Genomic DNA, 56,112 nt, shown 5'->3' on the forward strand with positions numbered 1-56,112 from the left:
TTTCTGATATAGTCATCGCGCGTAAGCGGGAGTATACAACCCGCATTCCAATCGGCCTTTGCGCTGTTGTCAGACTTGCGGTTCTGTCTTTGGACCCCTCCGCACCATCGAGAGCGATCCCCGACAATGTCGGATCAGATTTTCCAGGCCGCCCCAACCCGGCGGGCCGCACCGAATTTTCGTGTAGTAGCGCTTATCGTCGCAAGCGCCATGTTCATGGAGCAGCTTGACGCAACCGTGCTCGCCACGGCCCTGCCGACCATGGCGAGGGACTTCGGCGTTAGCGCACCGGCGATGAGCATCGCGCTCACCTCCTATCTGCTCAGCCTCGCAATCTTCATTCCGGCGAGCGGCGCCATTGCCGACCGCTTCGGCTCGCGCACCGTCTTCCGAACGGCGATTGCCATTTTCGTCGTCGGCTCGATCCTCTGCGCCCAGGCGCCGAATCTGTTTCTCCTCGTCATCGCCCGTCTGATACAGGGCCTCGGCGGCGCCATGATGCTTCCAGTCGGCCGCCTGGTGCTGATGCGCAGCGTCGCGCGCAAGGATATGGTGAACGCCATGTCCTGGCTGCTCATTCCGGCGCTTGTCGGCCCGATCCTCGGCCCGCCGGTCGGCGGCCTGTTCGTCACCTATCTCGACTGGCGCTGGATCTTTTACATCAACGTACCGATCGGCATCATCGGTTTCATCCTGGTATCGATGTTCATCGAGGAGGTGAAGGGTCCGAGAAATGGCCGTTTCGACCTCTCGGGCTTCATCCTCTCAGGCATCTCGCTCGGCTCGCTGCTGTTCGGCTTCGAAATGTCGAGCCGCGAGGGCGAAGGCTACATGGCCATTTTCCTGATCGCGATCGGCCTGCTGTTCGGCATCGCTTACCTGCGCCATGCCCGCAAGCACCCCTCGCCGATCATGGATTTCTCGCTGATGAAGGTGCCGACCTTCCGCACGTCCGTCATCGCCGGCTCGCTGACCCGCATCAGCCAGGGCGCGCATCCGTTCCTTATTCCGTTGATGCTGCAGCTTGGCTTCGGCATGTCGGCGGCCGCCGCCGGCCAGATCGCGATTGCAACCGCGCTCGGCTCGATGGCGATGAAGCCGTTGCAGGTCAGGATCCTGCGCACGCTCGGCTTCCGCACCGCCCTGTTGATCTTCGGCGTGATCGGCACGCTCGGCTATGGGCTTTGCTCGATCTTCCAGCCCGACTGGCCCCTGCCGGTGATTTTCGCGATCCTGTTCTTCTGCGGCTTCTTCATGTCGTTCCAGTTCACGGCCTACAACACCATCGCCTATGACGAGATCGAACGCGATCAGATGAGTTCAGCGACGAGCTTCTACTCGACGTTCCAGCAGTTGATGCTGTCGCTCGGTATCTGCATCGCCGCCCTTGCCCTGCATGGCTCGACGCAGCTGCGCGGACACGCGACCGCCGAAATGAGCGACTTCTCCGTCGCCTTCATCGTCGTCACCGCAATCGCGCTTCTCGCCGGGATCTGGAATGCCCAATTCTCACGCACGGCCGGCTCCGAAATCAGCGGCCACCGCAAGAAGTCGCCCGAGGATATGCTCGGCGGGCACTGAGAGCCGCGAGTGCTAATATCGGGTTCCACCCGAAGCTGGTGGGACAGCAAAGAGCGCAGCAGAAACCCTTACAAAATCACGCCTTCTTTACAGGAAATAATCTCTGCAGATTGAGTTTTGCAGAGGGATCGCCGTGCTCTTCCGCCTTTCGGTACCAAGCAACGGCTTTCTCCATGTCTCGTGGCAGACCAAGGCCAGCTTCCAACATGTAACCTATGCTGTTTTCTGAGGCAGCGTCGCCTTGCTCGGCAGCCTTGCGGAACCAAAAGATGGCTTGGGCATAATCCTGAACTGTGCCGCGACCATACTCATACATCGCGCCGAGATTGTTCTGAGCTCTAGAATGCCCTTGTTGTGCCGCTCTTCGAAACCAAATGACGGCCTGCGCATCGTCCTGGTTCACGCCCCGCCCCCAAAGATACATATAGCCGATATTATTCTGGGCGTCAGAGATACCTTCGGCGGCAGATTTGGAAAACCACATCGCGGCCTTCGCGTCATTTTGTGAAACCCCATGGCCTAATAGATATAATAAGCCGAGATTGTCCTGTGCACTGGTGTCGCCTTGCTCCGCAGCTTTCTGGTACCAAGCGGCTGCCGCCTCATAGCTTTGGGTCACTCCATAGCCGTGCTCATATAGTAAGCCGAGATTGTACTGTGCCTTGGTGTCGCCTTGCTCCGCAGCTTTCTGGTACCAAGCGGCTGCCACCTCATAGTTTTGCGTCACGCCATAGCCGTGCGCATAGAGAAAACCAAGACCAAATTCCGCTTGCGCATTATCTTGGACAGCTAGAGCTTGCCAATCGTTCAAGGCTTTCTTGTAGTCCCCATGCACATAGGCATCTTTCCCATCGTCAACAAAAGCACCTGACGCTAAGCAAAAGACGGCTATCGAAGTGACGACAATCCTTGCGAAGTGCATGATCTCTTCCTTGAATTTTCTCTATGGTCTTATAGACGATAATATACCGCCTGTGTCAGCCGGCAGTTTTGCAGAAATCCCAATTAAAGCGAGAGTTTTGCGACGCGACAAGAACAGTCGTTCTGCGCCAGTTGAGCATGCAGAATGCTTCACGAAAATATTCGCGCAAAAAACGCCCATGCCGCAAGCGGATTCGGCACATAATCTGGCTTGATCTCACATCTCAGCTAAGAGCTGGCCCTTAGACCGGGGCTTTCCGCTTCACAGCTTGCCTGAATCAAGACAACAAAAAAGGCCGGGCTAACCCGACCTCTTCCTTCATCGCCTCAACGATCTATGCCAGTACATCCGTGGTCAAAGACCGGAGGCAGATGCTTACAGAGATTCCAGCTGATCAGCCGACATCTTGCCCGAACGCTTGTCCTTGACAAGCTCGTAGGAAATCTTCTGGCCGTCACGCAGGCTGCTCATTCCAGCGCGTTCAACAGCGGAAATGTGCACGAAAACGTCCGTTGCGCCGTCGTCAGGCTGAATGAAACCAAAACCCTTGGCAGCATTGAACCACTTTACAGTACCTGTGCTCATAACGATGACCTTTCAATCACTCATATAAAGATCGCATTCCAGGCAACCGCCTGGGTGCAGTAGACCGATTTTGAGAGGAAGTTCGTCAGTGTCGCGCAGAGTGCGTCGAGGCAAAGTTCATTCAGCAATATCGATGCACGGCTTATAACGGAGGATCTAATCCTCCACAAGGAAAAACATATAAAACACCGAAAACGACCAAATATTTCATAAAAATCGGCCCCTGCGACATAAAATCATCACGTCTTGAGAGACAAGATTCGCTAGTCGTTTTCCAGATATTTTCCTGATTCTCGGGTCGATTTCTGCAAGATTTATCGGAGTTTTTCTTTCCGTTTCGCCGGCTTTAGCGGCAAGTTCTCGCCTTATTTCTTGGGAAACGGCAGAATTATATCGCCAATACGGACGTCATCCGATACAGGATGGGATTTCTCGCCTAGCGAGCGCGGAAACGATCCCGCGCAAGTCGGCAAGCACCGCCAACGCCGACACGAACCCTGGAGGCCAACATGGCGCCCAACAAAGACAACCTATTCGGATCCAAAAAGCAGGCATCCCTGGTCAAGGCCAGCCAGCTCGACTCCACCGTCAGGGATATCCTGGCCAGTGAGCAGACGAGCCGCGAGAAGAAGACGGCGCGCCTGCGGGAGCTTCGCCTGCAGCAGGAAGCATTGCTACCGCCAGAGGAACCAAAGACAAAAGCCAAGAAGAAGACCGCCAAGACATCCGGATAGGCAAAGCCGGATCCGATCTGTGACGTCGCAACGGACGTTACGCGTTTGGTGAACACTGTCTCCATGGACTGCGCATTGAATTGACGGCGGCTTCCGCCCTAAATAGCGACCCATTGCACAATCCGTTCTGGAGCATCCCATGGTCGCCGGCATTCACCACATCACGCTGATCACCCGCAAGGTGCAGGCGAATGTCGATTTCTACGCAGGCTTTCTCGGCCTGCGGCTCGTCAAGCGCACCGGCGGCTTCGAGGATGCGACGCAACTGCATCTCCTCTACGGCGATGCCAAGGGATCTCCGGGATCGTTGATCACCTTCCTCGTCTGGGAAGACGGTGCCCCCGGCCGCGCCGGCGTCGGCCAGGTCGGCGAAATCTCGCTTGCCATCGACCCGATGAGCATCGGCTTCTGGTTGACGCGCGCGCTGAGCGCCGGCCTCAAGCCGGAAGGCCCTTCCGAGGAATTTGGCGAGCCGGTCCTGCGCCTGAAGGATCCCGACGGCGTCATCGTCAAGCTGGTCGGCGCGGCGGAGCTGCCATCGGCCGCCCCCTGGGCCAGCGACAAAATCCCGCCCGAACATGCCATCCGCCGCATTCGTGGCGCAACGCTCTTCAGCGAGACGCCCGAGCAGACGCAAAGCCTTCTGGTCAAACACTTCGACTACCAGCGCCAAGCGGTCAACGGCGCGATCAGCCGCCTTGTCGCCGAGCCCGGTGATATCCTCGACATTCGCGACGCCAGCGGCTTCTGGGCAAGCGCGCAGGGAACGGGCACTGTCGACCATGTGGCCTTTCGCGCCGCCGACGATGTTGAATTGCAGGCCGTGCACGACGGGCTGCAGGCGCTCAACTCCTCGCCGACGGTAACGCATGACCGGAAATATTTCCGCTCGCTCTATGTCCGCGAGCCCGGCGGCATCCTGTTCGAGCTTGCCACGGATGCGCCGGGGCCGCTGGTGGATGAAGACGAGGCGACGCTCGGCACGCGCCTGTTTGCGCCCGACGACAATCCGGAGCGACTGGCGGAACTGAATGTCATCCTGCCGCAATTTTCGATGCCCGGCGAACCACGCGTCATCTACCGCGACCTGCCCTTCATCCATCGCTTCTTCACGCCGCCAGAGCCGAACGGAAACACCTTCATCCTGCTGCACGGCTCCGGCGCCAGCGAGACGACGATGCTACCGATCGCCCACAAGGTCGATGCACAGGCAACTTTGCTCGGCGTACGCGGCCGGGCGCTGGAGGAAGGCTCACCGCGCTGGTATCGCCGCATCACGCCCTTCTCCTTCGACCAGGCGGATATTGCCAGAGAGGCGGAAGCCTTCGCCGCCTTCATCGACGGCGCGATCCATGCCTATGGCCTCGACCCCGAGCGCATCGTCTATATCGGCTATTCGAACGGCGCCAACCTGCTCAACGCCATGCTGTCGCTGCAGCCCCGCGTCATCCGCCGCGCCGTGCTGCTGCGCTCCATGGCCGTGCTCAGCGACCCGCCACCGGCGGACATGTCGGACGCCGACGTGCTGATCATTGCCGGTGAGAAGGACATGTACGGTCCATACTCCCAACCCCTCGCCGAACGCCTGCGGGCCGGCGGCGCAACGGTGAACTTGCAGACCATCCCCTATGGCCATGAACTGGCCGACGCCGACGTGCCGCTCATCCAGGCCTGGTTGAAGCGCTCGAACTGAGCGCTTCAACGGTGGCAACAGAAACATGCGCTTTCCTGCATCGGATAGGGATTACTTCGACAGCTGCGATAGGAAGAAGGCGGCGGTGCCCTGATGAGCCGCCGCCGCTTGCGGACCCGATTTCAGGAAGAAATTATGCGCGCCGCCCTGATAGACATTCAGACTGACTGATCCGCCGAGACCCTGTGCCATCCGCTGCAATTGCCGCGCCGTTGCGACGGGAAAGACCCGACCGGCGCTCCCCCAGGCCATGTAGAGTGGCGGCAGGGAGCGTACCGGCTGCGAGTAGCCATCCGGAAAACCGCCATCGACAAGCACGAGCGCGCCGATATCGCGCCTGTCAACCGAAGCGGCGGCGGCTGTCTGCGCTCCCAAGGATATGCCAAGCACGCCAACCTTGCCGGCATAGCTGGGCTGATTGTTGAGATAGGAAACCACACCGCGAACCATCGCGATCCAGTCCTGCCACCGCGTCGCATAGTAGGCAATGCGAGCGGGTGCACTGCCGGCGCGGGCAATGGCCTGCTGATCGGCCGGTGAGAGCAGATGAACGAGATAGGCATCAAGGCCGGCAGCATTCAAGCTCCGCCCGAGTTCATCATAGGCGGGCGGAGCAAAGCCATGGCTGCCGCTCAGGATGATCACCGCCGGACGCGCGGCACCTGAACTGTTCGCAAAGCCCTCGACCAGAACATTGCCGGCGGGTGTCGCCACGTTGAACTGACTGCCGCCGGCGGCTTCGGCGTTTCCGCATGCGAGAGATAGCAAGAACGTCAAGACGACGGCAAAAGTGGCTCGCATGCACCCATACTCCGACAGAGGTGCGCGGATATTGCACAGCCTCTGCGGCCGAATAAAGGGCCATTGGGTGAGCAATACCAACCGACCTAAGATCACCCCTTGAACGTATACTCCGCGATCGACTCCGGCTTCATCTCGATGGAAAAGCCCGGCAGGCTCGGCGGCATGTAGGCGGCGTCGCGGATCACGCAGGGGTCGATGAAATGTTCGTGCAGGTGGTCGACATATTCGATCACGCGGCCGTCCTTGGTGCCGGAAACGGCGATATAGTCGATCATCGACAGGTGCTGCACATATTCGCAAAGCCCGACGCCACCGGCATGCGGCCAGACCGGCAGGCCGTATTTCGCAGCGACCAGAAGCACGGCCAGAACTTCGTTCAGTCCGCCCATGCGGCAGGAATCGATCTGCACGATGTCGATCGCACCTTCGGCAATGAACTGCTTGAACATGATGCGGTTCTGGCACATCTCGCCGGTCGCGACCTTCACCGGGCCGATCGCCTGACGGATCTTGCGGTGGCCGGCGACATCGTCGGGGCTGGTCGGCTCCTCGATGAAGAAGGGTTTGGCGAAGGCGAGCTTGTTGACCCAGTCGATCGCTTGCCCGACTTCCCAGACCTGGTTGGCGTCGATCATCAGGTAGCGATCGGGGCCGATCACTTCGCGGGCGATGGTGAGGCGGCGGATATCGTCCTCGAGATCGCGGCCGACCTTCATCTTCACATGGTTGAAGCCGGCGTCGATCGCCTCCTGGCACAGGCGGCGCAGCTTGGCATCCTCATAGCCGAGCCAGCCGGCCGAGGTCGTGTAGCAGGCATAGCCCTCACGCTCGAGGGTGGCAATGCGCTCCGCCTTGCCGGGCTCGGCCTTCTTCAGAATGGCGACAGCCTCGTCGCGGGTGAGAACGTCGGTCAGATAGCGGTAGTCGACGATATCGGCGATCTGTTCCGCATCCATCTCGGCCACCAGCCGCCAGACCGGCTTGCCGGCTTCCTTGGCGAGCAGATCCCAGACTGCATTGACGACGGCGCCGGTGGCCAGATGCATGGCGCCCTTCTCCGGGCCGATCCAGCGGAGCTGGCTGTCACTGGTCAGGTGCCGCCAGTATTTTCCGGGATTGTCCAGCACGGCCGCAAGCTCGGTGCCGACGACCAGATGCCGCATCGCCTCGATCGCCATGCAGCAGATGTCGTTGCCGCGACCGATGGTGAAGGTCAGGCCGTGCCCCGCAAGACCGGGCTTGTCGGTGTCGAGAATGACGTAGGCGGCGGAGTAATCCGGATCCGGGTTCATCGCATCCGAGCCGTCGAGGCTCTGCGACGTGGGGAAGCGCAGGTCGAATACGCGGAGATTGGTGATGCGTGTCATGGGAAACTCCTTCTAAATCTCTCGGGCGATCCCTCGGTCGTCAACCGAGATCGAATTCTTCCCAGATCGCCGCATTATGCTCGCCGACCTCGGGGGCCGCACGCTCGAATTTCGGTCTCTGTCCATCGATCCGGATGGGAGAACGCGTTGTCGCCAGGGAAACGCCATCGCCGCGCCCAACTGTCTGCAACATATCCAGCACTCCGAACCCTTCGCTCTGCAGCAACTCCGGCCAGTCCAGCACCTTGGCGCACCAGATGTCCGCCGGCTCCAGGACGGACAGCCATTCATCGACCGTGCCGGTAGCAATGCGCGCCGCAATCAGCGCCTTGATCTCGTCTCGCGCCGTGAACCAGCTTTTCGGATCGTCGCGATAGGGCGCAAGTTCGTCCATGCCAAGCAAGTCGGCAAGTTTCGAAATCGGCGTCATGGCAATGGCAAGATAGCCGTCGCTGGCCGGATAGACGCCGTAGGGTGCCGAGAGATAGGCGTGGGCGCTGCGAAAATCGGAGCGCTGCGGCAGTTTATTGCCGCTGTTCATGTGGACGGTCAGAACCTCCACCTGCAGATCGACAAGCGCCTCCAGCAGGCTCGTCTCTACCAGCCCGCCCTTGCCGGTAATGCCGCGACGCACCAGTGCCGCCAGAATACCCTGTGCCGCCGCTGCCCCCGCCAGCATATCGCCGATCGCCAGACCGAACGGCACCGGCCCCTGCCCTTCATCGCCGTTCAGCCACATGACACCGGAGCGCGATTGCGCCAGCAGATCCTGCCCGGGACGAGAGACCCAGGGACCCTCCTCGCCATAGCCGCTGATCGAGCAATAGACGAGCCGCGGGTTGATGTTGCGTGTGGCCTCGTAACCCAACCCAAGCCGCTCGATTACACCCGGCCGAAAGTTCTGCACCAGGACATCGGCCTGCGAGATCAGCCGGCGCAGCGCCTGCATGTCGCGCTCGCTCTTGAGGTCGATCGCCAGGCTTTCCTTCGAACGGTTGATGGCATGGAAGATGGTCGAATCGCCGCTCTCGGCGTCGCTGAGATAGAGCCTACGGGAAAGATCGCCGCCTTCCGGCCGCTCGATCTTGATGACCCTGGCGCCAAAATCCATCAGTCTGAGGGTGCAATAGGGTCCGGACAGGAACTGGCTCATATCCACGACCAGCAGGCCGGCCAGCGGCAATTCCTTTTCCACCACCATCGCTATTTCCGTTCCCCGACATCGCTCCCGGCAGGCTGCACACCCAGATTGATCGGCACAATCGCCAACCGAAACCCTGCATCCGCGGCCTTTAGTTTTCTTATGTAAATAGTATTTTCACATATGGATAAGTTTTGCAAACAAAAAGAGGTGGCATAATCGACCCGCCACTCGACCCAGACCGCCCGAAAATGCGTTATAGCTTTCACAGCAACGCGAATTGTTGAGAGGAGATTTGAGATGACGACAGTCAAATTGCTGAATGATGCGGAGGCCGAGGCGATCCCGGCGGTCAAGGCCGTGTTCGACGACATCCGCACCGTCAGAAAATCCGATTTCATCAATAATTTCTGGCGTGGCCTTGCCAATGATCCCGCACTTCTGAAGCGCACCTGGGAAGGGCTGAAGGCAGTGATGATGGCCGAAGGAGCGCTCGATCCGCTGGTGCGCGAGATGATTTATATTGCCGTCTCCACGGCTAACGGCTGCACCTACTGCGTCCACTCGCATACCGCAGCCGCCAGGGCAAAAGGCATGACGGACGCGCAGCATGGCGAATTGCTGGCTGTCATCGGCCTTGCCGGACAGACCAATCATCTGGTCACGGCGATGCAGATCCCCGTCGATCCGGAATTCGATGTCAGCCGTCGCTGACATCGCAAAAAAGAGCCCGCCGACATCAGCCGGCGGGCTCTTCAATAGATCACACGCTATTTTTTAGCGATCCGACTTTTCCGTCGCCTGGCCCGTCGCAGCAACCGCGACGACATCGACGCCGTTGCTCACGGCCAGGAGCCGTTTGCGGACGAGAACACCCATCACACGGGCCGCGGTCGAAAAGGTCATCGTGTCCAGCGGACCTTCGCCCGCCCAGGGCTTGGTCAGCCGCTCGGTGACCGCCGAAACGATATTGTTCGGCACGATGTCGGTGCATTCGCGCATGGCTTCAAAAACGACGCTGACGGGGAAAATCCTCCCGTCGAACGTCACGATCGGTTCAGTGACCTCAGTATCCCATTCCTCGAATGCATACAGCGCTTCGCGGAAGAGCTGCTGCAAGGTAATGGGGGCATGACCCTCATGAAGGGGCGGCAAGGCATTCGACATGTCTGTCTCCTTTCAAGTGGAAGTCCGGCGCATAATGTAAGATTAATCGGCCTCTCCCCGAGGCCCACGCGCTGCTTCTGGATCTGGCGCGCCCCGGATGCATCAATCGGACAAGCGGCGCGGCAAATCATCTTCTATGACCGGCGCAACGCGGGAAGCACACAAAATGTTCCCGCCGGTCACTTAACTTGATCAAGTCTATAGATTAATCTCGACTTGAAAAGCCTCTTTCGGAATTTTCTGTAATTATCTATATTTTTGAATGACTTCGTCGTAGACTGAAATCAGACTTCTCCTTCGGAAGAGATGCGAATCTCCTCTAGGTAGTGAAAGGACCGTCATGAGCAACGACCACGGACATGATCACGACCACCCTCATTCCGACCACTGGCGCGACAATGGCGTGAAGGTCATTCCGGGCAATTCGCTCGATCCGAACACGGCGCAGACGCCGGGCATGAACCGGGCGACAGCCATCAGCAATGCCCGCGCCGGCGCCGAGAAGATCTGGGCCGGAACGGTGACGATCCACGCCAACGCCAAGACCGGCGCCCATCATCACGGCGATCTCGAAAGCATCATCTACGTCGTCAAGGGCAAGGCCCGGATGCGCTGGGGTGATAACCTCGAATTTGTCGCTGAAGCCGGCCCGGGCGATTTCATCTTCGTGCCGCCCTTCGTGCCGCATCAGGAGATCAATGCCAGCCGCGACGAAACGCTGGAATGTGTGCTGGTTCGCTCCGGTCAGGAACCCGTCGTCGTCAACCTCGATATCGAACCGGTGGAAAAGCCGGAGGAAGTGCTCTGGATCGATCCAATCCATCGCTGATATGCATAATTCGCATGCAATCAGATTCTCAGATGCACAATAATATATCATTCCTATAGAAAATTAGTTCTCGATCAGGCACAGCTCAAAAAGAGTTTTTCAGAAGTGCGGTGCACAACAAATGTTCCTGCTTCGCGTGACCGGCGGCCGTCTGAAATGATTGAGGCTGTCAACGAGACAATGGCGTCTCAATCACATGGAACAGGATTTCCCATGACGAAAAAGTCTTCTCAGGGTCTCGATGCACTGCGCTTCTCGCGCCGGACCGGCCTTGCAGCCCTCATTGCTTCCGCTGTCGCCGTTATTGGCTTGACGGTCGCCACCCCCTCCTTTGCCGCCGACAAGACGATCAAGGTCGGCATCATCAGCGGTGAAGACGAAGACGTCTGGCGCGTGGTCACCACGGAAGCCGCCAAGAAGGGACTGAAGATCGAAACAGTCGTCTTCAACGACTATACGCAGCCGAACGAAGCCCTTGAGCGCGGCGAAGTCGACGCCAACGCCTTCCAGCACCAGCCCTATCTCGACAACCAGATCAAGCAGCACGGCTATCACATCGTCCGCGTCGGCTATACCGGCGTCTGGCCGATCGGCCTCTACACCAAGAAGTACAAGACTGTCGCCGAGCTGCCGAAGGGCGCCGTCATCGGCGTGCCGAACGATCCGTCCAATGAAGGCCGTGCGCTCCGCGTGCTGCAGAACGAGGGCGTGATCAAGCTCAAGGACGGCACCGGCATTCTCGCGACCGTCGCCGACATCGTCGAGAACCCGAAGAATGTCGAAATCAAGGAGCTCGATGCCGGTATCGTCGGTCGCTCGATCGACGACCTCGACGCCGCCGTCGTCAACACCGACTGGGCACTGAAGAGCGGGCTTTCGCCAAAGGACCGCATCGCGCAGGAGCCGATCGACGGCAACCCCTACCGCAACTTCATTGCCGTCAAGCAGGGCAACGAGAACGAAGCCTGGGTAAAGACGCTGGTCTCCGCCTACCAGAACGATACGGTTAAGGCCGAGTTCGAGAAGGTCTACAAGGGCACTGGTCTCAGCGCCTACTAACAGCAATTCAGCGCCGGGGGCTGCGCTGAAAACCAAGGCGGCCTGGGCATTTTGCTCGGGTCGCCTTTGGTGTTTTCAGCAGATCGGCACCCGACGACACAAGCCGAGAGAAGATTGACATGAACTCCTTCGTTTCCGCCACCGCGATCAACGGACATGCGCCGCCCGGCTCACTGGGCAATGACGAGATCATCCGTCTCGTCGATGTCCGCCGCAGGTTCGGCACGACGCCGGCGCTCGATGGTATTTCGCTGACTGCCCGGCGTGGCGAAATCGTCGGCATTATCGGCCGCAGCGGCGCCGGCAAATCGACGCTGATCCGCTGCCTGAACGGGCTGGAGCGCGCCGATAGCGGCGAGATCCATATCGAAGGCCGCGACATCGTCGGCCTGTCGGAAAACGAACTGCAGCCGCTGCGCCGCCGCATCGGTATGATCTTTCAGCATTTCAATCTTCTGTCGGCAAAGACGGTGGAAGAGAATGTTGCCCTGCCACTGAAGATCGAAGGTGTAGCCAAGGCCGAGCGCCTGAAACGTGCCCGCGATCTGCTCGACCTCGTCGGCCTTGCCGATAAAGCGAAGGCCTATCCCGCGGCCCTCTCGGGCGGCCAGAAGCAGCGCGTCGGCATTGCCCGGGCTCTTGCTGCTCGCCCCGCCCTTCTCCTCTCCGACGAAGCCACCTCTGCCCTTGATCCCGAAACGACACGCTCGATCCTGGCGCTGCTCAAGGACATCAACCGCAAGCTCGGCCTGACCATCCTGCTCATCACCCATGAAATGGAAGTGATCCGCTCGGTTGCCGATCGCGTCGCCGTCATCGATGCCGGCAGGATCGTCGAAGAGGGAGCCGTCTGGTCGGTCTTTGCCAATCCGCAGACCGAAATCACCGCAAGCCTGCTCAGCACCATCCGCCCGCAACTCCCCGAGCACATCGCCGAACGCCTGTCGCCGGCCTCGGGTGTCGAGGCTATTCTCAGCATCGACCTCGCCGGCCCGGCCGCGCAAGGTGCGCTGTTCGCCGAGCTCTCGGCGGCGTTGCCGCATTCCTTCCGCCTCGTGCATGGCGGCATCGACCATATTCAGAATCAGCCCGTCGCCCGCTTCTTCATCGCGGTGCCGATGCGCGATCCGGAGCTGCCGGCCCAGGTGACTGATTTTCTGACGGCCCGGTCCGCCCGGGTGGAGGTTCTAGGCTATGACAACTGACATCATCCTTGGCCTGCTCTGGCGCTCCTTCTGGGAAACCATCTGGATGACCGGCGCATCCGGCCTGCTCTCGCTCGTCATCGGCCTACCGCTTGGCCTCGCGCTTGTTGTCACCAGCCGTGACGGCATCGCCGAACAGCTCACCGTAAACCGCATCCTCGCTGCCCTGGTCAACGGCTTCCGCGCCGTGCCCTTCGTCATCCTGCTGATTGCCCTGATCCCACTGACACGGCTGATTGTCGGCACGGCACTTGGCACGACGGCTGCCATCGTACCGCTCACCATCGCCGCCATCCCCTATTACGCCCGCATCGCTGAGGTATCGCTGCGCGAAGTCGATCGCGGCCTGATCGATGCTGTGCGCGCCATGGGTGGCAATCGCTGGACGATCATTCGCGAAGTGCTGGTGCCGGAAGCCCTGCCCGGTATCGTCGCCGGTTTCACCGTGACGCTGGTGACCCTGATCGGCGCGTCCGCCATGGCCGGCACGATCGGCGGAGGAGGCCTGGGTGACCTTGCCATCCGCTACGGCTACCAGCGGTTCGAGACCGGCGTAATGATCGCCGTCGTCGTCGTGCTCATCATCCTCGTCTGCGGCATGCAATGGCTCGGCGACCGCCTCGTCGCCAAGCTCGATCATCGCTAGGCGGTCATTTAGCCACGATGACGGAATGCGGCTGCCGGATGACTTGGCGGCAGCCGCCCGTCGCCTCGACCGAACAGCTTCTGGCGCAGCGTGCCCTCGGCATAATCCGCCTTGAACAGCCCGCGCTCCTGCAGCACGGGAATGACGAGATCGACAAAATCGCGCAGGCTTTCCGGCGCCACCGTGCGCGCCAGATTGAAGCCGTCGATCCCGCCCTCCTCCATCCATAGCTGAAGACGATCGGCAATTTGCTCCGGCGAACCAACCATCGGCTTCTGTCGGCTGCCGAGCACCATCTGGTCGATGATCTCTCGTGGGGTCATCGCCGGCTTGCCGCTCGCCTTACCGGTAACCACGGCAAGAGCCGCCTGCTGCGCATTCGTCGTCTTCTGTTCGATCGGCTCGTCAAGGCCGAACTTCGAGAGATCAATGCCGATCGAGCTGGAATAATGCGCGAGCGATGCCTCGACGCTGGCATGGCGGCGATAATCCTCCAGCCTGTCCTCGGCCTCCTTCTTGGTTCGCCCGACGACTACGGTGATAAGATTGAGGATCTTTAGGTCGTCGGCACGCCGACCGAAATCCACGGCCCGTTGCCGGAGCCCATCCGTCATCGGTTTCGCACTCTGCGGCGCGGGGCTCGCAATGAAGACGCATTCGGCGTGGCGGGCGGCAAAATCCTGGCCCCGCGCCGAAGCGCCCGCCTGGAACAGCAAGGGCGTACGCTGCGGCGACGGCTCGCTCAGGTGAATGCTCTCCATCCGGTAATGGCTGCCCTCATGCCGGACAGCGCGCACCTTGGAGGGATCGGCAAACAGCCCGCCCGTCTTGTCGCGCTTGACCGCATCATCGTCCCAACTTCCCTCCCAGAGCTTGTAAACAACCTGGAGATACTCTTCGGCGGCATCGTAACGGGCATCATGATCAGGCTGGCGCTCCATCCCCATGCTGCGAGCAGCGCTGTCGAGATAGCCGGTGACGATGTTCCAGCCGATGCGGCCCTTGGTCAGGTGATCGAGCGTCGACATCCGCCGCGCGAATAGAAACGGTGGCTCGTAGGTCGTGTTGACGGTGACGCCGAAGCCCAGATGTTTGGTCACATAGGCCATGGCCGAGAGCGGGATGATCGGGTCGTTGACCGGTATCTGCGCACCGGTGCGGATCGACGTCTCGGGACTGCCCTTATAGACGTCATAGACACCGACGATATCGGCGAGGAAAATACCATCAAGCTTGCCGCGCTCGGCCGTGCGCGCGAAATCCACCCAGTAATCGAGATCGGTATAATTCAGCGACAGATCGCGCGGATGTGTCCAGAGGCCGTGGTTGATATGCCCGATGCAGTTCATATCGAAGGCGTAGATCTGCATCGGCTTCATTGTACGGTCCTCAACCCTTGAATTCATCGTCCCGCCTGTTTTCCTTCAGCGACCGCAAAAAGATCCGGAGTTTCGCGATATTTGGAAGCAGGTTGCTGCGGATGACCCGAATCCGGAATTCTGTATCTCTATATTTTCTATCAATTTCACGATCATTAGTGCGGATCAGCTGCCATGTCAGCGATTAAAGACCATTTCGAAGCACCATGCCCCGGGGGAAACATGACCATCAATCGACGCAATCTTCTGACCACCACAGCCGCCACCGTTTTTGTCGCAACTTTCAGTTCTTACGCAAGTGCTGCCGACGTAACGCTCAACATTGGCTATCAGCCGATCGTCGAGCCTTCGCGCGTGCCGCAGGCCGATGGCGACTATGAAAAGGCGACGGGCGCGAAGATCAGCTGGCATAAGTTTGACGGCGGCGCCGACGTCGTTGCCGCCATCGCCTCGGGCTCGATCGATATCGGCTATGTCGGCTCCTCGCCGCTTGCCGCCGCCGCCAGCCGCGAATTGCCGATCGAAGCAATCTATGTCGTCGGCAATATCAGCGATGCGGAAGCACTTGCCGTCAAGGGCATCGACAAGCCGGAGGATCTGAAGGGCAAGAAGATCGCCACGCCCTTCGTCTCCACCTCGCACTATAGCCTGCTGACCGCGCTGAAGCATTGGAACATTGATCCCAAGACGGTGCAGATCCTCAACCTGCGCCCGCCGGAAATCGCCGCCGCCTGGGAACGCGGCGACCTCGATGGCGCCTATGTCTGGGATCCAGTTCTCTCGCAGATCAAGAAGAATGGCAAAGTGCTCGCGACCTCGGGCGATGTCGCCAAATGGGGCGGCCCCACCTTCGACGCCTGGATCGTCAGCAAGAAATTCGCCGACGCCCATCCGGAGATCGTGACCAGCTTCGTGCAGGTCACCGGCAAGGCCTATGCGTCCTACCACGCCGACCCGGCCAGCTGGAGCGCTTCGTCGCCGCAGGCCGCCAAGATCGCCAAGCTCACCGGCGCCAAGCCGGAAGAAGTGCCGGAGCTGCTGAAGGGCTATTATTTCCCGACGCTCAAGGAGCAGGCGAGCACCCAGTTCCTCGGCGGCGACACGGTAAAGGCAATCGCCCAGACCTCCGCCTTCCTGCTGGAGCAAGGCAAGGTCCCGGCAGTGCTGAAGGACTACGCTCCCTACGTCAACGCCAAGTTCGTCACCGACGCGGCCAAGACCGGCCTTTGATTTCTACCCTTGGCGCAGACTGGGATCCCCCGTCTGCGCCAATTCATTGGAGTCCCCACATATGAGCATCCTTTCCCTGCAATCCGTCTCGCTGAACTTTCCCGGCGACCGCCGCCGACAGGATGCTCGCCGTGTCCTCGATAATCTGACGCTGCATATTGCCTCCGACGAATTCGTCACCGTTATCGGCCGCTCCGGCTCGGGCAAGACCAGCCTGCTCAATCTCGCCGCCGGCTTCCTCGCGCCCACAGAGGGGCGCATCCTTGTTGACGGCAAAGAGATCGACGGACCGGCCGCCGATCGCGCCGTCGTCTTCCAGGACGATGCGCTCTATCCCTGGCTCAATGCCCGCGACAACATTGCCTTTCCGTTGCGCCTGCACGGCATCGCGAAGGAAGAGCGCCGCCGCCGCGCCGATGGGCTGCTCGCCAAGGTCGGCCTGGAAGGTGCTGGCGACCGCAATATCTGGGAACTCTCCGGCGGCATGCGCCAGCGCGTGGGCATCGCCCGGGCACTCGCCTCAGATCCGCGTTTCCTGCTGATGGACGAGCCACTCGGCGCGCTGGATGCGCTCACCCGTACCCGCATGCAGCAGTTCCTGTTGAAGGTCTGGTCGGAAAGCGGCACCGGTGCCTTGCTGATCACCCACAGCATCGACGAAGCCCTGTTGCTCGCCACCCGCGTCATCACCCTGACGCCCAATCCCGGCCGCATCACCGCCGATATCCCGCTGTCCTTTGGCAAGCGCTATCTTGCCAGCGAACCGCTTGCCGAGATCAAGGCGTCCGCCGAATTCAAGCGGCTGCATGACGAGCTGACCGGCCTGATCCATGACGAGAATGAGGAGGAGGCAGCTTGACCGCCGATATCGAAAAGATCGCGACCGTCGCCGCCAAATCCGATACCGTGCCCGCAGCCAAGAACAGCTCGTCCAGCTCGACGCTGTGGATCTCGCTCGCAACCGTGCTGGCACTGCTGGTGATCTGGGCTGTTGCGGCGGCCTTTAGTGTCGTCTCGCCGGTGTTCCTGCCCTCGCCGTGGACCGTCGCCAAGGCGCTCTACGCGCTGAACGTCACCGGCTTCGTCGACTCGACGCTGGCCGAACACGCCTTTGCCAGCCTTCTGAGAATCTTCGGTGGTCTCGCCGTCTCACTGGTGATCGGCATTCCCGCCGGACTGGCAATCGCCACCAGCCGTGTCGGCAAGGGCATCCTCGACCCGATCGTCGAATTCCTGCGGCCGCTGCCGCCGCTTGCCTATCTGCCGCTGGTCATCATCTGGGTCGGTATCGGGGAGGCATCGAAGATCACCGTCATCGCGCTTGCCATGCTGCCGCCGATCATCCTGTCGACCGCTGCCGGCGTGAAGGCCGCTCCCGTCGACTATGTCAACGCGGCCCGCTCCTTCGGCGCCGGCCGGCTACAGGTGCTGCGCCACGTCATCCTGCCGGGCGCCATCCCCTCGATCCTCACCGGCATCCGCATCGCGCTCGGCGCCGGCTGGTCCACCCTGGTCGCCGCCGAATTGGTCGCGGCGTCACAGGGCCTCGGCTTCATGATCCAGTCGGCCGCGCAGTTCCTGGTGACTGATATCGTCATCAGCGGCATCATCGTCATCGCGCTGATCGCCTTCCTGTTCGAGATCACCGTCCGGCTGATCGAACGCCGCCTCGTGCCCTGGTCGGCCCATCGCTGAGCCGATCAAGGAAGCTCAGCTTATTCCGGTGCCGCCGGCGCGGCGGAATTCTGCCGCGCATCGAGATTGAGCATCGGCACCGAGCCATTGGGCAACATCGTGGTCGGCAACTGCCCGTTCCACTTTTCCGCCTGCGTCAGGAAGATCAGGTTCGGATTATCGCGGAGCGCATCGCCGCGTGCCTTGATCGCCTTCGCCTCGGCATCGCCGCGAAGCTGGATCGCCTGTGAATCGGCTTCAGCCTGCAGCCGCACGGCATCGGCCTGCGCCTGTGCGTCGGCACGGCGAGCATCAGCCGCTGCCTGGGCTTGTGTCACGGTGATCTGCGCCTGCACCTTCTCACGCTCGGCATTCTGCCGCAGCTTCTGCACCTCGACCTCGGCCAGCATGCGTTGCTCGATGCTGTTCTCATAAGCATCGGAGAAATCGATATTCTCCACCTGAACACTGTCGATCTGCACCGGCCCTTGAATGCCGGCCTCGATCGCCGCCTGAACGTCGGTGTTGAACTGCGCCCGGTTCTGGATGACGGAGGCGGCGGTGAACTTGCCGAACACCGTCTTCACATCCTGCGGCGCACGCCGCGACACCAGCCGCGATTCCAGATTGCCGAGCGAGCCGAATTCGGAATAGACCTTCTCGACCGCATCCGGCGGCACATGCCAGGAAATGGTCACGCGCATGTCGGCCGGCTGCTGGTCCTGCGAATAGGCGTTCATCTGTGGATGCTCGCCGGCCTCGCAGCTCGTGCCGTTCTGGCAGGTCCAGTAGGTCACCTGCTGCGTGACGGGGATTTTGACGACGGTTTCGATCCACGGCAGCTTGAAATGCAGACCCGGCTCGGCAGTACCGACCATGGCACCGGTGCGCAGAATAACGCCGCGCTCGCCCTGGTCGATCGTGTACCACGAGCTGAGGATGAGCATGATAACAGCGATGACGGCGGCAATGCCTAGAAAGGCTGGCAGCCGCCCCCTGGTTGCCGCATATGCCAGGTCGATTTCCCGATTCGCCATCTCTGTCCCCACCATTTCCTCAATGGCCGAGACATAGATGAGTCGGCGCAAAAATGCACTCGCCAGGGTTTATCCGACGAGCCCTTAGCTTTGATCAGTTCCGGGTGACCGGCTTCGACCGCATGCGCGACACCGTCTCTCGCTCCGCCCGCTTGCAGCGCATCGGCGGCAGGCCGCGATCCATCAGGTCCATATCCTCGAGCACCATGTCGCCCATCTTCTTGAAGGCGCTGTCGAGCGCGCCGGCGCGGTGCGCCGATCGGATAAAGCCCTTGAGACTGCGAACCGGATGATCTCCGCTGAGCGGCTCCTCCGGATAGACATCGCTCGCCGCAACGATATGGCCGGAGGCAACCGCCGCCATCAGCGCTTCGAAATCCACGACATCGGCGCGGCTGAGCAGGATAAAGGCCGCGCCCTTGCGCATGCGAGCGAAGGCCGTTCCGCCGAGAAATCCCTTGTTCTCGCTGGTGACGGAAGCGACGACGAAAACGAAATCGCTGCCCGACAGCACCTCGTCGAGACTGGTCGGCTGGACGCCATGTTCCCTGAGAATAGACGGTGGCATCCAGGGGTCGAACACCCTGACCGTCGCGCGGAAGCCGGAGAGCAGCCGGTTCAACGCCTTGCCGAGATCGCCGAAGCCGACAATGCCGATATCGCTGCCGGAAAGCAGCCGGGCGCTGGCATTGCCGTCCCCACCCCAAAGCTCCTTGCCCTGACGAAAATCGACATCGGCATCGACGATGCCGCGCGCAAGACTGAGCGCGAAACCAAGCCCGATCTCCGCCACCGGCTCGGCAAAGACTTGCCCGGTGGTGACAACATGAACGCCGCGCTCGAACAGTACATCATAGGGCATGTTGTTGATGAGATTGCTCTCGACATTCAGGATGCAGCGCAGGCGCGGCATGCGGTCCAGCACCTCTTTCGACAGCGGCGGCTGGCCGATGATGTATCGTGCTTCACCAAGAATATCGTCGCCAAGATCGGCGACATCCTCCGGATCCGTCTCGACGATCCGATATTTCGAATGGAGGAGCGACAGCGCATCCTTGCTGAAGATAAGCTCAAGCGAGCGCGGCTCGGGCGCGCTGATGGCCAGGGGCCTGTTGTCGGTCGACATGATCGTTTCCTCCCACTTTCGAGGCGCGATCCAATATCATTCGGCGGACCAAATCAATCAGTCCTCGGCCTCTTCCTCCGGCATTCCGACGGAGAAGGCGCAGATGCGCGAGAGGTAGGTTTGCGGCAGGCCGGTTTCGGCGCCCCAGGCATTAAACTGGTCCTGGATCAGGCGCAGATCCTTTTTGCCCGGCTTCGTTTCCGAGATCGGCAGACCGGAGAGGCGCAGGCAAACGAGCACGTCATGGCTCATCACGAAACTGTCGCGGCCGATGGCACGCAGGAAATACTGACCACTCATACCGCCGAGCCGATCGGCACGCTTGTCGAGCACGGCAAGCAGGCCGATGTGATCCTCCACCGGCCAGTCCGCGAAGAAGCGCCCGGCGCTGCCATGCTCCTCGGCAAGCTGGCGGATAAAGTGCGCGTTGGCCCTGACCGACATGATCTTCGCGCCGTTGCGCACCACGCGCTTATCGGAGGTCAGGTCATGCCAATAATCATCGGGCGCGAAATTGAGAAAGGCAGGATCGAAACCGGAAAAGGCCGCTTCGAACCCCGGCCATTTGGAATCGATGACATTGCGAACGAAGCCGGCATAGAAGACATAGCGCGTCATGTCCGACAGCAGCCGATCATCCGGCATGACACGTAAGACCCCGTGATCCGGTGTCTTCGGCATCAGTGCCTTCAGCCCTTCGGCCCCACCCTTGCGCTTCTCCGCCCGCTCCAGAATCTCCGCGAAGCCGCCCATCCGCCTCTCTCCCTTTTGGGTTCGAAGTCTTCATGATCTTGGCTCACTCCGCAAGATGCGAGTGCCGGAATTGAAAAGGCCGGAGCAATGCCCCGGCCTCTTTCTTCTCCCTGTAAAGGCATTATTCCGCGGCTGCTTCCACCACGGGGCGACGGGCGATCGTCGCCTGCGTCAGCAACAGGGCTGCGACGGCGCAGAGCGCTATGCCGGCAACCATGGGCAGGGCAGTGCCATCGAAGAACACGGCAGCAACGATCATGGCGATGGCGGCCGTGACAAATTGCAGCGTACCCATCAGCGCCGAGGCCGTGCCGGCAATTGTGCCGTGATCCTCCAGCGCCAGCACCGCCGTCGTCGGGATGACCAGGCCGAGAAAGCCGTAGCCGACGAAGAGGAACACGACCAGGACCGGCAACTGATTGAAGCCAAGGCTCATGACGATGGCGAGCAGCGCCATCGTGGTAGCAAAAGCGGTAACGGCGACCCGCATCACCCGCACCAGGCCGAAGCGCTCGCCGAGCGAGCCGGTGAGCTGCGACACCGTAAAGAAGGAAACCGCGTTGACCGAGAAGGCAAAGCTGTATTCCGTCGGCGTCAGGCCGTAATGGTCGATCAAGATGAACGGCGAATTGGCGAGATAGACCAGAAAGCTCGAAATGCCGAGGCCACCAATGAAGGTAAGCGTCAGGAAATTGCGGTCGCCGAGCAGCAGGCGGTAGGCCGCCATAGCGCTGCGCAGGCCGCTCTCAGAACGCTCCGCCTTCGTCCGGGTCTCCTCAAGCTGCGTCGACAGCAGGATGAGGCCGATGATGGCGGCGATCGTCACCGCCCAGAATACGCCGCGCCAGCCATAGAAGGCGATGACGGCGCTGCCCGTCAGCGGCGCGAGGATCGGCGAGATGCTGAACACCAGCATCAGCAGGGACATCAGCCGCGCCGCCTGAACGCCGGTATGCATGTCGCGAACGATGGCGCGCGGCACCACCATGCCTGCGGCTCCGCCAATGCCCTGCAGGAAGCGAAAGGCGATCAGCGTCTCGATATTGCTGGCCGTGGCGGCGCCGACGCTTGCCACCGCGAACAGGCCGATGCCGATATAAAGCGGCGCCTTGCGGCCCCACATGTCAGACAGCGGCCCATAAAGAAGCTGAAAGATGGCGAAGGGAATGAAGAAGAATAGCAGGCTGAGCTGAACGACATTGTTCTCCGCCGCAAGATCCTTGCCGATCGACGGCAGAGCGGGGAGATACATGTCGATCGCAAAGGGACCGATGGCCGACAACAGGCCGAGGATGATCGCATAGCGAAGGAAAGACGTCGTCATGATGATGATCTTTCAAGAAGTTTCAAGCGCGAAAGCCGGATTGCCAGCGCGCCGCGTCTCCCTCGAGGGGAGTTGAAATCCATGTGTTCATCGGAACACCACACGGCCTTGGGAGGAAAACGCGGGCCCCGAATTGCGCTTAACAGTCTCGTCCATTTATTTGGACACGACTGTCAAATTAGACACTATTGTCCAAATCGTCAATACGCATTATCTTCATCTCATGAACAGCCGAAACGCCACCGCCTTGCAGGCAAGAACCGCAAGACCCGCCCAATGCCTGAAACGTGTCCCCATCCTCGATGCCGCGGCCGACGTTTTCTGCCGCGAGGGATTTTCGGGCGCGAGCATTGACGAGATTGCGGCGCAGGCCAGCGTCTCCCGCCAGACCATATACAATCACTACCGCGAGAAGGAGACGCTGTTCATCGCCGTCGTCGCCGACGTGACCGCGCGGGCCAACACCACCGTCTTCGCAGCACTTGCCGCCTTCCCAGAGAGACCAGAGAAGCTGCGGGAAGAGCTGGTCGCCTTCGCCATCAACCTGAACCGCAACTGCCTCTATAATCAGGACGGAAAATTCCTGCGCAAGCTCGTGCAGTCCGAAGGCCCCCGCTATCCGCACCTCTTCGAAGCCTGGCGCGAGCACGGGCCTTGCAAGATCGGCACGGCAATCGGCGCCATCTTCGCCCGCCTCCACCACCAGGGCCTGCTCCACGTCCCCGACTGCGACATTGCTGCCCGGCAATTCACCGCGCTGATCAATGCCGACCTGCAGATGACGACGCTGTTCGGCGAAACGCCGACCGAGGCGGACATCGCGATCTCAGCGCAACAGGGCGTCGACATGTTCCTGCGAGGCTATGGAGTTCAAGCGGAAACCGTCGCCTGAGACCTCCGCTCATATCTTTCCGAACGCTATTTTAATGATGGCTTTAGTACCTTCGCCGCGTAACCGACGCCGCTTCGAAATTTACTTGTGCCATTGCCGGCCGTGGTATTAACGTGCGCGGCATGGGTCGGAGCTTCGAAAAATGAGCAATAGACGTTGGAACTACCCCGTGCAGGTGATCTGCACGCGCACTGGGACAACCTACACAGTCAGCACGACGAAAGAAGCGCTGGACATGCTGCTGAACGCCTGGCCGGTTGCCGAAGGCAAGGAGTTCCTGCGAGCCATGCTCGTCTGCGCCGACGTTGAAAGCGGGCTGAGGCAACCCCTGGAAGCCCGCAGCAGCTTCATCGCCGCCGCCATGGAAGCCGGCGTTCCGATCGAGACCGTGATGGCCGAAGAAGTGGGCGAAGCCACCGGCTGATGCTGGGCAGAGCATGGGAGCCTTCAATGGTTCGGCGCGTCGAGGGGAGCTTGCTTGAGATCAAGCTCGGCGGAAATCAAAAAGCCTATGCGCGAGTTTTGCCCGATACGCTCTTTGCCTTCTATTTAGTCGATGAAGATCGACCGATCGAGCCGAGCCACTTTGCAACCGCGCGGCCGGTTTTCACGCTTCCCGCTATGAAATATGCCGTAACTTCAGGACGATGGCCAGTTGTTGCGAAGTGGCCTTTGGAAGAAGAGCTAACGACACCCATTCCATTTTTCATGCAGGATCGGCTCAACGGAGAGCTCTCGCTTTACATCGGAGGCGTTGTGAGGCCGGCAGACATCACGGAATGCTTGGGGCTTGAGTGTGCCGCGGTCTGGGACCCAGAGCATGTCGAAGATCGCCTTAGAGACCAGCTCGCCGGTGTTCCAAACAAGTGGGTGGAATCCTTGAAATTGAATGCTCAGCGGGTTCCCAAGGAAAGTCGTTCCTGAAAGCCCTTCATTCCGATCGGATGTTCTTCAGCTAGACTTCAGCTTATGGTGGTAGACCATTGTGGTGCGGACGAGCCCGCCGCCCCCCAAATAGCTCGTTCGCACGCGAGCCAGTACCTGGCCCCCGGCTCTGCCTTTCCTCAAAGGGCAGAGCCGATTCCTTGAGGCGAATGGCACGCTCGGCAGTCATTCATCCCCTGTTCAGCCCATGGGTCTCAGGATGAGGAAGATGGAGGAGGTTCATCATGAAAATCTTTAGAACTCTACTTGCTGCAATCCTTGGCATCGGCCTGCTTATCGGCGCCGGTGCAGCATCGGCCACGCCGATGATGAATATGACCAAGCCGGAAGTTCAATCGTCCGTTCAGACGGTCGACTATCGTCATCATCGCCATCATCGCAATTGGCACGGTCAACGCCATCACAGGCATCACTGGAAATCGCATCGCAGCCACCGGAGCCACTACTGGCGCGGTCATCACCGCGGCTGGTACAAGCACCACCGGCACCATCCCCACTATCGTCACCATCGCTATTATCGAGCCTGAAACCGGCTCGCTGGGCGGATTAATGCCGACATAAAACGACAGCGCTCCGGCGAGCGCTGTCGTCAAAAATGATGTTGTGCGTTTATCGATGCTCTATGTTTATCAGGAACACATCCTTACAAAGGCGTAAGACATATTCAAAGCCTAACAAATCGCCAGACCAACGCCCCGGCAGCTCACAAGCACTGGGTCGAGAATATCATTGTGAAATCAAGAAGTGGCTGCCTGGAATAACCAAGAAGAATCTGCCGGCTATTAAATGGTAGCGGAGGAGGGATTTGAACCCCCGACACAAGGATTATGATTCCTCTGCTCTGACCTACTGAGCTACTCCGCCACATCCGCGCATAGTCATTACGTATGCACAAGGGCCAAACAAAACCGCCGCTCAAAGAGCGTTGGCTCGTCGGTTGAGCGGCTTATAAGGTGCGGTTCGGCTTTGTGTCAAGCGGATGATTTGGAAAAATCAACGCTTTCCCCTGCGCGACCCAGCACCTGCCTTCAAGCCGCAACCGGGCTTGCCAGCAATGCCTTCAGCGACGCCTCAGCCATCGGCTCGCGCTCGGAACGTTCGATGAAGCCACCGCCATAGACGCGGGCGTCGTCGCCGGGGGCGGAATAGAGGGCGCAGGCCTGGCCAGGCGCGACACCCGCTTCGCCGATCGTCAGGTCGACATAGATGCCGTCCTTGTCGGCGCGCAGCACGGCGGGCTCCGGCGGCCGGGTGGAGCGGACCTTGGCGTAGCAGGCAAAGCCTTCGCCGGAGGCGGCTTGCGGCAGCGGTTCGTCGCCGAGCCAGTTGACGTCGCGCAGATAGACGCGGTGCGTTTCCAGCGCTTCCTTCGGGCCGACGATGACCCGGCGCGAGCGGGCGTCGAGATAGACGACATAGAGCGGGTCGCCGGTGGCGACGCCGATGCCCCGGCGCTGGCCGATCGTATAATGCAGGATGCCTTCGTGGCGGCCGAGCACGCGGCCGTCGAGATGAACGATCTCGCCCGCAAGCGCCGCATTCGGCTTCAGCTTGGCGATGACGTCGGAATATTTTCCCTGCGGCACGAAACAGATGTCCTGACTGTCAGCCTTCTTGGCAACGACAAGGCCCATCTCTTCGGCCAGCGCGCGGGTCTCCGCCTTCGGCATGCCGCCGAGCGGAAAGCGCAGATAGTCGATCTGCTCCTGCGTCGTCGCAAACAGGAAATAGCTCTGATCGCGGTCGGCATCAGCAGGGCGATAGAGCGCACGGCGGCCGGGATGGTCCGCCGACGGGTTCGGGCGCGAGCGGATATAATGGCCGGTCGCCAGCGCGTCGGCGCCGAGTTCCTTGGCGGTCGCCAGCAGATCGGCGAACTTGACGGTCTGGTTGCAGGACACGCAAGGGATCGGCGTCTCGCCGGCGACATAGCTCTCGGCGAAGGGATTGATCACTGTCTCGCGGAAACGCTTCTCGTAATCGAGCACATAATGCGGAATGCCGATCGTCTCGCAGACGCGGCGGGCATCGTCGATATCCTGGCCGGCGCAACAGGAGCCGGCACGGTGCACGGCAGCGCCATGATCGTAGAGTTGCAGCGTGATGCCGAGCACATCATAGCCCTGGCGCTTCAAAATGCCGGCGACAACAGAACTATCGACGCCGCCCGACATGGCGACGACGACACGGGTGTCTTCCGGCTTCTTGTCAAAATCCAGTGTGTTCACGGTCTTGCCGCCAATCTCAGTCGATCTTCGGTGCTGTCTTCTTTCCACCGGTTGCCATGCAAAAGCGGCGGATTTTTATCATCTGGGGGCACACGGCGGCTTTATCCACCCGGCCTCAATCGATCAGGGATATAGAAAGGATTGCCGCCGGGCGCAAGGGGCGGCGAATCAGAGCGGCCGCGAGCGACGCTCAGTGCTTCGCCTTCAGCTGCCGGATGAGCTTGAGCCCGCGCCGCAGCGCCGTCACCGCAGCCCCGACAGCGACGATCCACAGTGCGATGGTCAGCACCCAGGCGCCGCCGGTCCAGAGCACTTCGAGGATGGAGAGCAGTGCTGCGGCCGTGATCGTTGCCATGCGATGCTGCTTGGCCATCGGCCCGCCGAAATCGCTGGGGTTGCCGGTGGCACGGCCGAGTTCGCGGACATAGGCGGTGAGCACGGCAAAGGTGGCAGCCGCCCAGCCGAGGCCAGGCGCGGCGATACCATAGCCGACACCGGCAAAGATCAGGATATCGGCGATGCGGTCCGGGAATTCATTCCAGAACGGCCCATCCGCCTCACCCTTGCCGCCCTCGACGGCAACCATGCCGTCAAGCAGATTGCACAGCAGCCGAAGCTGACAGAAGAGCGCCGCAAGGATCAGAAACAGGATGCGCAACCCGACATCCTCCTGCCCCGATAGCCAGAACGAGCCGCCCGCCAGCGCCGCCGTGACCATACTCGCCTGCGATATCTGGTTCGGCGTCACCGACAGCGCCGTCATCCACCGCGCCAGTCCCTGCGCCCAGCGCGTGTTGCGGCTGGCCAATGGCCGCCTGTCGCCCGTCCCTTCGCCGACCATGATTTAACGCCTCCTGCCGGAAATCGAATAATTATAGATCGTCGCATAGCTGGTCGACACCAGCAGCGGCACGGCGATGGTCTTCAAGATCTCCGGCGTGCCGCTGAGCGCATGGATCGTCACCAATATGCCGGTGGAGCCAAGGCAGGCGATCAAGGGTGGCGCCCAGAGGGCGGTAAGACCATGAAATCGCCGCGACAGCGCCTCGATCACCGATTTGAGGAACAGCGTCAAGCAGGCCGATAGGATACCCTGGACAAGACCGGCGATTACGGGCCGCGGCATCGGATGCATCCGGTTCGCGAAAACGGCCCAGCCGCCCATGGCGAGGAAGGCGAAAAGCACATGCACGATGCTGCTGCCGGCAAGCGCCCTCACCCGCGACTTCATGATATCGACCACCAATAGCGAACCAGATGAAAGAAGATCGGGGCAGAGAAGACGACAGAATCCAGCCGGTCGATCAACCCGCCATGGCCTTCGATCAGCTGCCCCCAATCCTTGACCCCGCGATCACGCTTGATCGCCGACATCACCAGGCCGCCAAAGAAGCCCATGATCGTAATGACGAAGGCAAGCAGTCCGGCTTGCAGCGGCGTAAACGGCGTGATCCACCATAGCGCCGCGCCGATCAGCGTCGCGCTGGCAACGCCACCGACAAAGCCTTCCACCGTTTTCGACGGCGACAGTTTCGGCGCGATCTTGTGGCGCCCGAACAACTTGCCCCAGACATATTGCAGCACGTCGCTGAGCTGCACGACGATGACGAGGAAGGCGATCAGAAGGACGTTGCGGCCTTCATAGCCGGGAATATGCAAGGTCAACAGCGCCGGCACATGCGAGGCGCAGAAAACGCAGATCATCAACGCCCATTGCACTTCGGCGATGCGGATCAGGAAGCGCTCGGTGTCGCCGCGCAAGACCGCGATGATCGGCATCAGCAGGAAGGCGTAGACCGGGATGAAGATTGCATAGATGCCGTATTCCTCGGCCCAGAGCAGATAATATTGCACCGGCAGAGCGATGAAGAATGCGGCGGCAAGCGCCCAATGGTCGGCGCGCCGGGTGCTGATCAGCGTGATGAATTCGCGCAGCGCCGCAAAGGAACAGAAGGCAAAGAGCAGGATGACGCCGGCGCGGCCCGCCAGAAAGGCGAGACCGATCAGGATGACCATCACCCACCAGGCCTTGATGCGGGCATTGAGGTTTTCGATCGCCGCGTTCGATCCATCCGGCGACAGCCGCTGCTGCAACACATAACCGATGACGGACGCGACGATCAGAACGCCGAAAATACCGAGAACCAGATGGATCAGATCGGAGCTTGCCGCGCTCATTCGCCATGCCCCACTTGCTTGGGCGACAAAGCCAGCAGCGCCGCCTGCGCCCGCGCCAGAAAGTCCGCCTTCTCCTCGTCCGCGCCGATATGCAGCGCCTCGCCGAAAGTCACCGTGCAGATCAGCGGAATGGGCACGAACTCACCCTTCGGCATGACGCGGTTGAGATTGTTGATCCAGACGGGAATAAGATCGATATCGGGACGAGCCATCGCCAGATGGTAAAGCCCGCTTTTGAACGGCTGTAGCGGCGCATCCGTCAGGTTTCGCGTGCCCTCGGGAAACAGGATCAGCGAGGAGCCGGCGTCGATCACCGCAGCCATCTGCTCGACCGGATCTTCCGTTCGCGCTTCGCGATCGCGCTCGATCAGAACGGCATTGAAGACATCACGACCGATGAAACTGTTCAATTTCGACTTCAACCAGTAGTCGGCGCCGGCGACCGGCCGCGTGCGTTGACGCAGCCGAGGCGGAAGTACGGTCCAGATCAGGATGAAATCGCCGTGGCTGGAATGATTGGCGAAATAGACGCATCGGTCGGTCGGAGCGCCGCTCTCCGGCCAGATCGCCCTGACGGCGGTAACGGCCCGCGCAAACAGCACGATGGCAACGGATGCAGGTTTCGCAAGCCATTCGACCGGCTTGCCCAGCGTGTCCCCGAAAATGCTCTTTTGCAACGCCCCCATGACAAAGAAATAAGCGTGTTTGCAGGCCCCCGATAGCCTGATGCGTGGACTTATCCACAGCCATAGAAGGTAAAGAAAAACCCGACGCAACTGACGTTCCGCCGGGCTCTTCGCATAGCTCTTGGGAGGAGCGATTTAGTCGACGTTGAACACCAGCGGCTTGGCCTGACGGATCGCCTGGTGGGCGGTCAGCTTGCCCAGAACCTCGTCGTTGATCGGACCATCGACATAGAGCAGCGCGATGGCGTCGCCACCCTGCTTGTCGCGGCCGAGCTGGAAGTTGGCGATGTTGACGCCGGCGGAACCGAGGGTCGTGCCGATAAAGCCGATCATGCCGGGAACGTCGGTATTGGCGAGGTAGACCATGTGGTTGCCGACATCGGCGTCGAGATTGATGCCCTTGATCTGGATGAAGCGCGGCTTACCGTCGGAGAACACGGTGCCGGCGACCGAGCGGCTCATGCTGTCGGTGGTGACCGTCAGCTTGATGTAGCCGTCATAGACGCCGGTCTTGTCTCGCTTGACTTCGGCAAGGACGATACCCTTTTCCTTGATCATGATCGGCGCCGAAACCATGTTGACGTCGGCGACCTGGTTGCGGATGAGACCGGCCAGCAGCGCACTCGTCAACGCCTTGGTGTTCATGCCCGCGGTGACGCCGTCATAGAGGATCTCGATTTCCTTGATCGGATCGTCCGTCACCTGGCCGACGAAGGCGCCGAGAACATCGGCGAGCTTGATGAACGGCTTCAGGAGCGGTGCTTCCTCGGCGGTGATCGACGGCATGTTGATGGCGTTGGAGACCGCGCCCTTGACGAGATAGTCCGACATCTGCTCGGCCACCTGCAGCGCGACATTTTCCTGCGCTTCCGTGGTCGATGCGCCGAGATGCGGCGTGCAGACGACATTCGGCAGGCCGAACAAGGGGCTTTCCTTGGCGGGCTCGACCTCGAAAACGTCGAAGGCGGCACCGGCGACATGGCCGGACTTGATGGCGGCGGCAAGGGCTGCCTCATCCACCAGACCGCCGCGGGCGCAGTTGATGATACGCACGCCCGGCTTGATCTTGGCAAGCGCATCGGCATCGATGATGTTGCGGGTCTTGTCGGTCAGCGGCACATGCAGCGTGATGAAGTCGGCGCGGGCGAAAAGCTCGTCGAGCTCAACCTTGGTGACGCCCATTTCCTCGGCGCGCTCCTTGGAGAGGAACGGGTCATAGGCGACGACATGCATCTTCAGGCCGATGGCGCGGGCAATGACGATCGAGCCGATGTTGCCGGCGCCGATGACGCCGAGCGTCTTGCCGGTGATTTCGACACCCATGAACTTCGACTTCTCCCACTTCCCGGCCTGGGTCGAGGCATCGGCGGACGGAAGCTGGCGGGCAACGGCGAACATCAGGGCGATAGCGTGCTCGGCGGTGGTGATCGAATTGCCGAAGGGCGTGTTCATGACGATGATACCGCGGCGCGATGCGGCCGGAATATCGACATTGTCAACGCCAATGCCGGCGCGACCGACGACCTTGAGGTTCTTCGCCGCTTCGATGATCTTCTCGGTCACCTTGGTGGCGGAACGGATGGCGAGGCCATCATAATTGCCGATGATTTCGAGCAGCTTGTCCTTGTCCTTGCCAAGCTGCGGCTGGAAATCGACTTCGACGCCACGATCGCGAAAGATCTGGACGGCGGTTTCCGACAATTCGTCGGATACGAGAACGCGAGGTGCCATGGGAGGCCTCCTGAAAAAGGTCGAATAACGATGAATTCGGAATGCTGGGCTCCGCCCTTTTGGCGGAGCCGGGAACGCTTGAAACTCAGGCAGCAGCCTGGGAGAGCGTTGCCTTCTGCGTTTCGAAGGCCCAGGAGAGCCAGGGCATCAGCTTCTGCATGTCGGCGGCTTCGATCGTCGCGCCCGCCCAGATGCGCAGGCCCGACGGCGCGTCGCGGTAATGGCCGACGTCATAGGCGACGCCTTCCTTTTCGAGGAGCGCGACCAGACCCTTGGCGAAGTTCGCCTGACCGTCGTTGTCGAGAGCGACGACCTGAGAATCGACGATCTTCAGGCAGACGGACGTGTTGGACTGCGTCTCGACCTTGGCGGAGAGATTGGCGATCCAGTCGTTGGCGGCCACAAAGTCATGGATGACCTTGGCGTTGGCGTCAGCGCGGCCGATCAGAGCCTTGAGACCACCGAGGTCCTTGGCCCAGAGCAACGCGTCGATATAGTCCTCGACGCAGAGCATCGACGGCGTGTTGATCGTCTCGCCGGTAAAGATGCCTTCGATAAGCTTGCCGCCGCTGGTCATGCGGAAGATTTTCGGTAGCGGCCAGGCGGGCTGATAGGTGGTCAGACGCTCGACGGCACGCGGCGACAGGATGATGACGCCATGCGCGCCCTCGCCGCCCAGAACCTTCTGCCAGGAGAAGGTGACGACATCGAGCTTGGCGAAGTCGAGGTCCTGCGCGAAAGCGGCCGAGGTGGCGTCGCAGATCGTCAGACCCTTGCGGTCAGCTGGAATGAAGTCGGCGTTCGGAACGCGGACGCCGGAGGTGGTGCCGTTCCAGGTGAAGACCACGTCGCGGTCGAAATCGACAGCGGAAAGATCGGGCAGCTCGCCGTAACCGGCTTCGAGCTTGCGGACGTCCTTGAGCTTCAGCTGCTTGACGACATCGGTGACCCAGCCGGCACCGAAGCTTTCCCAGGCGAGCATGTCGACGCCGCGCTCTCCGAGCAGAGACCAGAGCGCCATTTCGACGGCGCCGGTATCGGAAGCCGGAACAATGCCGATGCGGTAATCCGCAGGCACTTCCAGAATGTCACGGGTAAGATCGATGGCCTGCTTCAGCTTGGCCTTGCCGACTTTCGCACGGTGCGAACGGCCAAGAGGCGCGTCGGAAAGGGCATCGAGCGTCCAACCGGGGCGCTTCGAGCAGGGGCCAGAAGAAAAATGGGTATTGTTCGGACGGATGTCCGGCTTGGCGAGCTTAGTCATGATGCTATCCTCTCAGATAGAAAGCTCCTCGTTGGGGAGGAGTGTCCCGCCGCCGGATATATTGGAAGCCAAGCTTGAGCGCAATAGGCGAAATGTGCGTGTGGACAATGCCTCACGAATTCGTGCAGGGAGGTGCTGGCGAAGATGCTGAATTAGCCACACAAAAGCTCGCTTCTTTGCGGACACGCCATCATATGTTATGGCGTTGGATGGATTTGCGCCGATCGATGAAGAACAAATGTCTTTAATACATCACGCCGTATTGTCCGAAAGCCCTCGCATGCCCGCGCAGCCTCTGCCCGTCTACCTCATCAATATTGATCGGGCGACGGACCGTTTGGCGGAAATTCAACGGCAGAGCGAAGAACTCGGCATCAAAATTGAGCGCGTCGATGGCGTCGACGGCGCTCTTTTGCCGCATGAGCAATGGGTCGACGTCGATCACGAACGTTTCCAGCGCCGGCATGGCAGGGTGATCCTGCCTGGCGAATATGGTTGCTACCGCAGTCATCTGCTCGCGCTACGGCAGTTTCTAGCGGGCAACAGCCAATCCGCCATCATCATTGAAGACGACATTGCGCTGGATGGTGATTTCCTTGCCCGCGCCATGGCAGCGCAGCAAGCGGTCCCAAACGCCGAAGTCATTAAACTCGTCAATCATCGCTGGGGCGGATTCCGCGCTACAACCCGCAGCCGCAGAGGCGATGTGATCGGCCGCTGCCTCTTCGGCCCGCAGGGTTCGACGGCCTGCTATCTCGTGACACGCACTGGCGCGGAAAAGATCGTCAGATCGCTCGCGGTCATGTCCCTGCCCTGGGATGTCGCCATCGAGCGCGGCTGGGACATGCGGACATCCATCGTCACCACGCGCGCCAATATCGTCGGCTTCAGCCCATTGCAGAGAACCACGATGATCGGCTGGCGCCGTGACTATCGCGCCGCGAAATCCACCGCATTGCGGCGCATCCCGGCGCATCTTTTCCGCACTTGGGATTTCTTCCGCCGCATCGCCTACGTGCTCACAACGCCATAAGGGGTGGGCCTACCAGGTGGTGATTCGCAAGCCAACGCGAATCTCGTGACGCGACAAGGCGCCGTCGCGGCCCATCGTGCCGCCGGCGCCTGCCGCCGAATCGGCGGCGGAATAGCCGAACATGTCGCCGCCGGCGACATGCGAGAAACGATAGCCAAGATCCAGCTTCACATTCGGCGCGACTTCATAGGCAACGCCGGCCATCAAGGCGTAGGTGAAGCGCCAGTCGCTGTCGCCGGGATAGCGCGTGCTGACGGATGTGCTGCCGCCACAACTGGAGGTGCCGTCGACGCAGGAGCCGATGGCATTGACGCTGCTCCATGAGATCCTGGTCGCGCCGAGCCCCGCTCCGACATAGGGTGTGAAGCCGGCGAGCGTGCCGAGATCGACATAGCCGTTCACCATCAGACTACCCGCCTTGAAAGACGAGCGCGCCTTGGTCGAGCAGCCCGTGCCACCTGCCCCGCCCGAGCATGGCGATGCGCTCAAGACCCGACCGTCGTAGTCGCCGCTGAAATAATCACCAGTGAGATCGGCGCGGAACAGGTCGTTGAATTGGTATCCGACACCCAGTCCGCCGGAGAAATCGCCGCTGAAGCGATCCGAATCGAATCGGCCGGCGCTATAGCCGCCGCCGGCGGGATCATAGGCGCGGAAACTCGTATCGCCGTGGCTGGCGTTGACGGCGTAACCAAGGTCGGCGCGCGCATACCAGCCCTGGGCGTCCTTAACGCTGACTTCCGGCATTTTGATTTCCGGTGGCAGATCAGCTGCAAGGGCAGTGCCCGCACATGCGCTCGCCATCATCGCGGCCAGCGCCAGAGCGTCGAAACGGATCATTACCCCTCGCCTTCCATCCTCGGGCAGGCGCCCGCATTCCAAGCCGGCCAGCTTCTGTCGTTCCCATGGTCCGGCCCTCCGGGAGGAGACGCCGGGCCGAGCCGCGGCCATTGTCATTTCATTAACCATAAGGAATTCATGGTTAATGAAGGTTTAAGACGCGATGGAATTGCTTAATGGCGAGACTAGAAAAGCAAAAACCGCCCGGATGAACCGGGCGGCTTTTCAACGACTTCGAACGAAAGACGCTTACTTGTAGACTGGCTGCGGCTGGGCCGGGATATCGGCCGGCGGCATGTAGCTGGCGGTCTGGCAGCCGCCGAAAGTATAGCGGGCGCCGATGCGGGCTTCATGCAGGTTGAGGCCCTTGTCGTAGCCGGGGCCACCATTTTCGGCATAGCCGAACATGTTGCCGCCTTCGATATGACGATAACGATAGCCGACATCGGCCTTGAGGTTGCACGAGAGATCGATGGAGGTGCCGGCCATCAGCGCGTAGGTGAAACGCCAGCTGCCACGGCCATTATGCGAGACGCTGCCGTCGCAGGAGTCCGGATTGGCGTCGGAGCATGAGGTATTCTTCAGGTTGCTCCATTTGACGTAAGTGCCGCCGAGACCGCCACCGACATAAGGCGTGAAGATGCTGTATGTGCCAAGATCGACATAGGCGTTGGCAAGCAAGCTATAGGCCGTTAGCGACGCGCGGTCGCGAGATGTCGCCGGCACGGAGGTGAAATCCGGGCCGCAACCGCCGCAATCGCCCTTGGTCGAGCCCTTGAAGTCGGATTTGAAGAGATAATCCAGCGTTACATCCGTACGCAGGTAGTTGTTGATCTGATAACCGACGCCGCCGCCAAGCGTGACATTGCCATTAAGCTTGGCACTATCGAAATCCACCAGGCTGGAGTTGGAGCCCTGGAAGTAGTTGGCGCCGCGCAACTTGGTAAAAGCGTAACCGACATCGCCACGCAAATACCAGCCGCTTGACTGGCTGACGGCAACTTCCGGCGTCTGCTGCACCGGCTCCGGCGTATAGAGATCGGCGGAAAAGGCAGACGTGCCGACGAGCAGGGCGGCAACGGCCCCAATAAGGGATTTCATCATGGCTTTGGCTCCAGAGTTATTGCCATTGGCACGACAAACGCTTGCCAATCGAAAAGACATGACATGGATAATGGTTGATAAGGGTTAAAACCCGATTAACTACGAATATTTACTCTGTTTGGTTGCAGGATATACTTTATTTTATACATTAGTAAATCATAATTATAGTGCCACAACAGCAGGATAACTTAATCAACCAGATCCTCGTGTCTCACGTCGAGATGGCCTGCGGCCCAAGCTGCCAGCGGCTTTTAAACCAATTGGCAAGAATCAAGCCGCTACCATGACTGTTGCCGGGGCCTGAAACATGGAGGAAGTCGTTGACTTACTTTCGCATGATATGTGTCGGTCTCTGCCTGACGTTAAGTGTCCTGTCCTCGACCGTCCTCGCGACGCCGATGCCGGCCCAGCCCGTCGCTGCCACCGCTTGGAACAGGGGACGGGAAACGGGGCTACCGATTCCCCGCTACGTCTCGCTGAAAGCACACAAGGCGCGCATGCGTGTCGGTCCGTCAACGATCTACCCGACCAAATGGATCTATATGAAACCCGGCCTGCCGCTGGAAATCATCGACGAATACGGTCGCTGGCGGCAAGTACGCGACGACACTGGCACCACTGGATGGATGCACGGCGCGCTGCTTTCGGGACAGCGGACAGCGGTGGTCGCGCCCTGGCTGAAGACGAACGCCATGCTGCATGGCGGCCCGGAAACGACAGCCTCTGTTATCGCCGAATTGCAGCCTCGCGTACTGCTTTCGCTGCGCTCCTGCACCGGCATATGGTGCAGCGTTTCCGTGCAGGATCATCCCGCGAACGGCTATATCAGGCAGAACCTGCTATGGGGCGCCTACCCCGGCGAAATGTTCCGATAATAATCCGCGTGTTGCAGGCAGGCTCCGGAAACACAATGGCCGCCCTCGAAGGCGGCCATCGGTTCATATGGAGGATTGTTCCAGCGTCGATCAGGCAGCGTTGCGGACATTCGAGATCACGTCGATCAAGCCGCCGACGATGCGCTCGATCTGACCCCGATCGTCGCCTTCCGCCATGACGCGGATCAGTGGCTCGGTGCCAGAAGGACGGATGACGAGGCGGCCATTGCGGGCAAGCTCGCTCTCCGCATCGGCGATTGCCTTGCGCACCTGATTGTCCTCCAGCGGCTTGCCGCCGGAAATGCGGACATTGCGCAGCAGCTGCGGCACCGGCTCGAAACGCCGGCAGACTTCGCTGACCGGCTTGCCGGTGCGCTTGACCACGGCGAGGATCTGCAACGCCGCCACGAGGCCGTCACCGGTCGTACCATAGTCGGAGAGCACGATATGACCGGACTGCTCGCCGCCGACATTGTAATTGTGCTGGCGCATGTGCTCGACGACATGACGGTCACCGACCGCGGTGCGGGCAAGTGCCATGCCGCGATCTTCCAGGAAGCGTTCAAGACCGAGATTGGACATGACGGTGGCAACGATGCCATTGCCGCGCAACAACTGGTTTTCCGCCCAGCTCTCGGCGATGACGGCCATCAGCTGATCGCCGTCGATGATGGTGCCTGTCTCATCGACGATGATGACGCGATCGGCGTCGCCGTCGAGCGCGATGCCGATATCTGCCCGCACTTCGTCCACCTTCTTCTGCAACGCCACCGGGCTGGTGGAACCGCAGTTGAGATTGATGTTGGTACCGTTCGGCTCGTTGCCGATAGTGACGACATCGGCACCCAATTCCCAGAGCACCGCCGGCGCAACCTTGTAGGCGGCGCCATTGGCGCAATCGATGGCGATGCGCAGGCCCTGCAGCGTCACGTCGCGCGGCAGCGTGCGCTTGGCATGTTCGATATAGCGGTCATGCACGCCGTCGACGCGCTTGGCGCGGCCGATATCCTCGGATTTGGCGAGGTGAACCGTCATGTCCTTCTCGAGCAGATCCTCGATCTTCATTTCGAGATCGTCGGACAGCTTGTAGCCGTCGGGGCCGAAAAGCTTGATGCCGTTGTCTTCGTAAGGATTATGCGAGGCGGAAATCATCACGCCGATATCGGCGCGCAGCGACCGTGTCAGCATGGCGACGGCAGGCGTCGGGATAGGGCCGAGAACGAAGGCGTCGACGCCGGCGGCAGTAAAGCCCGCCACCATGGCGTTTTCCAGCATATAGCCGGAAAGACGCGTGTCCTTGCCGATAACCACGCGATGGCGATGGCTGCCCCGATGGAAGATCGTGCCAGCAGCGATACCCACGCGCATGGCGAGATCCGGCGTCATCGGATAGATGTTGGATTGTCCGCGGATTCCGTCCGTTCCGAAATAGCGACGTTTCATATGCACTCCCGTGATTGCGGCGTCCCACTGTGGGACAGCGGCATCCCGTCCAGCTCCCGTGAATTCCATGGGCGGCGCGAACATCGATGCTTGAGGCTCATGCCACAGATTGCAAAACTCGGCACTTAAATTACCGAGAATGCCTATTACACCGCGTTACCGTTAAAAAGCATTAAAAAAGGCCAGTTCCCGGTAGCAAGGGAGCTGGCCTCTTCATCTAGGCTCGATCGCCTCTATCGTTTAGTGCGGCTGCGGTTCGAAACCGCCCTCGGGCTCTTCGCCCTTGGCGCCGACAGAACCATCCTTCTTGGCGCCCGTTTTCGGCACGGCCGAACCACGGCTCGGCGGCGTGTCGTCGCCGAGATCGCGAGCTGGCTTCTCGCCGCGAATAAGCGCCTTGATCTCTTCGCCACTCAGCGTTTCGTATTCGAGCAGGCCTTCGGCGATCGCCACGAACCCGTCATGCTGTTCGGTGAGGATATCCTTGGCTTGACGATAAGCCTGGTCGATCAGGCGGCGGACTTCATTGTCGATCTTTTGCGCGGTCGCTTCCGAAACGTTCTTCGACTGCGAGACGGAGTGACCAAGGAAGACTTCCTGCTGGTTTTCGCCATAGGCAACCAGGCCGAGCTCGTCGGAGAAGCCCCATTGCGTGACCATGGCACGGGCCAGCTTGGTGGCCTGCTCGATATCCGAGGATGCGCCGGAGGTGATGTTCTCCTTGCCGAAGGTCAGCTCTTCCGCAACGCGGCCGCCCATCATGATGCAGAGGCGCGACACCATCCACTTATAACTCATCGAGTAACGGTCGCCCTCGGGGAGCTGCATGACCATGCCGAGCGCGCGACCGCGCGGGATGATGGTCGCCTTGTGCAGCGGATCGGCAAGGGCGACATAGAGCGCCGTGATCGCGTGACCGGCTTCATGATAGGCGGTGAGCTTCTTTTCCGCTTCGGTCATCGCCGAAGAGCGGCGCTCTGCGCCCATCATGATCTTGTCCTTGGCGTCTTCGAACTCCTGCATGGTCACCAGGCGCTTGTTGCGGCGGGCAGCCATCAGGGCGGCTTCGTTGACAAGGTTCATCAGGTCGGCGCCGGAGAAGCCGGGCGTGCCACGGGCAAGCGTCTTCAGATCGACGTTCGGAGCCAGCGGAACGTTACGGGCATGCACCTTGAGGATACGCTCGCGGCCGATGATATCGGGGTTCGGCACGACGACCTGACGGTCGAAGCGGCCCGGACGCAACAGCGCCGGGTCGAGGACGTCAGGGCGGTTGGTGGCGGCAATGAGGATGATGCCCTCATTGGCCTCGAAACCGTCCATTTCGACCAGCAACTGGTTCAGCGTCTGCTCGCGTTCATCGTTGCCGCCACCAAGACCGGCGCCACGATGGCGACCGACAGCGTCGATTTCGTCGATGAAGATGATGCAGGGTGCGTTCTTCTTCGCCTGCTCGAACATGTCGCGGACGCGGCTTGCACCGACGCCGACGAACATTTCCACGAAGTCGGAACCCGAAATCGTGAAGAACGGCACGTTGGCTTCGCCGGCAATGGCGCGCGCCAGAAGCGTCTTACCCGTGCCGGGAGGGCCGACGAGCAGGACGCCGCGCGGAATGCGGCCGCCAAGGCGCTGGAACTTCTGCGGATCGCGCAGGAATTCGACGATTTCCTCCAAGTCCTGCTTGGCCTCGTCGACACCGGCGACATCGTCGAAGGTGACGCGGCCATGCGCTTCGGTCAGAAGCTTGGCCTTGGACTTGCCGAAGCCCATCGCGCCGCGCGAGCCACCCTGCATCTGCCGCATGAAGAACAGCCAGACGCCGAGGATCAAAAGCATCGGCAGCAGCGTGCCGAGATAGCTCAGGAAGCTCGAGGAGCCATCCGATTCCGGACGGCCGACAATGTTGACGTTCTTGCTTTGCAAGCGATCAAGCAGGCTGTCGTCCACGACCGGGGCATAGGTCTGGAAGGGTGTTCCGTTCTCGACATAGCTGCCGACCACGCGATTGCCCGTGACGGTAACGTCGCGGACACGGCCGGAATCAACTTCCCGGAGGAATTGCGAATATGGAATTTCCCTGGAGCCTGTTTGTGCCGGCGCGTTCTGGAACATACTGAACAAGGCAATCAATAGCAGAGCTATGATTGCCCATAGAGCGAAATTACGAAAATTAGGGTTCATCGAACTCCCCAGCACTGAAACTTCCACCGTTGAACGGCGGCATTACTTGATCCCTAACATAGGGTTGCGCCAAGCCGTTGCCAAGGCAAACCACGCCGACACATGCTTTATTCCGTCAATAAATCAGAAAGCGGCGACGGCACATAGGGTTCACGGCCGAAGCAAGCCGCCAACCGGTCGGCGAATGTGAGATTGAATCGTGTCAAAAAGCGGTCGAAAGGCGCCAGATAGGGCGCAATCGTGGCCAACACGGCAGCGCCCTCGTCACCCGCGACGACTTTCGGCAGCACGGCGCGCGCGCGCTGCACGGCGCCTTTCGGCAATCCTTCCGAAAACTCCATCGTTCCTGTCGCCCCCGCCGCTTCGATCCGAATGACCGAAGGGCCGTGATTGACGATCCGGAAGCGGCCGTCCCAGATCCCATCAGCTCTAGCGGCCAGCACGAGCGGCCGGATATCACGGCTCTCGCGCATGAGATAAAGCCCATCCCGGCGCAGGTCGAAGACGACACCGCCGGCCGTGCGCCGCCCCGGCCTGCCCTCGCCGATGAAATTAAGGATGCGGCGCATACGCTCGCGGCCAGGCCCATAGGGCTCGCCACCGATCGCCGCGGCAAGATAGGAGAGCGCATAGGAAATGACAGCCCCGTCGGCGGCGAACGCCGCGCGGTCGATAGCGCAAAGCACGCCCGCATGGATCCTAACGTGTTCATCCAGCCACCTGGCAGCCTCCACCGAAAGCAGCGCGCGCGTGGCGTCATCCGGCAAGGAGATCTGCATTGGATCGTCCGACAGGCGTCTGCGCGTGCGCACGCGCTCGTAACGGACATCATCGTTACTCGGATCGTCCAGCCAGGACGTATCTCGCCCGGTGAGATAGGCCCGAATATCCACGCGACGGCAGGCAAGAAACGGCCTGACAATCCAGATGCGCCGGTCGAACAGCATTGCCTCGGCAATGCCGGTACCCGCTCCAGCCTCGCCTTCGCCCAAGCGCGCCGCGCGCATGGCAAGCGTCTCGCGCTGATCGTCGATTGTATGGGCGGTGACGATGACATTGGCCGAGATTTCGGCGGCGATGTCGGCAAGCAGCCCATAGCGCGCTTCGCGAGCGGCTGCCATGATGCCGTTCTTCGGCTTCTCGCCTTCCCATTGGCGAATGACATGCGCAATTCGAAGCGATGCGCAGAAAGCGGCGACTTCTCGCGCCTCCTCGGCGGCTTCGGCGCGCAGCCCATGGTCGATCGTTGCGGCGGAGAGGGTGACGTCGGAATTCGGAAGAGATTTCAGATGCTCTGCAAGAGCGGCCAGCAGGCCGGTGGAATCGCTGCCGCCGGAAATGGCGACCAGAATATGCGCGGGCTTGCAAAGGGAATGAATGAAATCGGCCGCTGCGGCTTCGGGCATTTGCGCTGAGGCAGCGCCAATCACAGCGTCAGCGGACATGGAAATCAGCAGGCAAGGCGCTTTTCTTCGCTTGCCACCTTATTGGAAACGGCCTTCGAAGCCTTCGGATAACGCTTGGTCACTTCGCGCAGCGTTGCGCAGGCCGTGTCCTTGTTGTCGAGGGCAGCAAGCGACATGCCGAGCTTCAGGAGCATTTCCGGCGCCTTCTCGGAGGTGCTGTATTTCTGATGCGCGTTCAGAAAGGTTTTGGCGGCATCATTGTACTTGCCCTGCGAATAGAGCGCTTCCCCGAGCCAGAAGTTGGCATCCGCCGCACGGCCGCTGCTCGGATAGCTGTCGATATACTGGCGGAACTCCTGTTCGGCGACACTGTAATCGCCGGACAGGACGTGGCCATAGGCCGCCTTATACTCATCGTTCTCGCTGCCAAGCGACGCCGTCTGCGTGCCGGAACCTGTGCTCGGCGGCGCGCCTGAACCGTTATTGGCGCGCGACGCCGTCGCGCCGACCTGCTTGCCGTTCTGATCCAGCTGGATCGAGCCGAGCTGGGTCGGCGGCTTGCCGGAGCCACCGCCCTGCTGAGCCGTGGCCGGGATATCGCTACCTGAATCGCCGATGACGCCGGCGATATCGTCCTGCTGGCCGCCAGCCGGTGCCTGGGCCGGAACATCGGCTTCGCTCTTCTTCATCGAGCCGCCAGCAGGGGGATTGCCAGAACCGCCGCTGCTGTTGCTGCCGCTACCGCCGCCGCGCTTTTCGAGCTGCTGGAAGCGGAATTCATTGTCTTCCTGCGTCTTGCGAATCTGCTCCTGCATCTGCAGCAACTGATAGCTCATCTCCTCGACGCGGCCGTTCAGCTGGCGCATCTGGTCCTCGAGTTGCTGCAGGCGAACTTCCGCATTGCTGCTCTGAATGTTGATGACAGGCGCTTGTTCGGCCTGGCCCAGACGAGCGGCATTGCTCGGTGCGGCCTGTTCCGAAGCGCCACGACCGCCTAGGTGCAGTCCGAAAAGCGAAAGGGCCGAGGCATCACGCTCACTGCCGACAACAGCAGCGAGGCAAAGTACGCTCGCCACGACAAGTTTTCTCATATGGATCTATCCTGTTCCATTGATTCTTCGCGCCTTGGGCACAACACAGGAGATTTTTACAATTACTCTCAAAAAGCAACGGAGTTCGGCCAAAGTGTGGTCAAAAAAACTAAGGCGGCCACGGGGGCCGCCTTTGCACGTTTTGAGCGGAATTTCGGCTATCAGGAACCGGCGCCGTTGAGCACGGTAACGGCGCGGCGGTTCTGCGACCAGCAGGAAATGTCGTCGCAGGTCGCGACCGGGCGTTCCTTGCCGTAGGAAATCGTCTTCATGCGCTGAGCCGGAACGCCACGCGAAGCGAGATAGTCCTTGGTAGCGGCAGCACGACGTGCGCCGAGAGCCAGGTTGTATTCGCGCGTGCCGCGTTCGTCGGCATGGCCTTCGACGGTGATCGCATAGTTCGGGTAGCGAGCGAGCCACTGAGCCTGACGGTCGAGCGTCTGGGAAGCGTCAGAACGGATCGACGTGCTGTCGGTGTCGAAGAAGATGCGATCGCCGACATTGACCGTGAAGTCCTGCGGCGAGCCCGGAGTAGCACTGCCGGCGCCATTGAGGCCAAGGCCGTTGGCATCGTTCGGCAGGCCCTTCTTGGAGGCGCAGCCAGCCAGCGAAAGGCCGACGAAAAGCGCGATCATGATCGGGTTGCGTGCGAGGGTCTGCATGTGGCCAAGGGCCGGGGTAGCGATGCGGCTCATGGCCGGTCTCTCCTTAAACATCTCTATCAGGGTTGCCAGACTGTAACCGGATGCGGTTAATCCGATTTCAACAAATATGGTTAATACTGTCTTAAAATTGTCCTTAACTGGTCCAGTCACAGGACTTTGCGGCGATAACGTGGCGCGCGCCTTCCCTACTCGAGAAGCGGCGACCAGGCCGGGTCGGAAGCGAAGCCCGGAGTCGGGATCTTCTGCTCGTTGTAACCGGTCAGATCGATCGAATAGAGCTGCGGACCGCTGGAGCCAGCCGGCTCGCGGAAGAACATGATGACGCGGCCGTTCGGCGCCCAGGTTGGGCCTTCGTTGTGGAAGCCGGTGGTCAACAGGCGTTCGCTTGAGCCATCCGTCTTCATCACACCGATCGAGAATGAGCCGCCCGACTGCTTGGTGAAGGCGATGAGATCGCCGCGCGGCGACCAGACCGGCGTCGAATAGGAGCCGTCGCCGAACGAGATGCGATGCTGGTTGGAGCCATCGGCATTCATCACATAGATCTGCTGCTTGCCGCCGCGATCGCTTTCGAAGGCAATCTGGGTACCGTCGGGCGAATAGGACGGCGAGGTATCGATGGCCGCCGTCGAGGTCAGGCGCGTCGTGGTGCGCGAGCGCAGATCCATCGTATAGATATTGGCATTGCCTTCCTGCTGCAGGCTCATGATCACCCGCTGGCCATCCGGCGAGAAGCGCGGCGAGAAGGTCATGCCGGGGAAGTTGCCGACGATTTCGCGCTGGCCCGTCTGCAGCTGCAGCAGATAGACGCGCGGCTGCTGATTGGCAAAGGACATGTAGGTCACTTCCTGCCGGCTCGGCGAGAAGCGCGGCGTCAGCACGAGATCGCTGCCATCGGTCAGCATGCGGACATTGGCGCCATCCTGGTCCATGATGCCGAGCTGCGTCTTGCGAGCGGTCTTCGGGCCGCTCTCGGCGACAAAGACGACGCGGGTGTCGAAATAGCCCTTTTCGCCGGTGATCTTCTGATAGATCGCGTCGGCAATGATATGGGCGACACGGCGCCAGTTGTCCGGCTGAGCGTAGAATTGCTGGCCGATCAGCTGGCTGTTGCCAAAGGTGTCCCACAGGCGGAACTCGGCGCGAAGGCGGCCCCCATCCTGCGTCACGCGGCCCGTCATCAGCGCCTGGGCGTTGATCGATGTCCAGTCCGGAAAACGAGGCGTCGAGTCGGAATTGGTGATCTTCTCGATGAAGGCCTGCTTGTTGATCGGCGCGAACAGGCCGGACCGCTGCAGGTCGGCGGCAATGACGCCCGAGATCTGCGCCCCGAGACCATCATTCGACAGCAGATCGGTAATGGCGATCGGCATGGGCTGGACATTGCCCTTGTTGATGTTGAGCTCGACCACGGCATAGGCCGGAGTGGCGAAGGCTGCCGTCAGGCCTGCCAGCACCAGCAGGAGACGAACGAGGGAGTTTCTGATCATATGTGCCAAGCCTTTCAGCATTAATTCGTCAAATAGCCGGGTCGAAGTTGATGGTCACTTCTTTCCAGTGGTCGTATTGATCTATTGGCAAGTTCTTGAACGGGGCAGCCCGGAGCACGGCTCGCATTGCGCTTGCCGCTATGGCTTGTTGCGTCGGCTTTGGGCCGCCGGTCACGGTAACCTTCGGCTCACCGACAATCTCTCCGCTTCGGCTGAGCTTGAGATGCAGCCGGACGTGGACGTCTTTCGCTCCCTCCATGCCCGGAACCATGTTCCAATTTTTCGCGATATCTTCGCGCAGGCTCTTCGTAGCCAAATCTTCATGCCGTTGCACGGCGGCAAGGGCAGTGGCATTCGACGCATGCGTCAACTTGGGAGCCGTCAGCATCATCCCCAAGGCCATAAGCAGGCTGAGGCCAACGTGCGGACAGTGATTCGTCGTAGACTGCAATCCCAGCATCACAGCCCCAAGTCCCTCGGATCGAAGTTGAGCACCAGTTCGTTCCAGCCATCCGCGCCGTCATATTTGTCCGGCGGCAATAATCCTCCGGCGTTCACTTCCTTTTGCAGATCGTCGCGGCTTTTCAGCACCGCACGCTCGGCCGCGCCCCTGAGCGCCTGCTGCGTCGTAGCCGGACCGCCACTGACGGAGACTTCTGGTGCGCCGATAATCTGTCCTGACTTGTCGAGACGAACATGAACCTTGATCGTGACATCGCTCGCCCCTTCCATGCCGGGGATGACATTCCAGTTCTTACCGATCAGATCGCGCAAACCGTCCTTCTGGCTCTGGCTGAGTTTGCCGCCGCCGAGCGATTTCATCCCGCCGCGCGAGGCGACCTGGGTATCGGCGCCGGCGGAAGCCTGCTGAGACGAGCGCTTCGCGCCGCCCTTCGACGAGGTATTGTTCAGCATCGCCGAGATATCATCGGCGTTGAAATCACTGGCGCCCGACTTGGCGCTCTTGGCGGACTCGCGCTTCTTATCGCTGTCCTTTTTACCATCATCAGCGGACTTTTCCTTGCTAATGCTCTGAGTCGCGGTTTTGTCCGTCGGCTTCACGCTGGCCACTTCGGGGTCCGGCTTCGTCGGGGGCGTGGTCTCTGGTTTTGAATCCAAAACCTTCGGTGGCGTCTGCTGTGGCCTCACAGCCGGTGGCGGAACATTGGTCGGCAGTTGGATCGCGGCCTGCTGCGTCGGCTGCTGGGCCGGCGGCGGTGTCGGCGTTGCATCGGCCTTCGGCGTCGGAGGCGTCGGATCGATCTTCGGTGTCGGAGTGGGCGTCACCTGCGGCTTCTGCTGCGGAACGGCCGCCACTTCCTTCGGTGCAGCCTCCGTCTCCTTCTGCTCGATCGTCTTGACATCGTTCGGCCGCGGGTCGTCCTGCGGAACGGGCGTATCCACCTTTTTCGGCGCTAAGGCCGCCGTGTCGCTCTCCGGCCGTTGCGTCGGCACGACCGGGTTTTTGATATCGACGTTGTTCTCGCCGACATTCTGAGCATTGGCGACCTGATCCTGCTTCGTGGTCTGCTTGCGGGAGACGTGATCCGTGACCGGTGCCTTCTTCTCACCCTGCTGGAGCTGGTCCGCCTGCACGATATCGACATCCATCGCCGTGCTTTCCGGCGTCTCCAGCGGTGCCGGCGCGGTCAGTGTCAGCATGGCGCCGACCAGCACCAGAACATGAATAACAGCAGATGTGACAAGGCTACGCTTCATGGCGATCCGTCAGTGATCCGTTGTCTGCTGCGTGACCAGGCCGATATTCTTGTAACCGGCCTCCTGAATGCGCGACATGACGTCGGCGATAACGCCGTAAGGCGCTTTCGCATCGCCCTTCACGAAGATGCGCTCGCTATAGCCGGTCGTGGCGATCGCCTGCAGCTTGGCCGCGATGTCGGTCGCCTGAATCTCCGATTCCCCGATATAGACCTGACCATCGGCCTTGATCGAAATCGTGATGGGCTGGGTCTGGGCGTTGAGCGCGCCTGCCTGCGTCTGCGGCAGGTCGATCGGCACACCAGACGTCATCATCGGCGCGGCCACCATGAAAATGATCAGCAGCACGAGCATAACGTCGACGAGCGGCGTTACGTTGATCTCGGAGATCGGGCCGCCCCGGCCTCCGCCACGACGACTTCCCCGGCGGCCACCACCGCCACCTTTGCCTCCAACAGACATTGCCATGTGAGTTACTCCGGTTCCGTCTGTGCTTTACTGAGCAGCCTGGCGAGGCTGCAGCTTCTCGTCGATCTGGCGCGACAGGATGGCGGAGAATTCATCCGCGAAGCCTTCCATGCGACCCGTCAGCTTGCCGGCATCGGCCGAAAACTTGTTGTAGGCGATAACCGCCGGAATAGCGGCGACGAGGCCGATGGCGGTTGCGAGCAGAGCTTCTGCGATACCCGGAGCAACGACCGCGAGATTGGTCGACTTCGAACCGGCGATCGCCTGGAACGAGGTCATGATACCGACAACCGTACCGAACAGACCGATGAACGGACCGGCTGAGCCGATGGTGGCGAGCGATCCGAGGCGGGCGCCCAGATGTTCCGATTCTCGCGCCAGCGTCACGTCCATGGCGCGGTCGATACGCATCTGCAGGCCGATCGGCGACCGTGCGCCGCGCTCGAACGACTTCTTCCATTCGCGCATGGCGGCGACGAAGATGGCGCTGAGGCCGGTGTTCGTGCGCTCAGAAAGCGTACGGTAGAGCTCTTCGAGCGACTGGCCGGACCAGAATACCTGTTCGAAATGATCGAACTGCCGGCGTGCCCGGGCAAAGCTCAGATATTTGTCGATGACGATCGCCCAGGTCCATACGGACGCCGCGAGCAGACCGAGCATGACGAGCTTGACCACCAGGCCCGCCTGCATGAAGAGTGACCAGAGTGTGATGTCCGGTGTGGTGGCCGCGGCCAATGCTACTTGTTCCATTGATCCAAAATCCCCGAATCCAAACGCCCGGCGCTAGACCGGGCGGCTAAAAGTGATCTCACAAGAATTGTTTGGCAGCCGCCGCTGAACGCCCTGGTCAAGCCTTCCAAGCTATACTGCCTTCTTGCCGTCAAATTTGGTCAAAGGAAGGCGTGCACCGCACAAACTCTGACGCGATCAGTAAGACACTATTATGGTTAAAAGAATGTTAGCGTCGAAACATGAAAGATTTAACAGTGAAGGCTATTCTAGCTCCCGGAAAGAAATGACCGGGCTGTGCCGGCGACGGACGCAAACAGATCTTGCGCGCGGCAATTCCTTCACACAAAACTCATGTTTAAGCAAGGAGGCTTTTGGGCACCGCAGCATTGGCCCGCATAACGCCTCCCAAATCCACAAGCAACCGCTAATGCGACACTAAAGCGCAGCCTCCGACGCCACCAGCATCTGCGCCGCCAGTTTTTCCGGCAGCCGCCGCGGCCGCCCCTTGGCGTTGATGACGGCAATAATGACCTTGGCTGCGATAAGCAGCGTGTCATCGCGCCGGATTTCCTGGGAAAGCACCATCTTCGCGCCGCCGGCCTTCTCGGTCACGGTGCGGATCGTCAGAATATCGTCCATCCGCGCCGGTCCCTTGAAGTCGATCTCCATACGGTGGACGACGAAAACCAGCCCCTCTTCGTCGGCATTCAGCAGCTCTCGCTGCTCCACGCCGAGGCAGCGCAGATAGTCCGTCCGGCCGCGTTCGAGGAAGTGAAGGTAGCGCGCGTGATAGACGAGGCCGGAAAAATCCGTATCCTCATAATAGACTCGCTGCACCAGCCGGTGGCTACCGGCTTCCAGTTCCCCGGCAATCAGAAAGGGGCTGTTCATCGTTGCCGCTTCTCCCAAAAAATATCGGGCTCTCTTTGGCCGAAGTTCTGCCATCAAGCAAGCTTTGAACAATTGTTACAGATTCTGACTATCCGGGATGGTACCGGATAGCGAACGATGCAGAAGGAACGATCTCATGAAAATTGCGGTAATGGGCGGCGACGGTTTCATTGGTTGGCCAACCTCGCTGCATCTCTCCGATGCCGGTCATGAGGTCCATATTCTCGACAATCTCTCCCGCCGCTGGATCGACACGGAACTCGGCGTGCAATCGCTGACCCCGATGGATTCGATCCAGGAGCGCACCCGCATCTGGCACGCCGAGACCGGCCGTCGCATCCACTTCAACCTTATCGACCTTGCCAAGGACTACGAGCTGTTAAAGAAGTGGCTGGCCGAACATCGCCCGGATGCCATCGTGCATTTCGCCGAGCAGCGCGCCGCGCCCTATTCGATGAAAAGCGACCGCCACAAGAACTACACGGTCAATAACAATGTCAGCGCCACGCACAATCTGCTGAACGCGCTGGTCGAGCTCAACCTCGACACCCACCTCGTCCATCTCGGCACCATGGGTGTCTACGGCTATTCGACCGTCGGCGCCGCTATTCCGGAAGGCTATCTGCCTGTTGGTATCGAGACGGCGGATGGGCGTTCCGTCAGCCAGGAAATCCTTTATCCGGCCAATCCGGGCTCGATCTACCATATGACCAAGTGCCTGGATCAGCTCCTCTTCCAGTTCTACGCCAAGAATGACGGGCTCCGGATCACAGACCTGCATCAGGGCATCGTCTGGGGCACGCATACGGAACAGACCCGCCGTCACGAACAATTGATCAACCGCTTCGACTATGATGGCGACTATGGCACCGTGCTCAACCGCTTCCTCATCCAGGCGGCGATCGGCTACCCCCTGACGGTGCACGGCACCGGCGGCCAGACCCGCGCCTTCATCCATATCCAGGACTCGGTGCGCTGCATCGAGCTAGCGCTGAAGAACCCGCCGCAGCGCAATGCCCGCGTCGAGATCTTCAACCAGATGACGGAGACGCATCGTGTTCGCGACCTCGCCGAAATGATCGCCAAGATGAGCGGTGCCGAGATCGTCCGCCTGCCAAACCCGCGCAAGGAAGCCCCGGAAAACGACCTGATCGTCAAGAATGACAAGTTCCTCGACCTAGGGCTGGCGCCGACCACGCTGCAGGCGGGGCTCCTGAGCGAGATCGTCGATGTCGCCAGGAAATACGCCTATCGCGTCGACCGCTCGCGCGTCCCGGCCGTATCCGCCTGGACCAAGGATATTGCGACAACGGTCAATCATGATCCCGAAGGCAAGCGGTTGAAATCCGTCTCATGATGTTCGGGAGCGAACAGCTGCAGGGGATACGCCCGCGCACCAGACCAAGGGCGCGGCAAGCCTTCGTCACGCTCGTCACCAACTCCGACTATGCCATGGGCGCGTTAGCGTTGGCGCGCTCGATTGCGCGCACCGGCACCAAGGCGGATATCGTCGTACTGCACACCGCCGGCGTTGATGAAAGCGACCTGGTGCCGTTGGAAGAACTCGGCTGCCGGCTGGTGGATGTGGACCACCTGCCGCTTTCCGACGAATTCAACGAGCGCCACGCACGCGGTAATCTCCACGCCAATGCGCCCTTCACCAAGGGCCGCAAGCCGTCCTTCCATTCGCCGCTCGATAATTTCTGCAAACTGCGGCTCTGGCAGCTTATCGACTACGACACCTGCGTCTTCATCGATGCGGATGCGCTGGTGCTGAAGAATGTCGACAAGCTCTTCGACTATCCCGAATTCTCCGCTGCGCCCAATGTTTATGAGAGCCTTGCCGATTTTCACCGGATGAATTCCGGCGTCTTCGTCGCCAAGCCATCGCTTGCGACCTTCAAGGACATGCTGACGCTGCTCGACAGCCCCGGTGTTTTCTGGCGGCGTACCGACCAGACCTTTCTCGAGACGTTCTTCCCGGATTGGCATGGCCTGCCGATCTTCATGAACATGCTGCAATATGTATGGTTCAGCATGCCCGCGCTTTGGGACTGGAACAGCATTTTGATCCTGCACTACCAATATGAGAAGCCTTGGGAAGAGAACCATCCGAAGGCCGACAGATTGAAACCGCTGATCGACCTCTGGCACGAGTTCCACGCCGGGCGCGACGTGCCCGACGTCGCCACCTTCGCCAATCCGGACGTGGCTGCATGAAAGTCCTGGTATCGGGCGGAACCGGTCTCGTCGGCCGCTATATCGTCGAAGAGCTGCTTTCCGCCGGATACCATGTTGTCGTCGGCGGCCGCAGCCCGCCGCAACCCCGCCTCTTCTCGCAGCCCGTCGCCTTCGTACCGCTGAGCCTCGATCCCTCCGAAAATCAAAGCAACGCTTTTGACGACGCCTATTTCTTCGTCCACGCGGCTTTCAGCCATGTCCCTGGCAAATATCGCGGCGGCGAGGGTGACGATGCCGAAGGCTTTCGCCGGCTCAATCTCGATGGTACCGCCAAACTGTTCGAGACCGCAAAACAGGCCGGTATCCGCCGCTGTATTTTTCTGTCATCGCGCGCCGTCTATGGCGACCGGCCGGCCGGCGAGGTGCTGACGGAGACCAGCAAACCGGCGCCGAACACGCTTTACGGCGAAGTGAAGCGCGATGCGGAGCATGCACTCTTCTCGCTCTCCACCCCGGGGTTCACGACGGCAAGCCTCCGCGCCACCGGCGTCTACGGCGACCTTCATCCGAACAAATGGGACAGACTTTTCGCCGATTATCTCGCCGGAAAACCCGTTGCGTCCCGAGCGGGAACCGAGGTCCACGGCCGCGACCTCGGCCGCGCCGTCCGCCTGCTTCTGGAGACAGAGACGAGCCGCATCGACGCCAGGGCTTTCAATCTCTCCGACGTCCTGACCGATACACACGAGATCCTTGCGCATCTGCAGAGAGCAACCGGCTGTCCGCACGCCCTGCCCGCTCCGGCTCCGCGAGGTGTCGTCAGTGAAATGGACACCTCGAAAATCCGCGCACTCGGCTGGCGCGGCGGCGGGACGGCGGCGCTGAAGGAAACCATTGAGAGCTTGGCGAAAACCGCGACGCAGCATGATGCGTCTTCCAGTGCCTAGATTCGCATTGATCCGAACTCTCAATAAAAATTATCTATAAAAAATCCAATAGCAGTCGAATGCCCTGCGATTCAGACAAAGATCGGCAAAAGGCTCACGTAAGCCGATCACCATTATCATTTTAATTACAGCAATTTAATGGGATACTCAGCTCAAGATGAGCTGCGTCGATAGCTCACTAAACATGCCAATCGAAACAGCTAGGCAGCTTCAAGATTCGGCGCTCCGCTCGCCAGCCTCCGCGACAGGATGGATTTTAAACGGCTCGCCATTGCCATCTAGGCAACTTTATAGATAATTTAACGATAGAATCACGATATTATCTATAATTTATCAGAGGAGCGAGAGCATGACCCACCCCACCGCCGGACCCATCGAAAGCCAACTTACATCTCCCGTGCGAACCGTGTTGACAGTCATCACTGGCGCGGCGCTGATGACGATCGCCGCCAAGACACAGATTCCGTTCTGGCCCGTGCCCATGACCCTGCATACGCTTGCGGTCATGGTTTTCGCGGTCGCCTTTGGGCCGCGCATCGCCGTCTCGATTTTCCTGACCTATCTCGCGGCCGGCGCCGCAGGGTTGCCCGTCTTCTCCGGCTCGCCGGAGCGCGGTATCGGGCTTGCCTATATGGCTGGACCGACAGGCGGCTATCTTGCCGGTTATCTCGTCGCCTCCTGGCTGGTCGGCACGCTGGCGCTCGGCAAAGGCGCCCTCGGACGCATAGGTGCCATGCTCGCGGGGCTCGTGAGCGTCTATGCACTCGGCGTGCCATGGCTCGCGGCCTATGTGCCATTCGACCGCTTGTTTAGCGTCGGCGTCGCGCCGTTCCTGCTTGGCGACCTCATGAAAATCGGCCTTGTCGCGGCAGGTGCAGCGATATTGCCAGCGGTGCTCGCTCAGCTTTGGGGGAAGCGCCCATGACGACAACGGACGATACGATCCGGTATGACTGGGCCCTCGACGAGATCGTCGCCCTGCACAATCTGCCTTTGCTGGAGCTTGTCGGGCGGGCCAATGCCGTGCATCGCATGCATCACGACCCAAACAAGGTTCAGAAGGCCAGTCTGCTGTCGATCAAGACCGGCGGCTGCCCGGAAAATTGCGCCTATTGCCCGCAATCGGCGCATCATCGCGAGGTCGACCTGACCCGCGACAGGCTGATGGACCCTGAAAGCGTGGTGGCGATGGCCGCGACCGCCAAGGCGGCGGGCGCGGAGCGCTTCTGTATGGGTGCGGCCTGGCGCCAGGTCCGCGACGGCCGCGAGTTCGATGCCGTCATCGAGATGGTCGAGGGCGTCCGCGCCCTCGACATGGAAGCCTGTGTCACGCTCGGCATGCTGAAGCCACATCAGGCCGAACGGCTCGCCACCGCCGGCCTCACCGCCTACAACCACAATCTCGATACCAGCCCGGAATTCTACGAACAGATCATCACGACACGCACCTATCAGGACCGGCTGGATACGCTGGCGACGGTGCGTTCCTTCGGCATCGACCTGTGTTGCGGCGGCATCATCGGCATGGGTGAGACGATCCGTGACCGTGCCTCGATGCTGCATGTCCTTGCGGGGATGACGCCGCACCCCGAAAGCGTACCGATCAATGCACTTGTTCCCGTCGAGGGCACGCCACTGGCAAAACGGCCGGTGACAGACCCGCTGGAACTGGTGCGTATGGTGGCAACAGCCCGCCTCGTCATGCCGGCTTCAACGGTGCGGCTTTCAGCCGGGCGCTCGAACCTCAATCGCGAAGCCCAGATCCTGTGTCTCGTCGCAGGCGCCAATTCGGTCTTCTATGGCGACACGCTGCTGACGACGCCCAATGCCGGCATTGGCGAGGATGCTGAACTCTTCGCCGCGATCGGGGAGCTGGACTGCGACCACGTTTCCGCTTCCGCGGCGTGAGCAAGGACGGGTAACCGACGGCGAGGCGATCAACGCATCAGTATCGCCTCGTCCCAGCCAAGTTCAATCAGTTCCTCGCCGCGAAACCTGGCATCATCGGCAACGATGAATTCATCCAGTTGCGGCGGGGCGGCGCTGCTGCCGGCGAGCATGGCATGCACCTGGCCGCGATGATGGGTCTGGTGCTGGAACAGATGACTGAGCACATCCTCGGCCCGCTCACGCTGGATGCGATTGCCACGATGAAGGTCGATCACCCTGGCAAGCGCAGCCGGATCAAGGCTCTCACCAAGAGCGACAAGTCGTCGATCGACCCTTCCCTGCTCAACCGACAGAGCATCGAGCGTGTCGAAAGGCTCCTCAAGATCGAAAGCCTTTACGCCGAGCGTGCCACCTTCCAGCGCATCGACATAAAACCAGTCGACGATCAGGATATGATTGAGCGTCGCCTTGATCGACGGAAAGAAGCTGACACGTTTCGCCTCGAACTCGCCGGGCTGAAGCGCCGCGCACGCCCGATATAGCCGGGCGTTCGCGAGGGCATTGTTGTATGCCAGCTTGCGGAAGACGCGGGTCGGATCGAAAGCGGACATGCGGCACTCTTCCTCTAGGCTTTGTCGAGATCGCCATCTCGCCAGACCAGGTGACGCGGCTCGAGCGGTAGATTCTCGATTTCCTCGGCGATGAAATAGGGTGGGATATCGAGCGCGACCAGCGCCTCTTTCCTTGCTCGCACCCATTTGAATTCGAGCTGGTTGTCGCCATCCTCGATACGGTGGACGATCTCCTCAGGGTGGAACGGGAAGCTGTGCGGGATATCCATCAGATAATAGAGTCCCAGCTCGTGCCAGTCGCGCTGCTCATAGTGAAAGAAATTCTCCACCATCCAGAGCAGCCGCCCAACCGTCACCTCGACGCCAAGCTCCTCGACCATCTCGCGCCGCAACGTCTCCTGCGACGTCTCGCCGATCTCGGCCCGACCGCCGGGAAAAGTCCAGAACGACTCATGCTCGGCACGATGGACGAGTACATACCCCTCGCGAAAGCCAAGGCCCGCGACGCGCATCTGAAACCGGGATTGACCGGCGTTCAGCCTTATGAGCCTACGTTTCGGCATTGCCCGCACCCAGATCGATTACCACGATTTCCGGCGGCACGCCGAAGCGAACAGGCGCCACCGAACAGCCGAGGCCGCCGGAGACGATGAGATGACGGTGTCCCTCGACGATATGGCCGTACAGATACCGGTCACCATAACGCGACGGCAGATAGGGCGACCAACCGAGAATCCGGATCTGCCCGCCATGCGTATGGCCTGACAATGTCACCGAGACCCGCGACGGCACGGTCGGAAAGATATCGGGCTCATGGGCAAGCAGGATGACCGGCGCGTCGTCGCTGACCTGCGCCAACGTACCATCGAGATCATCAAGCCCTCTGGTTGATGGACGCTTCCAGCGGATACTCCGGCGCAGCGCCAGTTGATCTTCCAGACCTGCCAGCCAAAAGCCATATCCGTCCTTTTCCAGGCGAACCGCGCGATTGGAATAGACCGGGATTCCGACATCGGCCAGTGCCTTGTGGCTGAAGGTCGGGCCATGGCCGCTCTTTTGCGCAGCCGCATCATGCCACCAGTCATGATTGCCGATGATGGCGTGTACGCCGAGCGGCGCTTTCAAGGCCGCCAGTTCCGCCGACCAAATGCGATGGTCGACACGACCGGTGACGAGGTCCGTTCCGGACGTGTAATCGCCGAGCAGGACGATGATGTCGCCACCAAGACTGTTGGCATGTTCGCAAATGGAGGCGATGCGATCGGCTGTCATCCACGGCTCGCAGGCATGGAAATCCGTGAGGACGACGATCTTCATCTTTAGTCCCGGCGTCCAGCCCGGCGGCGTCAACTGATAGCGGGTCACGTTCAGCCGGACGATCGGCTCGTATCCGAAGGCATAGCCGCCGAGTGTCATCAGCCCGGCGATACTGCCGCCGAAAAGCTTCAGGAAACCACGACGGCTGATCACTCAGCATCCCCCTGGAACAGCCCGAATTGCGCTGCCTCCAGCTCCTTCGGCGGCTGCAAGCCAAGATGTTTCCAAGCAATCGCCGTCAGCACGCGACCACGCGGCGTACGCTGGATGAAACCCTGCTGGATCATATAGGGCTCGATAATATCCTCGATCGCGTCACGCGGTTCGGAGAGACCCGCTGCGATGGTTTCGATGCCGACCGGGCCGCCGCCGAAATTGACGGCGATCATGTTGAGATAGCGCTTGTCGAGCTGATCGAAGCCGACATTGTCAACCAGCAATCGCGTCAAGGCTTCGTCGGCGATCTCGCGGGTTACCGCTTCGGCCTTTGCCACCTCGGCAAAATCGCGCACGCGGCGCAGCAGGCGACCGGCGATACGTGGCGTGCCGCGCGCGCGCCTGGCAATCTCGCGCGCGCCCTCTTCGGTGATGCCAAGCCCCATCAATCGCGCACCGCGCCTGACGATCAGCTCCAACTCTTCGACCGTATAGAAGCTCAAGCGGACCGGAATGCCAAAGCGATCACGCAGCGGCGTCGTCAGCAGGCCGAGACGGGTGGTGGCGGCGACCAGCGTGAATTTCGCCAGATCGATCTTGACCGAGCGCGCCGCCGGGCCTTCGCCAATGATCAGATCGAGCTGGAAATCCTCCATGGCCGGATAAAGGATTTCCTCGACGGCCGGATTGAGGCGGTGGATTTCATCGATGAAGAGCACATCGCGCTCTTCGAGATTGGTGAGGAGCGCGGCGAGATCGCCGGCCTTGGCGATGACAGGGCCGGAGGTGGAGCGAAAATTGACGCCGAGTTCCTTGGCCATGATCTGCGCCAAAGTCGTCTTGCCGAGGCCGGGCGGACCGACGAACAGCACATGATCCAGCGCCTCGCCACGTCCCTTGGCGGCTTCGATGAAGACCTTCAGATTGG

57 protein-coding genes and 1 tRNA gene (1 of these 58 only partly in view) are annotated in these 56,112 nt (G+C 60.6%); 21 read left to right on the forward strand and 37 right to left on the reverse strand.

Annotated features, from left to right (window positions below):
• Positions 1-126 precede the first annotated feature (126 nt).
• Positions 127-1,581, forward strand: a complete 1,455-nt coding sequence (locus AB6803_RS09990) for a DHA2 family efflux MFS transporter permease subunit (RefSeq protein ID WP_174052234.1) — start codon at positions 127-129, stop codon at positions 1,579-1,581.
• Between the two features lie 76 nt (positions 1,582-1,657).
• Here the strand turns inward: AB6803_RS09990 and AB6803_RS09995 are convergent, their stop codons facing one another.
• Complete coding sequence (locus tag AB6803_RS09995) at positions 1,658-2,503, reverse strand: tetratricopeptide repeat protein (RefSeq protein ID WP_371108733.1); 846 nt, start codon at positions 2,501-2,503, stop codon at positions 1,658-1,660.
• 375 nt (positions 2,504-2,878) lie between these two features.
• The gene (locus AB6803_RS10000) at positions 2,879-3,088 is read right to left on the reverse strand and encodes a cold-shock protein (protein ID WP_007703204.1); all 210 of its coding nucleotides are present in this window, start codon (positions 3,086-3,088) and stop codon (positions 2,879-2,881) included.
• A gap of 509 nt (positions 3,089-3,597) precedes the next feature.
• Between AB6803_RS10000 and AB6803_RS10005 the strand changes: the two genes are divergently transcribed.
• Both AB6803_RS10005 and AB6803_RS10010 read left to right on the forward strand, forming a co-directional pair.
• The gene (locus AB6803_RS10005; protein WP_007703207.1) at positions 3,598-3,822 is read left to right on the forward strand and encodes a hypothetical protein; all 225 of its coding nucleotides are present in this window, start codon (positions 3,598-3,600) and stop codon (positions 3,820-3,822) included.
• A 139-nt stretch (positions 3,823-3,961) separates the two neighbouring features.
• On the forward strand, positions 3,962-5,515 hold the full coding sequence (locus AB6803_RS10010; protein ID WP_371108734.1) for a VOC family protein: 1,554 nt from the start codon (positions 3,962-3,964) through the stop codon (positions 5,513-5,515).
• A 51-nt stretch (positions 5,516-5,566) separates the two neighbouring features.
• Here the strand turns inward: AB6803_RS10010 and AB6803_RS10015 are convergent, their stop codons facing one another.
• From AB6803_RS10015 to AB6803_RS10025, 3 genes are all read right to left on the reverse strand, one after another.
• Positions 5,567-6,316, reverse strand: a complete 750-nt coding sequence (locus AB6803_RS10015) for a dienelactone hydrolase family protein (RefSeq protein WP_371108735.1) — start codon at positions 6,314-6,316, stop codon at positions 5,567-5,569.
• Positions 6,317-6,408: 92 nt separating this feature from the next.
• On the reverse strand, positions 6,409-7,686 hold the full coding sequence (locus AB6803_RS10020) for an L-fuconate dehydratase (RefSeq protein WP_371108736.1): 1,278 nt from the start codon (positions 7,684-7,686) through the stop codon (positions 6,409-6,411).
• A 40-nt stretch (positions 7,687-7,726) separates the two neighbouring features.
• A complete protein-coding gene (locus tag AB6803_RS10025; protein WP_371108737.1) occupies positions 7,727-8,887 on the reverse strand; it encodes a CaiB/BaiF CoA transferase family protein in 1,161 nt (386 codons plus the stop codon).
• A gap of 240 nt (positions 8,888-9,127) precedes the next feature.
• Here AB6803_RS10025 and AB6803_RS10030 point away from each other — a divergent pair, with 240 nt between their 5' ends.
• Positions 9,128-9,541, forward strand: coding sequence for a carboxymuconolactone decarboxylase family protein (locus AB6803_RS10030; protein ID WP_371108738.1), 414 nt, complete (start codon positions 9,128-9,130; stop codon positions 9,539-9,541).
• A 63-nt stretch (positions 9,542-9,604) separates the two neighbouring features.
• Here AB6803_RS10030 and AB6803_RS10035 read toward each other — a convergent pair whose 3' ends face one another.
• Entirely contained in the window at positions 9,605-9,994 is a 390-nt protein-coding gene (locus AB6803_RS10035; RefSeq protein ID WP_371108739.1) for a hypothetical protein, read from the reverse strand.
• A 340-nt stretch (positions 9,995-10,334) separates the two neighbouring features.
• Here AB6803_RS10035 and AB6803_RS10040 point away from each other — a divergent pair, with 340 nt between their 5' ends.
• The 4 genes from AB6803_RS10040 (at position 10,335) to AB6803_RS10055 (ending at position 13,733) form a co-directional block, all read left to right on the forward strand.
• The gene (locus AB6803_RS10040) at positions 10,335-10,823 is read left to right on the forward strand and encodes a cupin domain-containing protein (RefSeq protein WP_174160998.1); all 489 of its coding nucleotides are present in this window, start codon (positions 10,335-10,337) and stop codon (positions 10,821-10,823) included.
• A 213-nt stretch (positions 10,824-11,036) separates the two neighbouring features.
• Positions 11,037-11,882, forward strand: coding sequence for a MetQ/NlpA family lipoprotein (locus tag AB6803_RS10045; protein WP_371108740.1), 846 nt, complete (start codon positions 11,037-11,039; stop codon positions 11,880-11,882).
• A 119-nt stretch (positions 11,883-12,001) separates the two neighbouring features.
• The gene (locus tag AB6803_RS10050) at positions 12,002-13,087 is read left to right on the forward strand and encodes a methionine ABC transporter ATP-binding protein (RefSeq protein WP_371108741.1); all 1,086 of its coding nucleotides are present in this window, start codon (positions 12,002-12,004) and stop codon (positions 13,085-13,087) included.
• A complete protein-coding gene (locus AB6803_RS10055) occupies positions 13,077-13,733 on the forward strand; it encodes a methionine ABC transporter permease (RefSeq protein WP_371108742.1) in 657 nt (218 codons plus the stop codon). Before AB6803_RS10050 ends, AB6803_RS10055 begins: the two co-directional genes overlap by 11 nt.
• Before the next feature lie 8 nt (positions 13,734-13,741).
• Here the strand turns inward: AB6803_RS10055 and AB6803_RS10060 are convergent, their stop codons facing one another.
• A complete protein-coding gene (locus AB6803_RS10060; protein WP_371108743.1) occupies positions 13,742-15,112 on the reverse strand; it encodes an LLM class flavin-dependent oxidoreductase in 1,371 nt (456 codons plus the stop codon).
• A gap of 222 nt (positions 15,113-15,334) precedes the next feature.
• On the opposite strand from AB6803_RS10060, the gene tauA reads away from it, so the two are divergent.
• From tauA to AB6803_RS10075, 3 genes are all read left to right on the forward strand, one after another.
• Positions 15,335-16,342, forward strand: coding sequence for a taurine ABC transporter substrate-binding protein (gene tauA, locus AB6803_RS10065; RefSeq protein WP_371108744.1), 1,008 nt, complete (start codon positions 15,335-15,337; stop codon positions 16,340-16,342).
• 61 nt (positions 16,343-16,403) lie between these two features.
• Positions 16,404-17,201, forward strand: coding sequence for a taurine ABC transporter ATP-binding protein (locus AB6803_RS10070; RefSeq protein ID WP_371108745.1), 798 nt, complete (start codon positions 16,404-16,406; stop codon positions 17,199-17,201).
• The gene (locus AB6803_RS10075; protein ID WP_371108746.1) at positions 17,198-18,037 is read left to right on the forward strand and encodes an ABC transporter permease subunit; all 840 of its coding nucleotides are present in this window, start codon (positions 17,198-17,200) and stop codon (positions 18,035-18,037) included. The genes AB6803_RS10070 and AB6803_RS10075 overlap by 4 nt, the downstream gene beginning before the upstream one ends.
• A 20-nt stretch (positions 18,038-18,057) precedes the next feature.
• Here AB6803_RS10075 and AB6803_RS10080 read toward each other — a convergent pair whose 3' ends face one another.
• The 4 genes from AB6803_RS10080 to AB6803_RS10095 all read right to left on the reverse strand — a co-directional run bounded on the left by AB6803_RS10080 (position 18,058) and on the right by AB6803_RS10095 (position 22,256).
• Positions 18,058-19,053 carry a prohibitin family protein gene (locus AB6803_RS10080; protein WP_371108747.1) on the reverse strand — a complete coding sequence of 332 codons (996 nt, stop codon included), beginning with the start codon at positions 19,051-19,053 and terminating at the stop codon, positions 18,058-18,060.
• 94 nt (positions 19,054-19,147) lie between these two features.
• The gene (locus AB6803_RS10085) at positions 19,148-20,179 is read right to left on the reverse strand and encodes a hydroxyacid dehydrogenase (protein ID WP_371108748.1); all 1,032 of its coding nucleotides are present in this window, start codon (positions 20,177-20,179) and stop codon (positions 19,148-19,150) included.
• Between the two features lie 57 nt (positions 20,180-20,236).
• Positions 20,237-20,932 (reverse strand): DNA-3-methyladenine glycosylase I, encoded by a 696-nt coding sequence (locus AB6803_RS10090; protein WP_371108749.1) that lies wholly within the window; start codon positions 20,930-20,932, stop codon positions 20,237-20,239.
• A 121-nt stretch (positions 20,933-21,053) separates the two neighbouring features.
• Positions 21,054-22,256 (reverse strand): multidrug effflux MFS transporter, encoded by a 1,203-nt coding sequence (locus tag AB6803_RS10095; RefSeq protein ID WP_371108750.1) that lies wholly within the window; start codon positions 22,254-22,256, stop codon positions 21,054-21,056.
• Positions 22,257-22,479: 223 nt separating this feature from the next.
• On the opposite strand from AB6803_RS10095, the gene AB6803_RS10100 reads away from it, so the two are divergent.
• The 3 genes from AB6803_RS10100 to AB6803_RS10110 all read left to right on the forward strand — a co-directional run bounded on the left by AB6803_RS10100 (position 22,480) and on the right by AB6803_RS10110 (position 24,072).
• A complete protein-coding gene (locus AB6803_RS10100) occupies positions 22,480-23,148 on the forward strand; it encodes a TetR/AcrR family transcriptional regulator (protein WP_371108751.1) in 669 nt (222 codons plus the stop codon).
• A gap of 142 nt (positions 23,149-23,290) precedes the next feature.
• Positions 23,291-23,572 carry a DUF982 domain-containing protein gene (locus AB6803_RS10105; RefSeq protein ID WP_371108752.1) on the forward strand — a complete coding sequence of 94 codons (282 nt, stop codon included), beginning with the start codon at positions 23,291-23,293 and terminating at the stop codon, positions 23,570-23,572.
• Positions 23,573-23,598: 26 nt separating this feature from the next.
• The gene (locus AB6803_RS10110; RefSeq protein WP_371108753.1) at positions 23,599-24,072 is read left to right on the forward strand and encodes an Imm26 family immunity protein; all 474 of its coding nucleotides are present in this window, start codon (positions 23,599-23,601) and stop codon (positions 24,070-24,072) included.
• A gap of 263 nt (positions 24,073-24,335) precedes the next feature.
• Here AB6803_RS10110 and AB6803_RS10115 read toward each other — a convergent pair whose 3' ends face one another.
• The 9 genes from AB6803_RS10115 to AB6803_RS10155 form a co-directional block, all read right to left on the reverse strand.
• Positions 24,336-24,686, reverse strand: a complete 351-nt coding sequence (locus AB6803_RS10115; RefSeq protein ID WP_371108754.1) for a hypothetical protein — start codon at positions 24,684-24,686, stop codon at positions 24,336-24,338.
• Positions 24,687-24,880: 194 nt separating this feature from the next.
• Positions 24,881-24,957 (reverse strand) — tRNA-Met (locus AB6803_RS10120).
• Positions 24,958-25,121: 164 nt separating this feature from the next.
• Positions 25,122-26,321, reverse strand: coding sequence for a tRNA 2-thiouridine(34) synthase MnmA (gene mnmA, locus AB6803_RS10125; RefSeq protein ID WP_371108755.1), 1,200 nt, complete (start codon positions 26,319-26,321; stop codon positions 25,122-25,124).
• A gap of 190 nt (positions 26,322-26,511) precedes the next feature.
• Entirely contained in the window at positions 26,512-27,162 is a 651-nt protein-coding gene (locus tag AB6803_RS10130) for a CDP-alcohol phosphatidyltransferase family protein (protein ID WP_371108756.1), read from the reverse strand.
• A gap of 3 nt (positions 27,163-27,165) precedes the next feature.
• Positions 27,166-27,552 carry a hypothetical protein gene (locus tag AB6803_RS10135; RefSeq protein WP_371108757.1) on the reverse strand — a complete coding sequence of 129 codons (387 nt, stop codon included), beginning with the start codon at positions 27,550-27,552 and terminating at the stop codon, positions 27,166-27,168.
• Entirely contained in the window at positions 27,549-28,499 is a 951-nt protein-coding gene (locus tag AB6803_RS10140) for a phosphatidate cytidylyltransferase (protein WP_371108758.1), read from the reverse strand. The genes AB6803_RS10135 and AB6803_RS10140 overlap by 4 nt, the downstream gene beginning before the upstream one ends.
• Positions 28,496-29,185 carry a lysophospholipid acyltransferase family protein gene (locus tag AB6803_RS10145; RefSeq protein WP_371108759.1) on the reverse strand — a complete coding sequence of 230 codons (690 nt, stop codon included), beginning with the start codon at positions 29,183-29,185 and terminating at the stop codon, positions 28,496-28,498. Before AB6803_RS10145 ends, AB6803_RS10140 begins: the two co-directional genes overlap by 4 nt.
• 135 nt (positions 29,186-29,320) lie before the next feature.
• Positions 29,321-30,916: a phosphoglycerate dehydrogenase gene (serA, locus tag AB6803_RS10150; protein ID WP_371108760.1), complete on the reverse strand. Its 1,596-nt coding sequence runs from the start codon at positions 30,914-30,916 to the stop codon at positions 29,321-29,323.
• Positions 30,917-31,001: 85 nt separating this feature from the next.
• Positions 31,002-32,180, reverse strand: coding sequence for a phosphoserine transaminase (locus AB6803_RS10155; protein WP_371108761.1), 1,179 nt, complete (start codon positions 32,178-32,180; stop codon positions 31,002-31,004).
• 280 nt (positions 32,181-32,460) lie between these two features.
• Here AB6803_RS10155 and AB6803_RS10160 point away from each other — a divergent pair, with 280 nt between their 5' ends.
• A complete protein-coding gene (locus AB6803_RS10160) occupies positions 32,461-33,213 on the forward strand; it encodes a glycosyltransferase family 25 protein (RefSeq protein WP_371108762.1) in 753 nt (250 codons plus the stop codon).
• A 9-nt stretch (positions 33,214-33,222) separates the two neighbouring features.
• On the opposite strand, the gene AB6803_RS10165 is transcribed toward AB6803_RS10160, so the two are convergent.
• Together AB6803_RS10165 and AB6803_RS10170 are read right to left on the reverse strand one after the other, a co-directional pair.
• Positions 33,223-34,053 carry an outer membrane protein gene (locus AB6803_RS10165; RefSeq protein WP_371108763.1) on the reverse strand — a complete coding sequence of 277 codons (831 nt, stop codon included), beginning with the start codon at positions 34,051-34,053 and terminating at the stop codon, positions 33,223-33,225.
• A gap of 249 nt (positions 34,054-34,302) precedes the next feature.
• A complete protein-coding gene (locus tag AB6803_RS10170; RefSeq protein ID WP_371108764.1) occupies positions 34,303-35,157 on the reverse strand; it encodes an outer membrane protein in 855 nt (284 codons plus the stop codon).
• Positions 35,158-35,477: 320 nt separating this feature from the next.
• Here AB6803_RS10170 and AB6803_RS10175 point away from each other — a divergent pair, with 320 nt between their 5' ends.
• Positions 35,478-36,032: an SH3 domain-containing protein gene (locus tag AB6803_RS10175; RefSeq protein ID WP_371108765.1), complete on the forward strand. Its 555-nt coding sequence runs from the start codon at positions 35,478-35,480 to the stop codon at positions 36,030-36,032.
• 90 nt (positions 36,033-36,122) lie between these two features.
• Here the strand turns inward: AB6803_RS10175 and glmM are convergent, their stop codons facing one another.
• The 11 genes from glmM to ybgC all read right to left on the reverse strand — a co-directional run bounded on the left by glmM (position 36,123) and on the right by ybgC (position 48,121).
• Entirely contained in the window at positions 36,123-37,475 is a 1,353-nt protein-coding gene (gene glmM / locus AB6803_RS10180; RefSeq protein WP_371108766.1) for a phosphoglucosamine mutase, read from the reverse strand.
• 240 nt (positions 37,476-37,715) lie between these two features.
• Positions 37,716-39,659: an ATP-dependent zinc metalloprotease FtsH gene (ftsH, locus tag AB6803_RS10185; protein WP_371108767.1), complete on the reverse strand. Its 1,944-nt coding sequence runs from the start codon at positions 39,657-39,659 to the stop codon at positions 37,716-37,718.
• Between the two features lie 107 nt (positions 39,660-39,766).
• Positions 39,767-41,104: a tRNA lysidine(34) synthetase TilS gene (tilS, locus tag AB6803_RS10190; protein WP_371108768.1), complete on the reverse strand. Its 1,338-nt coding sequence runs from the start codon at positions 41,102-41,104 to the stop codon at positions 39,767-39,769.
• Between the two features lie 5 nt (positions 41,105-41,109).
• Positions 41,110-42,156, reverse strand: a complete 1,047-nt coding sequence (gene ybgF / locus AB6803_RS10195; RefSeq protein ID WP_371108769.1) for a tol-pal system protein YbgF — start codon at positions 42,154-42,156, stop codon at positions 41,110-41,112.
• A gap of 161 nt (positions 42,157-42,317) precedes the next feature.
• Positions 42,318-42,851 carry a peptidoglycan-associated lipoprotein Pal gene (gene pal / locus AB6803_RS10200; RefSeq protein WP_007703336.1) on the reverse strand — a complete coding sequence of 178 codons (534 nt, stop codon included), beginning with the start codon at positions 42,849-42,851 and terminating at the stop codon, positions 42,318-42,320.
• Positions 42,852-43,006: 155 nt separating this feature from the next.
• Complete coding sequence (gene tolB, locus AB6803_RS10205) at positions 43,007-44,311, reverse strand: Tol-Pal system beta propeller repeat protein TolB (RefSeq protein WP_371108770.1); 1,305 nt, start codon at positions 44,309-44,311, stop codon at positions 43,007-43,009.
• 28 nt (positions 44,312-44,339) lie between these two features.
• Positions 44,340-44,771, reverse strand: coding sequence for a cell envelope integrity protein TolA (locus tag AB6803_RS10210; RefSeq protein ID WP_371108771.1), 432 nt, complete (start codon positions 44,769-44,771; stop codon positions 44,340-44,342).
• A complete protein-coding gene (locus AB6803_RS10215; protein WP_371108772.1) occupies positions 44,771-46,030 on the reverse strand; it encodes a hypothetical protein in 1,260 nt (419 codons plus the stop codon). The genes AB6803_RS10210 and AB6803_RS10215 overlap by 1 nt, the downstream gene beginning before the upstream one ends.
• A gap of 9 nt (positions 46,031-46,039) precedes the next feature.
• Positions 46,040-46,498 carry a protein TolR gene (gene tolR / locus AB6803_RS10220; protein WP_371108773.1) on the reverse strand — a complete coding sequence of 153 codons (459 nt, stop codon included), beginning with the start codon at positions 46,496-46,498 and terminating at the stop codon, positions 46,040-46,042.
• A 27-nt stretch (positions 46,499-46,525) separates the two neighbouring features.
• Positions 46,526-47,248 (reverse strand): protein TolQ, encoded by a 723-nt coding sequence (gene tolQ / locus AB6803_RS10225; RefSeq protein ID WP_047456863.1) that lies wholly within the window; start codon positions 47,246-47,248, stop codon positions 46,526-46,528.
• Between the two features lie 417 nt (positions 47,249-47,665).
• Positions 47,666-48,121 carry a tol-pal system-associated acyl-CoA thioesterase gene (gene ybgC / locus AB6803_RS10230; RefSeq protein ID WP_007703348.1) on the reverse strand — a complete coding sequence of 152 codons (456 nt, stop codon included), beginning with the start codon at positions 48,119-48,121 and terminating at the stop codon, positions 47,666-47,668.
• A gap of 136 nt (positions 48,122-48,257) precedes the next feature.
• On the opposite strand from ybgC, the gene AB6803_RS10235 reads away from it, so the two are divergent.
• The 5 genes from AB6803_RS10235 (at position 48,258) to bioB (ending at position 53,157) form a co-directional block, all read left to right on the forward strand.
• Positions 48,258-49,478, forward strand: a complete 1,221-nt coding sequence (locus tag AB6803_RS10235) for an NAD-dependent epimerase/dehydratase family protein (RefSeq protein WP_371108774.1) — start codon at positions 48,258-48,260, stop codon at positions 49,476-49,478.
• Positions 49,478-50,341, forward strand: coding sequence for a glycosyltransferase (locus AB6803_RS10240; RefSeq protein WP_371109006.1), 864 nt, complete (start codon positions 49,478-49,480; stop codon positions 50,339-50,341). The genes AB6803_RS10235 and AB6803_RS10240 overlap by 1 nt, the downstream gene beginning before the upstream one ends.
• The gene (locus tag AB6803_RS10245; protein WP_371108775.1) at positions 50,338-51,249 is read left to right on the forward strand and encodes an NAD-dependent epimerase/dehydratase family protein; all 912 of its coding nucleotides are present in this window, start codon (positions 50,338-50,340) and stop codon (positions 51,247-51,249) included. Before AB6803_RS10240 ends, AB6803_RS10245 begins: the two co-directional genes overlap by 4 nt.
• Before the next feature lie 349 nt (positions 51,250-51,598).
• Entirely contained in the window at positions 51,599-52,174 is a 576-nt protein-coding gene (locus AB6803_RS10250; protein ID WP_371108776.1) for a biotin transporter BioY, read from the forward strand.
• The gene (gene bioB / locus AB6803_RS10255; protein WP_371108777.1) at positions 52,171-53,157 is read left to right on the forward strand and encodes a biotin synthase BioB; all 987 of its coding nucleotides are present in this window, start codon (positions 52,171-52,173) and stop codon (positions 53,155-53,157) included. Before AB6803_RS10250 ends, bioB begins: the two co-directional genes overlap by 4 nt.
• Positions 53,158-53,186: 29 nt before the next feature.
• Here bioB and AB6803_RS10260 read toward each other — a convergent pair whose 3' ends face one another.
• The 4 genes in view from AB6803_RS10260 to ruvB are tightly spaced (at most 14 nt apart) and all read right to left on the reverse strand, a layout consistent with a single transcriptional unit that may run on beyond the window.
• Positions 53,187-53,750 (reverse strand): DinB family protein, encoded by a 564-nt coding sequence (locus AB6803_RS10260; RefSeq protein WP_371108778.1) that lies wholly within the window; start codon positions 53,748-53,750, stop codon positions 53,187-53,189.
• A 14-nt stretch (positions 53,751-53,764) separates the two neighbouring features.
• Positions 53,765-54,274, reverse strand: a complete 510-nt coding sequence (locus tag AB6803_RS10265) for an NUDIX hydrolase (protein ID WP_371108779.1) — start codon at positions 54,272-54,274, stop codon at positions 53,765-53,767.
• Positions 54,261-55,181, reverse strand: a complete 921-nt coding sequence (locus AB6803_RS10270) for a metallophosphoesterase (RefSeq protein ID WP_371108780.1) — start codon at positions 55,179-55,181, stop codon at positions 54,261-54,263. The genes AB6803_RS10265 and AB6803_RS10270 overlap by 14 nt, the downstream gene beginning before the upstream one ends.
• Positions 55,178-56,112, reverse strand: the 3' portion of a protein-coding gene (gene ruvB / locus AB6803_RS10275) for a Holliday junction branch migration DNA helicase RuvB (RefSeq protein WP_007701367.1). 109 nt of this gene lie beyond the right edge of the window; only the last 935 of its 1,044 coding nucleotides appear in the window; its start codon lies off the right edge, out of view; it ends in the stop codon at positions 55,178-55,180. The genes AB6803_RS10270 and ruvB overlap by 4 nt, the downstream gene beginning before the upstream one ends.

This window comes from Rhizobium sp. RCC_161_2, from assembly GCF_041355235.1.
GTDB lineage: Bacteria > Pseudomonadota > Alphaproteobacteria > Rhizobiales > Rhizobiaceae > Rhizobium.

Bases quoted from the DNA above. Each gene is read 5' to 3' on its own strand.
- AB6803_RS09990 (WP_174052234.1), top strand. From the start codon at position 127: ATGTCGGATCAGATTTTCCAGGCCGCCCCAACCCGGCGGGCCGCACCG.
- AB6803_RS09995 (WP_371108733.1), bottom strand. From the start codon at position 2,503: ATGCACTTCGCAAGGATTGTCGTCACTTCGATAGCCGTCTTTTGCTTA.
- AB6803_RS10000 (WP_007703204.1), bottom strand. From the start codon at position 3,088: ATGAGCACAGGTACTGTAAAGTGGTTCAATGCTGCCAAGGGTTTTGGT.
- AB6803_RS10005 (WP_007703207.1), top strand. From the start codon at position 3,598: ATGGCGCCCAACAAAGACAACCTATTCGGATCCAAAAAGCAGGCATCC.
- AB6803_RS10010 (WP_371108734.1), top strand. From the start codon at position 3,962: ATGGTCGCCGGCATTCACCACATCACGCTGATCACCCGCAAGGTGCAG.
- AB6803_RS10015 (WP_371108735.1), bottom strand. From the start codon at position 6,316: ATGCGAGCCACTTTTGCCGTCGTCTTGACGTTCTTGCTATCTCTCGCA.
- AB6803_RS10020 (WP_371108736.1), bottom strand. From the start codon at position 7,686: ATGACACGCATCACCAATCTCCGCGTATTCGACCTGCGCTTCCCCACG.
- AB6803_RS10025 (WP_371108737.1), bottom strand. From the start codon at position 8,887: ATGGTGGTGGAAAAGGAATTGCCGCTGGCCGGCCTGCTGGTCGTGGAT.
- AB6803_RS10030 (WP_371108738.1), top strand. From the start codon at position 9,128: ATGACGACAGTCAAATTGCTGAATGATGCGGAGGCCGAGGCGATCCCG.
- AB6803_RS10035 (WP_371108739.1), bottom strand. From the start codon at position 9,994: ATGTCGAATGCCTTGCCGCCCCTTCATGAGGGTCATGCCCCCATTACC.
- AB6803_RS10040 (WP_174160998.1), top strand. From the start codon at position 10,335: ATGAGCAACGACCACGGACATGATCACGACCACCCTCATTCCGACCAC.
- AB6803_RS10045 (WP_371108740.1), top strand. From the start codon at position 11,037: ATGACGAAAAAGTCTTCTCAGGGTCTCGATGCACTGCGCTTCTCGCGC.
- AB6803_RS10050 (WP_371108741.1), top strand. From the start codon at position 12,002: ATGAACTCCTTCGTTTCCGCCACCGCGATCAACGGACATGCGCCGCCC.
- AB6803_RS10055 (WP_371108742.1), top strand. From the start codon at position 13,077: ATGACAACTGACATCATCCTTGGCCTGCTCTGGCGCTCCTTCTGGGAA.
- AB6803_RS10060 (WP_371108743.1), bottom strand. From the start codon at position 15,112: ATGAAGCCGATGCAGATCTACGCCTTCGATATGAACTGCATCGGGCAT.
- tauA (WP_371108744.1), top strand. From the start codon at position 15,335: ATGACCATCAATCGACGCAATCTTCTGACCACCACAGCCGCCACCGTT.
- AB6803_RS10070 (WP_371108745.1), top strand. From the start codon at position 16,404: ATGAGCATCCTTTCCCTGCAATCCGTCTCGCTGAACTTTCCCGGCGAC.
- AB6803_RS10080 (WP_371108747.1), bottom strand. From the start codon at position 19,053: ATGGCGAATCGGGAAATCGACCTGGCATATGCGGCAACCAGGGGGCGG.
- AB6803_RS10085 (WP_371108748.1), bottom strand. From the start codon at position 20,179: ATGTCGACCGACAACAGGCCCCTGGCCATCAGCGCGCCCGAGCCGCGC.
- AB6803_RS10090 (WP_371108749.1), bottom strand. From the start codon at position 20,932: ATGGGCGGCTTCGCGGAGATTCTGGAGCGGGCGGAGAAGCGCAAGGGT.
- AB6803_RS10095 (WP_371108750.1), bottom strand. From the start codon at position 22,256: ATGACGACGTCTTTCCTTCGCTATGCGATCATCCTCGGCCTGTTGTCG.
- AB6803_RS10100 (WP_371108751.1), top strand. From the start codon at position 22,480: ATGAACAGCCGAAACGCCACCGCCTTGCAGGCAAGAACCGCAAGACCC.
- AB6803_RS10105 (WP_371108752.1), top strand. From the start codon at position 23,291: ATGAGCAATAGACGTTGGAACTACCCCGTGCAGGTGATCTGCACGCGC.
- AB6803_RS10110 (WP_371108753.1), top strand. From the start codon at position 23,599: ATGGTTCGGCGCGTCGAGGGGAGCTTGCTTGAGATCAAGCTCGGCGGA.
- AB6803_RS10130 (WP_371108756.1), bottom strand. From the start codon at position 27,162: ATGGTCGGCGAAGGGACGGGCGACAGGCGGCCATTGGCCAGCCGCAAC.
- AB6803_RS10135 (WP_371108757.1), bottom strand. From the start codon at position 27,552: ATGAAGTCGCGGGTGAGGGCGCTTGCCGGCAGCAGCATCGTGCATGTG.
- AB6803_RS10140 (WP_371108758.1), bottom strand. From the start codon at position 28,499: ATGAGCGCGGCAAGCTCCGATCTGATCCATCTGGTTCTCGGTATTTTC.
- AB6803_RS10145 (WP_371108759.1), bottom strand. From the start codon at position 29,185: ATGGGGGCGTTGCAAAAGAGCATTTTCGGGGACACGCTGGGCAAGCCG.
- serA (WP_371108760.1), bottom strand. From the start codon at position 30,916: ATGGCACCTCGCGTTCTCGTATCCGACGAATTGTCGGAAACCGCCGTC.
- AB6803_RS10155 (WP_371108761.1), bottom strand. From the start codon at position 32,180: ATGACTAAGCTCGCCAAGCCGGACATCCGTCCGAACAATACCCATTTT.
- AB6803_RS10160 (WP_371108762.1), top strand. From the start codon at position 32,461: ATGCCCGCGCAGCCTCTGCCCGTCTACCTCATCAATATTGATCGGGCG.
- AB6803_RS10165 (WP_371108763.1), bottom strand. From the start codon at position 34,053: ATGATCCGTTTCGACGCTCTGGCGCTGGCCGCGATGATGGCGAGCGCA.
- AB6803_RS10170 (WP_371108764.1), bottom strand. From the start codon at position 35,157: ATGATGAAATCCCTTATTGGGGCCGTTGCCGCCCTGCTCGTCGGCACG.
- glmM (WP_371108766.1), bottom strand. From the start codon at position 37,475: ATGAAACGTCGCTATTTCGGAACGGACGGAATCCGCGGACAATCCAAC.
- ftsH (WP_371108767.1), bottom strand. From the start codon at position 39,659: ATGAACCCTAATTTTCGTAATTTCGCTCTATGGGCAATCATAGCTCTG.
- tilS (WP_371108768.1), bottom strand. From the start codon at position 41,104: ATGTCCGCTGACGCTGTGATTGGCGCTGCCTCAGCGCAAATGCCCGAA.
- ybgF (WP_371108769.1), bottom strand. From the start codon at position 42,156: ATGAGAAAACTTGTCGTGGCGAGCGTACTTTGCCTCGCTGCTGTTGTC.
- pal (WP_007703336.1), bottom strand. From the start codon at position 42,851: ATGAGCCGCATCGCTACCCCGGCCCTTGGCCACATGCAGACCCTCGCA.
- tolB (WP_371108770.1), bottom strand. From the start codon at position 44,311: ATGATCAGAAACTCCCTCGTTCGTCTCCTGCTGGTGCTGGCAGGCCTG.
- AB6803_RS10210 (WP_371108771.1), bottom strand. From the start codon at position 44,771: ATGCTGGGATTGCAGTCTACGACGAATCACTGTCCGCACGTTGGCCTC.
- AB6803_RS10215 (WP_371108772.1), bottom strand. From the start codon at position 46,030: ATGAAGCGTAGCCTTGTCACATCTGCTGTTATTCATGTTCTGGTGCTG.
- tolR (WP_371108773.1), bottom strand. From the start codon at position 46,498: ATGGCAATGTCTGTTGGAGGCAAAGGTGGCGGTGGTGGCCGCCGGGGA.
- tolQ (WP_047456863.1), bottom strand. From the start codon at position 47,248: ATGGAACAAGTAGCATTGGCCGCGGCCACCACACCGGACATCACACTC.
- ybgC (WP_007703348.1), bottom strand. From the start codon at position 48,121: ATGAACAGCCCCTTTCTGATTGCCGGGGAACTGGAAGCCGGTAGCCAC.
- AB6803_RS10235 (WP_371108774.1), top strand. From the start codon at position 48,258: ATGAAAATTGCGGTAATGGGCGGCGACGGTTTCATTGGTTGGCCAACC.
- AB6803_RS10240 (WP_371109006.1), top strand. From the start codon at position 49,478: ATGTTCGGGAGCGAACAGCTGCAGGGGATACGCCCGCGCACCAGACCA.
- AB6803_RS10245 (WP_371108775.1), top strand. From the start codon at position 50,338: ATGAAAGTCCTGGTATCGGGCGGAACCGGTCTCGTCGGCCGCTATATC.
- AB6803_RS10250 (WP_371108776.1), top strand. From the start codon at position 51,599: ATGACCCACCCCACCGCCGGACCCATCGAAAGCCAACTTACATCTCCC.
- bioB (WP_371108777.1), top strand. From the start codon at position 52,171: ATGACGACAACGGACGATACGATCCGGTATGACTGGGCCCTCGACGAG.
- AB6803_RS10260 (WP_371108778.1), bottom strand. From the start codon at position 53,750: ATGTCCGCTTTCGATCCGACCCGCGTCTTCCGCAAGCTGGCATACAAC.
- AB6803_RS10265 (WP_371108779.1), bottom strand. From the start codon at position 54,274: ATGCCGAAACGTAGGCTCATAAGGCTGAACGCCGGTCAATCCCGGTTT.